47 protein-coding genes, 2 tRNA genes and 1 pseudogene (2 of these 50 only partly in view) are annotated in these 56651 nt (G+C 72.6%); 26 read left to right on the top strand and 24 right to left on the bottom strand.

Translation table 11 applies throughout. The annotated features are described in order from the left end of the window. The 3 genes in view from cfa to EIM48_RS12870 are tightly spaced (at most 36 nt apart) and all read right to left on the bottom strand, a layout consistent with a single transcriptional unit that may run on beyond the window. On the bottom strand, window positions 1–579 hold the 5' portion of the coding sequence (gene cfa, locus EIM48_RS12860; RefSeq protein ID WP_125111824.1) for a cyclopropane fatty acyl phospholipid synthase. 543 nt of this gene lie to the left of the window's left edge; only the first 579 of its 1122 coding nucleotides appear in the window; its start codon is at window positions 577–579; its stop codon lies off the left edge, out of view. Window positions 580–589: 10 nt separating this feature from the next. Then, window positions 590–1414, bottom strand: a complete 825-nt coding sequence (locus tag EIM48_RS12865) for a DUF3298 and DUF4163 domain-containing protein (RefSeq protein ID WP_125111825.1) — start codon at window positions 1412–1414, stop codon at window positions 590–592. Window positions 1415–1450: 36 nt separating this feature from the next. Further along, complete coding sequence (locus tag EIM48_RS12870) at window positions 1451–1744, bottom strand: GNAT family N-acetyltransferase (protein WP_019397938.1); 294 nt, start codon at window positions 1742–1744, stop codon at window positions 1451–1453. A 132-nt stretch (window positions 1745–1876) separates the two neighbouring features. Between EIM48_RS12870 and EIM48_RS12875 the strand changes: the two genes are divergently transcribed. After that, window positions 1877–2098 carry a hypothetical protein gene (locus EIM48_RS12875; protein WP_019397939.1) on the top strand — a complete coding sequence of 74 codons (222 nt, stop codon included), beginning with the start codon at window positions 1877–1879 and terminating at the stop codon, window positions 2096–2098. Between the two features lie 20 nt (window positions 2099–2118). Here the strand turns inward: EIM48_RS12875 and EIM48_RS12880 are convergent, their stop codons facing one another. The 4 genes and pseudogenes from EIM48_RS12880 to EIM48_RS12895 form a co-directional block, all read right to left on the bottom strand. Further along, window positions 2119–2355, bottom strand: coding sequence for a hypothetical protein (locus EIM48_RS12880; RefSeq protein WP_125111826.1), 237 nt, complete (start codon window positions 2353–2355; stop codon window positions 2119–2121). Between the two features lie 105 nt (window positions 2356–2460). Then, window positions 2461–2841 (bottom strand): annotated as a pseudogene (locus tag EIM48_RS15720) (histidine biosynthesis protein HisIE); the annotation flags it as partial. A gap of 212 nt (window positions 2842–3053) precedes the next feature. Continuing rightward, the gene (locus tag EIM48_RS12890; RefSeq protein WP_026010302.1) at window positions 3054–3671 is read right to left on the bottom strand and encodes a rhomboid family intramembrane serine protease; all 618 of its coding nucleotides are present in this window, start codon (window positions 3669–3671) and stop codon (window positions 3054–3056) included. A 6-nt stretch (window positions 3672–3677) separates the two neighbouring features. Further along, window positions 3678–5297: an oligopeptide:H+ symporter gene (locus tag EIM48_RS12895; RefSeq protein ID WP_125111827.1), complete on the bottom strand. Its 1620-nt coding sequence runs from the start codon at window positions 5295–5297 to the stop codon at window positions 3678–3680. A 126-nt stretch (window positions 5298–5423) separates the two neighbouring features. On the opposite strand from EIM48_RS12895, the gene EIM48_RS12900 reads away from it, so the two are divergent. The 3 genes from EIM48_RS12900 (at window position 5424) to EIM48_RS12910 (ending at window position 8282) form a co-directional block, all read left to right on the top strand. Continuing rightward, window positions 5424–7205 carry a M14 family metallopeptidase gene (locus EIM48_RS12900; RefSeq protein WP_050992124.1) on the top strand — a complete coding sequence of 594 codons (1782 nt, stop codon included), beginning with the start codon at window positions 5424–5426 and terminating at the stop codon, window positions 7203–7205. A gap of 100 nt (window positions 7206–7305) precedes the next feature. After that, on the top strand, window positions 7306–7872 hold the full coding sequence (locus EIM48_RS12905) for a type 1 glutamine amidotransferase domain-containing protein (protein WP_019397657.1): 567 nt from the start codon (window positions 7306–7308) through the stop codon (window positions 7870–7872). Next, window positions 7869–8282, top strand: coding sequence for an MliC family protein (locus EIM48_RS12910; RefSeq protein ID WP_125111828.1), 414 nt, complete (start codon window positions 7869–7871; stop codon window positions 8280–8282). Before EIM48_RS12905 ends, EIM48_RS12910 begins: the two co-directional genes overlap by 4 nt. A 71-nt stretch (window positions 8283–8353) precedes the next feature. Here the strand turns inward: EIM48_RS12910 and htpX are convergent, their stop codons facing one another. Then, entirely contained in the window at window positions 8354–9229 is an 876-nt protein-coding gene (htpX, locus tag EIM48_RS12915; protein ID WP_026010304.1) for a protease HtpX, read from the bottom strand. Window positions 9230–9321: 92 nt separating this feature from the next. Between htpX and gluQRS the strand changes: the two genes are divergently transcribed. The 3 genes from gluQRS to phaR all read left to right on the top strand — a co-directional run bounded on the left by gluQRS (window position 9322) and on the right by phaR (window position 11594). Further along, on the top strand, window positions 9322–10245 hold the full coding sequence (gluQRS, locus tag EIM48_RS12920; RefSeq protein ID WP_125111829.1) for a tRNA glutamyl-Q(34) synthetase GluQRS: 924 nt from the start codon (window positions 9322–9324) through the stop codon (window positions 10243–10245). Between the two features lie 24 nt (window positions 10246–10269). Further along, on the top strand, window positions 10270–11010 hold the full coding sequence (gene phbB, locus EIM48_RS12925) for an acetoacetyl-CoA reductase (protein ID WP_026010305.1): 741 nt from the start codon (window positions 10270–10272) through the stop codon (window positions 11008–11010). An 86-nt stretch (window positions 11011–11096) separates the two neighbouring features. Beyond that, on the top strand, window positions 11097–11594 hold the full coding sequence (phaR, locus tag EIM48_RS12930) for a polyhydroxyalkanoate synthesis repressor PhaR (RefSeq protein WP_125111830.1): 498 nt from the start codon (window positions 11097–11099) through the stop codon (window positions 11592–11594). An 18-nt stretch (window positions 11595–11612) separates the two neighbouring features. Here the strand turns inward: phaR and EIM48_RS12935 are convergent, their stop codons facing one another. Both EIM48_RS12935 and EIM48_RS12940 read right to left on the bottom strand, forming a co-directional pair. Continuing rightward, window positions 11613–12503 carry a M48 family metallopeptidase gene (locus EIM48_RS12935; protein ID WP_026010306.1) on the bottom strand — a complete coding sequence of 297 codons (891 nt, stop codon included), beginning with the start codon at window positions 12501–12503 and terminating at the stop codon, window positions 11613–11615. Between the two features lie 19 nt (window positions 12504–12522). After that, a complete protein-coding gene (locus tag EIM48_RS12940; RefSeq protein ID WP_233581693.1) occupies window positions 12523–14403 on the bottom strand; it encodes an SUMF1/EgtB/PvdO family nonheme iron enzyme in 1881 nt (626 codons plus the stop codon). Between the two features lie 97 nt (window positions 14404–14500). On the opposite strand from EIM48_RS12940, the gene rnd reads away from it, so the two are divergent. From rnd to EIM48_RS12975, 7 genes are all read left to right on the top strand, one after another. Then, window positions 14501–15595 carry a ribonuclease D gene (gene rnd / locus EIM48_RS12945; RefSeq protein ID WP_125111831.1) on the top strand — a complete coding sequence of 365 codons (1095 nt, stop codon included), beginning with the start codon at window positions 14501–14503 and terminating at the stop codon, window positions 15593–15595. Window positions 15596–15820: 225 nt separating this feature from the next. After that, window positions 15821–16525: a DUF3348 domain-containing protein gene (locus EIM48_RS12950; RefSeq protein ID WP_028914942.1), complete on the top strand. Its 705-nt coding sequence runs from the start codon at window positions 15821–15823 to the stop codon at window positions 16523–16525. Continuing rightward, entirely contained in the window at window positions 16506–18584 is a 2079-nt protein-coding gene (locus EIM48_RS12955) for a DUF802 domain-containing protein (RefSeq protein ID WP_125111832.1), read from the top strand. The genes EIM48_RS12950 and EIM48_RS12955 overlap by 20 nt, the downstream gene beginning before the upstream one ends. Next, on the top strand, window positions 18581–19231 hold the full coding sequence (locus EIM48_RS12960; protein ID WP_125111833.1) for an OmpA family protein: 651 nt from the start codon (window positions 18581–18583) through the stop codon (window positions 19229–19231). The genes EIM48_RS12955 and EIM48_RS12960 overlap by 4 nt, the downstream gene beginning before the upstream one ends. After that, window positions 19221–19838 (top strand): DUF2894 domain-containing protein, encoded by a 618-nt coding sequence (locus EIM48_RS12965; RefSeq protein WP_125111834.1) that lies wholly within the window; start codon window positions 19221–19223, stop codon window positions 19836–19838. Before EIM48_RS12960 ends, EIM48_RS12965 begins: the two co-directional genes overlap by 11 nt. Window positions 19839–19923: 85 nt before the next feature. Next, window positions 19924–19999 (top strand) — tRNA-Ala (locus EIM48_RS12970). 98 nt (window positions 20000–20097) lie between these two features. Then, complete coding sequence (locus EIM48_RS12975; RefSeq protein ID WP_125109372.1) at window positions 20098–21195, top strand: SGNH/GDSL hydrolase family protein; 1098 nt, start codon at window positions 20098–20100, stop codon at window positions 21193–21195. Window position 21196: 1 nt separating this feature from the next. Here EIM48_RS12975 and EIM48_RS12980 read toward each other — a convergent pair whose 3' ends face one another. Together EIM48_RS12980 and ispG are read right to left on the bottom strand one after the other, a co-directional pair. Further along, window positions 21197–21898 carry a phosphatase PAP2 family protein gene (locus EIM48_RS12980; RefSeq protein ID WP_125111835.1) on the bottom strand — a complete coding sequence of 234 codons (702 nt, stop codon included), beginning with the start codon at window positions 21896–21898 and terminating at the stop codon, window positions 21197–21199. Continuing rightward, entirely contained in the window at window positions 21879–23147 is a 1269-nt protein-coding gene (gene ispG / locus EIM48_RS12985; protein ID WP_125111836.1) for a flavodoxin-dependent (E)-4-hydroxy-3-methylbut-2-enyl-diphosphate synthase, read from the bottom strand. Before ispG ends, EIM48_RS12980 begins: the two co-directional genes overlap by 20 nt. Before the next feature lie 126 nt (window positions 23148–23273). Here ispG and EIM48_RS12990 point away from each other — a divergent pair, with 126 nt between their 5' ends. Then, window positions 23274–24701, top strand: a complete 1428-nt coding sequence (locus tag EIM48_RS12990) for an aldehyde dehydrogenase family protein (RefSeq protein WP_125111837.1) — start codon at window positions 23274–23276, stop codon at window positions 24699–24701. A 10-nt stretch (window positions 24702–24711) separates the two neighbouring features. On the opposite strand, the gene EIM48_RS12995 is transcribed toward EIM48_RS12990, so the two are convergent. Further along, window positions 24712–27480: an EAL domain-containing protein gene (locus tag EIM48_RS12995; RefSeq protein ID WP_019400005.1), complete on the bottom strand. Its 2769-nt coding sequence runs from the start codon at window positions 27478–27480 to the stop codon at window positions 24712–24714. A gap of 302 nt (window positions 27481–27782) precedes the next feature. Between EIM48_RS12995 and EIM48_RS13000 the strand changes: the two genes are divergently transcribed. The 4 genes from EIM48_RS13000 to EIM48_RS13015 are packed head-to-tail and all read left to right on the top strand — an operon-like array spanning window position 27783 to window position 31698. Beyond that, window positions 27783–28340, top strand: coding sequence for an RNA polymerase sigma factor (locus EIM48_RS13000; RefSeq protein ID WP_019400004.1), 558 nt, complete (start codon window positions 27783–27785; stop codon window positions 28338–28340). Next, window positions 28337–29296 (top strand): hypothetical protein, encoded by a 960-nt coding sequence (locus EIM48_RS13005; protein ID WP_125111838.1) that lies wholly within the window; start codon window positions 28337–28339, stop codon window positions 29294–29296. Before EIM48_RS13000 ends, EIM48_RS13005 begins: the two co-directional genes overlap by 4 nt. Before the next feature lie 33 nt (window positions 29297–29329). Further along, window positions 29330–29935, top strand: coding sequence for a YigZ family protein (locus EIM48_RS13010; protein ID WP_125076812.1), 606 nt, complete (start codon window positions 29330–29332; stop codon window positions 29933–29935). Next, complete coding sequence (locus EIM48_RS13015) at window positions 29932–31698, top strand: ABC transporter transmembrane domain-containing protein (protein WP_125111839.1); 1767 nt, start codon at window positions 29932–29934, stop codon at window positions 31696–31698. The genes EIM48_RS13010 and EIM48_RS13015 overlap by 4 nt, the downstream gene beginning before the upstream one ends. Window positions 31699–31708: 10 nt before the next feature. Here EIM48_RS13015 and EIM48_RS13020 read toward each other — a convergent pair whose 3' ends face one another. Both EIM48_RS13020 and EIM48_RS13025 read right to left on the bottom strand, forming a co-directional pair. Further along, a complete protein-coding gene (locus EIM48_RS13020) occupies window positions 31709–33343 on the bottom strand; it encodes an acyl-CoA dehydrogenase family protein (RefSeq protein ID WP_125111840.1) in 1635 nt (544 codons plus the stop codon). Between the two features lie 44 nt (window positions 33344–33387). Further along, a complete protein-coding gene (locus EIM48_RS13025; RefSeq protein WP_019399360.1) occupies window positions 33388–35454 on the bottom strand; it encodes an EAL domain-containing protein in 2067 nt (688 codons plus the stop codon). Window positions 35455–35601: 147 nt separating this feature from the next. On the opposite strand from EIM48_RS13025, the gene EIM48_RS13030 reads away from it, so the two are divergent. The 5 genes from EIM48_RS13030 (at window position 35602) to EIM48_RS13050 (ending at window position 38911) form a co-directional block, all read left to right on the top strand. Further along, the gene (locus EIM48_RS13030; RefSeq protein ID WP_125111841.1) at window positions 35602–36120 is read left to right on the top strand and encodes a CYTH domain-containing protein; all 519 of its coding nucleotides are present in this window, start codon (window positions 35602–35604) and stop codon (window positions 36118–36120) included. An 85-nt stretch (window positions 36121–36205) separates the two neighbouring features. Next, window positions 36206–37204, top strand: coding sequence for a beta-N-acetylhexosaminidase (gene nagZ, locus EIM48_RS13035; protein WP_125076814.1), 999 nt, complete (start codon window positions 36206–36208; stop codon window positions 37202–37204). Window positions 37205–37242: 38 nt separating this feature from the next. Beyond that, on the top strand, window positions 37243–37830 hold the full coding sequence (locus tag EIM48_RS13040) for a hypoxanthine-guanine phosphoribosyltransferase (RefSeq protein WP_125076815.1): 588 nt from the start codon (window positions 37243–37245) through the stop codon (window positions 37828–37830). Window positions 37831–37845: 15 nt separating this feature from the next. Then, a complete protein-coding gene (locus EIM48_RS13045) occupies window positions 37846–38577 on the top strand; it encodes an S-methyl-5'-thioinosine phosphorylase (protein ID WP_037034694.1) in 732 nt (243 codons plus the stop codon). A 127-nt stretch (window positions 38578–38704) separates the two neighbouring features. Next, on the top strand, window positions 38705–38911 hold the full coding sequence (locus EIM48_RS13050) for a cold-shock protein (RefSeq protein WP_013535008.1): 207 nt from the start codon (window positions 38705–38707) through the stop codon (window positions 38909–38911). A gap of 64 nt (window positions 38912–38975) precedes the next feature. Here the strand turns inward: EIM48_RS13050 and EIM48_RS13055 are convergent, their stop codons facing one another. The 7 genes from EIM48_RS13055 to EIM48_RS13085 all read right to left on the bottom strand — a co-directional run bounded on the left by EIM48_RS13055 (window position 38976) and on the right by EIM48_RS13085 (window position 50100). Further along, window positions 38976–43919, bottom strand: a complete 4944-nt coding sequence (locus EIM48_RS13055; RefSeq protein ID WP_125111842.1) for an alpha-2-macroglobulin — start codon at window positions 43917–43919, stop codon at window positions 38976–38978. A gap of 68 nt (window positions 43920–43987) precedes the next feature. Then, on the bottom strand, window positions 43988–45499 hold the full coding sequence (locus EIM48_RS13060) for an ATP-binding protein (protein ID WP_019399366.1): 1512 nt from the start codon (window positions 45497–45499) through the stop codon (window positions 43988–43990). A gap of 4 nt (window positions 45500–45503) precedes the next feature. Beyond that, a complete protein-coding gene (locus EIM48_RS13065; protein WP_019399367.1) occupies window positions 45504–45947 on the bottom strand; it encodes a response regulator in 444 nt (147 codons plus the stop codon). Beyond that, complete coding sequence (locus EIM48_RS13070) at window positions 45944–47770, bottom strand: ATP-binding protein (RefSeq protein ID WP_158675217.1); 1827 nt, start codon at window positions 47768–47770, stop codon at window positions 45944–45946. The genes EIM48_RS13065 and EIM48_RS13070 overlap by 4 nt, the downstream gene beginning before the upstream one ends. Window positions 47771–47904: 134 nt before the next feature. Beyond that, window positions 47905–47979, bottom strand: a tRNA-Val gene (locus EIM48_RS13075). Window positions 47980–48284: 305 nt separating this feature from the next. Next, window positions 48285–49205 (bottom strand): LysR family transcriptional regulator, encoded by a 921-nt coding sequence (locus EIM48_RS13080; RefSeq protein ID WP_028914916.1) that lies wholly within the window; start codon window positions 49203–49205, stop codon window positions 48285–48287. 52 nt (window positions 49206–49257) lie between these two features. Continuing rightward, window positions 49258–50100, bottom strand: coding sequence for an aldo/keto reductase (locus EIM48_RS13085; RefSeq protein ID WP_125111844.1), 843 nt, complete (start codon window positions 50098–50100; stop codon window positions 49258–49260). A 364-nt stretch (window positions 50101–50464) separates the two neighbouring features. Between EIM48_RS13085 and EIM48_RS13090 the strand changes: the two genes are divergently transcribed. Continuing rightward, window positions 50465–51487, top strand: a complete 1023-nt coding sequence (locus EIM48_RS13090) for an efflux RND transporter periplasmic adaptor subunit (RefSeq protein ID WP_233581694.1) — start codon at window positions 50465–50467, stop codon at window positions 51485–51487. Beyond that, window positions 51484–54687, top strand: a complete 3204-nt coding sequence (locus tag EIM48_RS13095; RefSeq protein WP_125111845.1) for a multidrug efflux RND transporter permease subunit — start codon at window positions 51484–51486, stop codon at window positions 54685–54687. The genes EIM48_RS13090 and EIM48_RS13095 overlap by 4 nt, the downstream gene beginning before the upstream one ends. A gap of 41 nt (window positions 54688–54728) precedes the next feature. Here the strand turns inward: EIM48_RS13095 and EIM48_RS13100 are convergent, their stop codons facing one another. Continuing rightward, window positions 54729–56351: an FMN-binding glutamate synthase family protein gene (locus EIM48_RS13100; RefSeq protein WP_019399373.1), complete on the bottom strand. Its 1623-nt coding sequence runs from the start codon at window positions 56349–56351 to the stop codon at window positions 54729–54731. A 57-nt stretch (window positions 56352–56408) separates the two neighbouring features. Continuing rightward, on the bottom strand, window positions 56409–56651 hold the 3' end of the coding sequence (locus EIM48_RS13105; RefSeq protein WP_125111846.1) for a nucleotide sugar dehydrogenase. Its footprint extends 1056 nt past the window's final position; only the last 243 of its 1299 coding nucleotides appear in the window; its start codon lies off the right edge, out of view; the stop codon is at window positions 56409–56411.

Raw genomic sequence — 56651 nt, forward strand, 5'->3', positions numbered from 1 at the left:
GGCCTGCTCGGCGGAGATGGTCACCCCTACCCCGGACACGCCGTAGCGCTCGGCCGCGAACTTCAGCGCCTCGCCCCAGCCGCAGCCGATGTCCAGCACGCGCATGCCCGGCTGCAGCCGCAGCTTGCGGCAGACCAGGTCCAGCTTGGCCTCCTGGGCGGCGTCCAGGTCGGCGGCGTCGCGCCAGTAGCCGCAGCTGTAGACCAGGCGCTTGCCGAGCATGGCCGCGTACAGGTCGTTGCCCAGGTCGTAGTGGCGACGCCCCACCTCGCCGCTGCGGCCGCGGGTCTGCGGATTGCTCAGGCGCGCGACCAGCACGTCGCGCAATTCGGCCAGGCCGCGTACCTTCTCCCCCAGCCGCGCCTGGATCAGGCGCAGCAGCAGGCCGTCCAGCGAGCCGGTGTCCCACCAGCCGTCCATGTACGACTCGCCCAGTCCCAGCGAGCCCTGCGCCAGCAGGCGCGTCCACAACCGCTCGTCACGTGGCTGCAGGTCCCATTCGCGATCCCCGCCGATCCTGACGTCCGCTTCGGCAAGCAACGCTTCGACCCGACGCCTGGCAAGGGATCCCGCCCCCATCAGCGTCCTCCTACTGCACGAACAGTGCCTGGTACTCCCCGGCCACGTAGGGCAGCAGCGTCGCGGCCGGCACCTGGGCGTACTGTACCCCGTCCGCGTAGGGGCCGACCTGGTAGGGCGGGAACACGAAGCGCAAGGCCGCGATCCGCCCGTCGGGGGCCGGCACCGGCTCGAACTGGGCGAAGTTGGCCGGATCCGGCCCGGTCCCCTCGTCGATCATCCGCAGCGCCGAATCCAGCAGGCTCTTGCGCTCCTGCGGGCTCAGCGCCCCGTCGATCGCGCGTACCTGGGCGGACGCGGCCAGCTGCTCGGCCACCTGGCGCGCCACCACCCGCCAGCCTTCCGCCGAGGGGACCAGGCGCTCGGCGGTCAGCATCTCGCCGCGCCCGGGCAACCACACGAAGCGCGCCACCAGCGGCTGGCCGTGGGCGCCGCCGGTGTAGACGCTGCCGTCGGCGGCCACCGCAACAAGCTGCGGGCTCTGCATCAGCAGGCGGAAGCCCAGGGACAGGTCGTACGGTGCCGCCGGCGGTGCGTCCAGTGCCTCCACCGCCTGCATCAGCTCCTCGCGTGCCTGCTGTGCATAGGCCTGCAGGGCGGCCGCCAGTCCCGGATAGGCCTCCATACCGGGCGGGTAGCTGATGCCCACCATGTAGCGCGGATCGCGCTCGATCACGTCTTCCAGCCTGGCAGGTGCGGCCGGAGCGGCGGCGCCGGGACCGGCCGCGGCGGGCGCGTCGTCCGCGGGCGCGGCGGCCGGCGCGGAACCGTCGCGGCAGGCGGCCAGGGGCAGGATCAGGAGGAACAGGACGGTCCAGGTCCGGATGCGGCTCATGCATGTTTCCTTGGCGGGCGCCGCCGGCGCGCGCCTTCAACCGGCAAGGGTGTCGGCGAACTCGGGGTGCCGGGTAACCCAGGTCGCGGCGTACGGACAGGCGGGAACGACGCGCAAGCCCGCCTGGCGCGCGTGCTCGAAGGCGGTGCGGACCAGCTCCCCGGCGATTCCCCTGCCGCCGATGGCCTGCGGCACCAGTGTGTGGTCGATCAGCATCAACCCGCCCTCCAGCCGGTAGGACAGTTCGGCCTGTTCGCCGTCGGCTTCGGCCAGGAACCGGCGCGTGGCCGGGTCGTGGCGCACGGAAGGAGTCGCGGACTGGATGTTCATCGGCACCCCCTGTTGTCGGCGCGCGCCATTCTCCGCAGGCGGCGACAAACCCGCGTGAGGGCCGGACTTGCAAGCGCAACCGTGCTGAGGTTTGATTCAGCCATGTGAAGACGGCCGCAAAACGGACGGCTCATGGGCATACCGCAACAACCGGGCGACGCGAGGTCGCCGCAACAACAGCAGCAATGGGACCAGGCCGAGGCCTCCCTGCTGGAAGGCCTCTACCAGATGGCCGTGGACGGCCGCACCGAAACCTCCGAGTGCAGCCGCCTGGCTTCGGATGTCTACCGCCGGCTCGAGGCGGCCTACAGCGACGAGCCACCGGCCAGCCCGGAACCCTCGCCCGCCGCCTGAACAGGCGGCGGGCGCCGGGATCAGCGCTGGTCGCGGCGGCGCTGGTTGCGGCGGTCGTGGGTGCTGGCGCTGCCCTGGGTCGCCCGCGCGCGGATCTCGCCCTGGTGCAGCTCCTGCTGCTTGCCCGCCACGTCGGGCGAGGCCTCCGCCGTGACCGTGCTCCCGCCGCTGGCCTGCTGGCCGTCCAGCAGGCGCCAGGCAGGCACCTGGCGCGCCTGCTCGTTGTGTGCCTCGAGCAACTCGTGCGTGCGCTGCAAGGCCTCTTCGGGCGTGAGCCTGCGCGGGCGCCGCCGGGCGCCGTCGCCCGCCGCCCTGCGTGGCGTCTTGGCGGCGCGGGCAGCGGTGGACTTCCTGGCCGCGCCCTTCTTCGCAGCCACCTTCTTCGTGGCTACCTTCCTCGTCGGGGCCTTCTTCGTCGCAGTCTTCCTGGCCGTGGCCTTCTTCGTGGCGCTCTTCCTGGCTGCCGCCTTGCGCGCTGGCGCCTTCCCGGCGACGGTCTTGCGCGCGGACGTCCTGGTGGACGTCGACTTGCTCGCCGCGGTCTTCTTCGTCGCCTTCCGCGCAGTGGCCTTCCGCGCAGTGGCCTTGCGCGCGGACGTCCTTGCCGGCGCCTTACGGGCAGTCGACTTCCCGGCGACGGCCTTCTTGGCCGTTGCCTTCTTGGCCGTTGCCTTCTTGGCCGTTGCCTTCTTGGCCGTTGCCTTCTTGGCCGTGGCTTTCCTGGCGGTGGCTTTCCTGGCCACCGTCCTCTTCGCGGCGGTCGTGCCGGCGGCGCTCCTGCGCGCCGTGGTCTTCTTCGCCGCGCTCGCGCCGGACTTGGTGCCCGACGCCGCCTTCTTCCCTGCGGAACCGGCCGCGCGGCGCGCGGGAGCCTTTCGTGTCGCCATGGGTGCCTCCGTCGCTGGGTCGCCCCGCGAGGCTGGCATGCCCGGCATTCAGGCCAGGTGATCCCCGCTCAGCGGAAGCGCGGGTTGAGCAGCTGCTCCCAGAACACCTGCAGCACCTGCGGCTCCATCGCCACCATGAACAGTACGCCGTAGGCGGCGCCGGCCAGGTGCGCGCTGTGGTTGATGTTGTCGCCGCCGCGGCGGTCCATCCAGATGCTGTAGCCGACGTAGAACAGCGCGTACAGCACCGCCGGCATCGGGATGAAGAACACGAAGATCAGCGACCACGGCGAGACCATGATGAAGGCGAACAACACCGCCGACACCGCGCCCGATGCGCCCAGGCTGAAGTAGCGCGGGTTGTCCTGGTTCTTCAGGTAGCTGGGCAGGATCGCCACCACGATGGCCGACAGGTAGAACAGCAGGAAGGTCAGCGGACTGCCGGTCAGCTGCAGCATCAGGCGCTCGATCAGGCGCCCGAAGAAGAACAGCGTGACCATGTTGAACAGCAGGTGGGGGAAGTCCGCGTGCAGGAAGCCGTGGGTCAGCAGCCGCCAGTATTCGCGCTGGCGGGCGATGGCCGGCGGCCACAGGATCAGGCGGTCGACCACGCGGCGGTCGTTGAATGCCCGCCAGGACACCAGCACGGTGACGGCGATCAGGGCCAGGGTCACGAGGGATTGCATGCTTGCTCAGGCCTTGCGGTAGTTGTCCTGCATCGGATAGCGGCGGGCGTAGGCGGCGAACGCCAGCGCGGCGAGGAAGGCGAAGCCGGCGAAGAAGAACATCAGGAACGCGTTCTCGCTCAGCCCGGTGCCGGCGATGCGGCCGATCACCGCCTCGTTGCGCACCGCCGCGTTGGTCAGCAGCACCCACAGGCTGCCGAAGGTGCTGGTCAGGTACCAGAAGGCCATGATCACGCCCTTCATCGCGTGCGGCGCCTGGCTGTAGGCGAATTCCAGCGCGGTGGCCGAGACCAGGATCTCGCCGAAGGTCAGCAACAGGTAGGGCAGGCCCTGCCACGCCAGCGAGACCGGGGCGCCGCCGTCGATCTGCAGCTGCAGCACGGCGGCCACGATCCAGGACGCGCCGGAGATTGCGATGCCCCAGCCCATCTTGCGCAGCGGCGTGATCCGGAAGCCCAGCCGCTCCAGCAGCGGGAACAGCACCAGGTTGTTGAACGGGATCAGCAGCATCACCAGCATCGGGTTCAGCGCCTGCATCTGCGCCGCGTCCTGCACCAGCCAGCTGGGCCACCACGGGGCGTCGTGCGGGATCACCATCTCGCGGCCCTGGATGATCCAGGTCGAGGCCTTCTGGTCGAACAGCGACCAGAACGGGGTGACCAGCGCGAACACGATGATGATGCGCAGCACCGCGCGCACGCCGTCCACCGCCAGGTCCGGATGCACCCCGCGGGCGCGCTCCAGCTGCAGCGAGGCGCCCCAGCCGCCCAGCGCGATCACCACGCCCAGCGCCAGGCAGGCGGTGATGACGAAGTTGAAGCTGGCCGGCCAGGCGCGCAGCCCGGTGGTGGCCGACAGCGCCCACAGCAGCAGCATCGCCGCCGCCACGGCCACGCCGGCCAGCGCCACGAACATCCCCGGGCGGCCCTGGCCGGGCCGGCGCGCGCGCAGCGCGGTCTTGACCACCTCGAAGAACGCATGCGGGTCGCGCCCGGCCGCCGGCACGTTGACGTAGCGCCGGCGCCCCAGCCAGAACACGAAGGTGGCGACGAACATCAGCGCGCCAGGGATGCCGAACGCCACCGCCGGGCCGAAGTGGCGCAGGAACAGCGGCGACAGCAACGAGGCGAAGAACGAGCCGAAGTTGATGATCCAGTAGAACGCGTCGAAGACGACCTTGGCCTTGTCCTTGTTGCCCTGGTCGAACTGGTCGCCGCAGAAGCTCACCACCAGCGGCTTGATGCCGCCGGAGCCGAGCGCGATCAGGAACAGGCCGGTGTAGAAGCCGGTGGCGTTGTTCTCGAACAGCGCCAGGCAGGCGTGGCCGGCGCAATAGACCAGCGAGAACCACAGGATCGTGTGGTACTTGCCGAAGAAGCGGTCGGCCAGCCATCCCCCCAGCAACGGGAAGAAGTACACGCCGATCACGAACATGTGGAAGATGTCCTTGGCCGCGCCGTCGCGCTCCGGTCCGGCCGGCAGGTATCCCAGCAGCGCCGAGCTGATCAGGAACGGCACCAGGATGTTGCGCATGCCGTAGAAGCTGAAGCGCTCGCACGCCTCGTTGCCGATGATGTAGGCGATCTGGCGGGGCATGCGCCCCTGGCCGGCGGTGGTGGTGCTCATCCCGGGTCCGTCGCAAAAGAAACTGAGGGTACCCGATCCCGGCCCCGCGCCGGTACCGCCGCCAGCCATGGCTGCCGCCCGCCGGCGGCGCTGGCATCATGGCCGTTTTCGCCCCTGGTACCGCCGATGTCGTTCCGTCTCCGCCTCCCTCCGGCCTGGCTTCTGGCCGCGGCCTGCGCCCTGCCGCTCCCCGCCCCCGCTTCCGCCGATCCGCTGTCCACCGTGGCCGAGCGCTCCGGCTTCCAGCGCACCGGCCGCTACGACGAAGTCCCGGCGCTGGCCGCCGCCTTCCAGGCGCGCTGGCCGGACAAGGTGCGCGCGCTGAGCTTCGGCACCACGCCCGAGGGCCGGCCCATGCAGCTGCTGGTGGTCACCGCCACCGGCGCGTTCGAGCCGGAGCAGGCGCGCCGCCGCAAACTGCCGGTGGTGCTTGTCCAGGGCGGCATCCACGCCGGCGAGATCGACGGCAAGGACGCCGGCTTCCTGGCCCTGCGCGAGATCCTGGAAGGCAAGGCCGCCCCGGGCGTGCTGGACAAGGTGGTCTGGCTGTTCGTGCCGGTGTTCAACGTCGACGGCCACGAGCGCTTCGGCGCCTGGAACCGCCCCAACCAGCGCGGCCCGGAGGAGATGGGCTGGCGCACCACGGCCCAAGGCTACAACCTCAACCGCGACTACCTCAAGGCCGACTCGCCGGAGATGCAGGCCATGCTGGCCCTGGTGCGGCAGTGGGACCCGCTGGCGATGGTCGACCTGCACGCCACCGACGGCGCCCAGTTCGAGCACGACGTGTCGGTCCAGGTCGAGCCGGTGCATGCCGGCGACGAGGCCCTGCGCCAGGCCGGCCGCCAGTGGCGGGACGGGGTGATCGCCGACCTCGCCCGCGCCGGCTCGCTGCCGCTGGACTTCTACCCGTCCTTCATCGTCGAGGACGACCCGGCCTCCGGCTTCGCCGACGACGTCTCGCCGCCGCGCTTCTCGCACGGCTACTTCCTGCTGCGCAACCGCTTCGGCATGCTGGTGGAGACGCATTCCTGGCGCACCTATCCCGAGCGCGTGCGCACCACCCGCAACGCGGTGGTCTCGGTGCTGGAGCAGATGGCCAGGCACGGCGCCCGCTGGCGCGCCCTGGCCGAGGCCGCCGATGCCCGCGCCGCGCGGCTGGCCGGGCGCAGCGAGGCACTGGCCTGGGATACCACCGACCAGGCCCGCACCATCGACTTCCGCGGCTACGCCTACACCCGCACGCCCTCGGAAGTGTCCGGCGCGCTGATGACCCGCTACGACGAGACCACGCCGCAGGTCTGGAAGCTGCCGCTGCGCGACCAGGTGGTGCCCACCCTGGAGGCAACCGTCCCCGCCGGCGGCTACCTGGTGCCGCCGGCCTGGGCAGCGCGGGTGCAGCCGCTGCTGGACATCCACGGCGTGCAGTACCGGCGCCTGGACGCGCCGCGCCCGGCGCTGCCGGTGCGGGCCTTCCGCGCCGAGTCCATTGCCTTCGCCGCGCATTCCTCCGAAGGCCACCAGCGGGTCGAGCTGCAGGGCCGCTGGCAGGATGAGCGCCACGACGTCCCCGCCGGCAGCCTGTACGTGCCCGCGGCCCAGCCGCTGGCGCGCCTGGTGCTGGCCATGCTCGAACCGCAGGCGCCGGACTCGCTGGCCGCCTGGGGCGCGTTCAACAACGCCTTCGAGCGCAAGGAGTACATGGAGGACTACGTGGCCGAGCAGGTCGCGCGCGAGATGCTGCGCGACCCGGCGCTGCGGCGCCAGTTCGAGTCGCGCCTGGCCTCCGACCCGGAATTCGCCGCCGACCCGGCCGCGCGCCTGGAGTTCTTCTACCGCCGGCACCCGGCCTGGGACGAACGCTACGGCCTGTACCCGGTGCTGCGGCTGGAGCAGCCACTGCGCTGAACGCCTGCCGGGCTTAATGATTCGAACACGCCGCCTTCGCGCCTGCGCGGCAGGGGAGCGCCTAAGGTGTCCGCTCCCTTCCCCCACCCCAGGAGCCCCCATGAGCAAGCTCACCGGCAAGCGCGTCGCCATCCTCGCCAGCAACGGTTTCGAGGAATCGGAACTGCTCGAGCCCTTGCGCGCCCTGCGCGACAACGGCGCGGAGGTGGACGTGGTCTCGCCCGAGCAGGGGCAGATCCAGGGCATGCGCCACTTCGACAAGGGCGACACGGTGGCGGTGGACCAGGCCGTGGCCGAGGCCGACGCCTCCGACTACGACGCCCTGGTGATCCCGGGCGGGCTGTTCAATCCCGACGCGCTGCGCGCCGACGAGCACGCGATCCGCTTTACCCGCTCGTTCTTCGAGGCCGGCAAGCCGGTCGGCGCGATCTGCCACGGTCCCTGGGTGCTGGCCGACGCCGGCGTGGTCGGCGACCGCGAACTGACTTCGGTGCCCAACATCCAGCGCGACCTGCAGAACGCCGGCGCGCGCTGGGTCGACCGCGAGGTGGTGGTCGACCAGGGCCTGGTCACCAGCCGCACGCCCGACGACCTGCCGGCGTTCTGCTCCAAGCTGGTCGAGGAGATCGCCGAGGGCCGACACAAGGGCCAGGAGCGCTCGGCATGACCCGCGCCGCGTACGCGCTTGCGCCGTTGCTGGCACTTGTCCTGGCCGGGTGCCAGCGTGATGCCGGACCCGCGGCGGAGGCGCCGCCGCCCGCCAGTCCCGCGGCCGATGCCGCGGCGGCCACCGGGATGGACCCCGCCGGCCCCGGCATGCCCGACGAAAGCGTCGTGGAAAGCCGCTGGCAGTGCGGCGAACAGCACCTGTCCGCCCGCTTCGACAACGGCGCCGGCACCGTCACCCTGACCCACGAGCGCGGCGAACTGGTGTTGCCGCAGGCCCGCTCCGCCTCCGGGGCGCGCTACGCCGACACCAACGGCAACGAGTTCTGGAACAAGGGCGACGGGGCGACGCTGACCCTGTCCGGCCAGGAGGCCCAGCAGTGCCAGGAGGTCGCCGCCGGCACGGGCTGAGCGCCGGCATAGTCCCCCAGACGCAACGGCCCGCCGGATGGCGGGCCGTCCTGCATCCGCGGTCGGGCGCCTCAGGCGGCGGCCGAGGCGCGCAGCGCCGCGATCCGCTCCGCCAGCGGCGGATGGCTCAGGAACAGCCGGCGCAGGCCCTCGCCCATGCCGCCGGCGATACCGAAGGCGGCGATCTGGTTCGGCAGGGTGCTGTGGCCGTGGTTGAGCGCCAGCTTCTCCAGCGCCGCGATCATCTTGTGGCGGCCGGCCAGCTGCGCGCCGCCGGCGTCGGCGCGGAACTCGCGCCGGCGCGAGAACCACATCGCGATCATGGTCGCGAACAGGCCGAACACCATCTCCAGCACCAGCACGATGGCGAAGTAGGCCATGCCGCGGCCCTCGCCCTCGCGGTTGCCGGACAGGTAGCCGTCGACGATGCCGCCGACCACCCGCGCCAGCACGATCACGAAGGTATTGAGCACGCCCTGCAGCAGGGCCATGGTCACCATGTCGCCGTTGGCCACGTGCGCGATCTCGTGGCCCAGCACCGCCTCGGCCTCGTCCGCGCTCATGTTGCGCAGCAGGCCGGTGGACACCGCTACCAGCGCGTTGTTGCGGTTGGCGCCGGTGGCGAAGGCGTTGATTTCCGGGGCATCGTAGATCGCCACCTCGGGCATGCCGATGCCGGCGGCCTGGGCCTGGCGGCGCACGGTATCGACCAGCCAGCGCTCGGCCTCGCTGCGCGGCTGGGTGATGACGTGGGCGCCGGTGGCGCGCTTGGCCATCCACTTGGAGGTCAGCAGCGAGACCAGCGAGCCGCCGAAGCCGAACATCGCGCCGAGTACCAGCAGGCCGGCCATCTGGTCCGGGCTGACGCCCAGCAGCGACATCACGATGCTGGCCAGGAACAGCACGGCGAGGTTGGTCGCGAGGAACAACGCGATACGGGTAAACACGAAACGGACTCCGGTGGGTTGCGTCGATGACACCGGGCAGATGGGCATGGCCACGCTTGAAATCAAGTGCGGCCGGCCGCGACCATGGCGCGATGGCGCAGGCATCCCAGGCATCCGACGTTCCCTACCGCGGCCGCTTCGCGCCCTCGCCCACCGGTCCGCTGCACGCCGGCTCGCTGCTGGCCGCGTTTGGCAGCTGGCTGTTGGCGCGCGCTGCCGGCGGCCAGTGGCTGGTGCGGATCGAGGACGTGGACCGCCCGCGCGAGGTGCCGGGCGCCGCCGCGGCGCAGCTGGCCACGCTGTCGGCCTTCGGCCTGGAGTCCGACCTGCCGGTGGTGCGCCAGAGCGAGCGCGAGCCCCTGTACCGCGCCGCCCTGGAGCGCCTGCTCGAGGCCGGCTTGGCCTTCCCCTGTTCCTGCAGCCGCAGCGACCTGGCCGCGGCCGGCGGAGTCCACCGCCGCTGCGTCGCCGCCACCCCGCGCCCGCGGCCGGCGGTGCGGCTGCGGGTGGCCGACGGCAGCCAGGTCGCCTTCGAGGACGGCCTGCAGGGGCGCTTCGCCCAGGACGTGGACCGGGAGGTCGGCGACTTCGTCCTGCTGCGCGCCGACGGGTTCTGGGCGTACCAGCTGGCGGTGGTGGTCGACGACGCCGAGCAGGGGGTGACCGACGTGGTCCGCGGTGCCGACCTGCTCGATTCCACCCCGCGCCAGATCCTCCTGCAGCGCGCGCTGGGCCTGCCCACCCCGCGCTACCTGCACCTGCCCCTGCTGCTGGACGCCTCCGGGCACAAGCTGTCCAAGTCCAGCGCCGCGCTGCCGGTCGATCCCGCGGATCCGCTTCCCGCACTGCGTCATTGCTGGACCCTGCTGGGCCAGGACCCGGCACCGCTACGGGGCGAAAAACGGGTGGATGCACTGCTATGGCGCGCGATTTCGCACTTCGATCGTGCAAGGCTGCCGGCGCGCTTGCACTTTCATCAGCCCCTCACTACAACTTCGCCGGACATGTCTGAATAGCCGGGGCACCCGGCAGGGGCCTTGATGAACAGTCGCGTCGCACTTGTTACCGGCGGAACCGGCGGAATCGGCACCGCCATCTGCAAGCGCCTGGTGGACATGGGCCACCGCGTCGCAACCAATTACCGCAACGAGGAAAAGGCCCTGGCCTGGCAGCAGCAGATGCGCGAGGCCGGCTACGAAATCACCCTGGTCCCCGGCGACGTCGGCACCCCGGAGGGCGGTGCCGCCCTGGTGCGCGGGGTCGAGCAGGCGCTAGGGCCGATCGAGATCCTGGTCAACAACGCCGGCATCACCCGCGACACCACCTTCCACCGCATGAGCGCCGAGCAGTGGCACGAGGTGGTCAACACCAACCTCAACTCGGTGTTCAACGTCACCCGCCCGGTGATCGAGGGCATGCGCGAGCGCAAGTGGGGCCGGATCGTCCAGATCAGCTCGATCAACGGCCTCAAGGGCCAGTACGGCCAGGCCAACTACGCCGCGGCCAAGGCCGGCATGCACGGCTTCACCATCTCCCTGGCGCGCGAGAACGCCAGGCTGGGCATCACCGTCAATACCGTTTCCCCCGGCTACGTGGCCACCGACATGGTCATGGCGGTGCCGGAGGAAGTCCGCGCCAAGATCGTGGCCGACATCCCCACCGGCCGCCTGGGCCGGCCCGAGGAAATCGCCTACGCGGTCGGTTTCCTGGTCGCCGAGGAGGCCGCCTGGATCACCGGCTCCAACCTGGACATCAACGGCGGCCACCACATGGGCTGGTAGCCCGTCAAGGGGACGGGCGGCAGTTGCATGCGCTGCTGCGGTGCGCCATGCTCGGGCAACGTTGAAGACCCGAGTGAGCGCTCTAGATGGCTGCCACCCGCATCATCAAGAAGTACCCGAACCGCCGGCTGTACGACACCGAAATCTCCAGCTACATCACCATCGAGGACGTGCGCCAGCTGATCCTGGACGGCGAGTCCTTCGAGGTCCGCGACGCCAAGAGCGGCGAGGACCTGACCCGTTCGGTCCTGCTGCAGATCATCGCCGAGCAGGAGCAGGACGGCGAGCCGATGCTGTCCACCCAGCTGCTGAGCCAGATCATCCGCTTCTACGGCGACTCGCTGCAGGGCTTCATGGGCAACTACCTGGAGCGCAGCATGCAGCTGTTCCTGGAACAGCAGCAGACCTTCCGCCAGCAGATGGGGAACCTGCTGGGGCAGACGCCGTGGACGGCGATGAACCAGCTCACCGAGCGCAACCTGGAACTGTGGCAGGAGTTCCAGCGCGGACTGGCCGGCAGCCTCGGCCGCCCGACCACGCCCCGCGAGCGCGACACCCCCCCGCCCGGCAAGACCCGCCGCTAAGGTCGCCCGCTGCCGGCGTCACTGCCGGCAGAACCTCTCCCGGTACTCCATGGCCCTGGGCATCAGCGCCTGCAGGGTCTGGATGCGCGTGCCCGGGTTCGGGTGGGTGGAAGCGAACTCCGGCGGCGCCTGCCCGCCGGAGGCGCCGGACATCCGCTCCCACAGCCCGATCGCCGCGTTCGGGTCGTAACAGGCGGCCGCCGCCAGCATCAGCCCGACCTCGTCGGCCTGGGTCTCGTGGGTGCGCGCATACGGCAGCAGGTAGCCGTAGCCCATCGCCGCCATGACCATCTGCTGCTGTTGCGGGTCCAGCCCGCCGGCGGCGCCGGCCATCTGCCCGATCTGCGCCAGCTTCTGCTGGCTCATCCGCTGCGCGCCGTGGCGCAGCAGGGCGTGGGCGATCTCGTGGCCCATCACCACCGCCAGCGCGTCCTCGCTCTGTGCCACCGGGAACAGGCCTGTATAGACCGCCATCTTGCCGCCGGGCAGGCAGAACGCGTTGGCCTGGTCGGAAGGAATCACGTTGACGTCCCACTCGAACTGCCGCCAGTGGGTCGGCGCCTCCAGGCCATTGGCCGCGGCCAGCTCCGCAGTGACCTCGTCCACCTTGTCGATCAGCCGCGCGGCGATGCGCGCCACCTGCTGCGCCGCCGGGTCCGAGCGTGGCAGCGGCGGCTCCTGCGCCAGGATCTCCTCGTAGGCCTGCAGCCCCAGCGCGCGTTCCTGCTCCGGGCCCAGGCTGGCGTCGATCAGCACCGTCTGCCCGGTGTACGGGTCCTGGGTGCGGTTGGACAGGTAATAGCAGCCGCCGTAGGCGAGGAAGGCCAGCACCACCACCAGGCGCAGCCCACCGCCCAGGCCGCCGCCGCGCCGGCGGGCGACCTGCCCGCGGTGAGGATCCATGCGCATCGCTCCCCCCTCCTCTGCCCTAGATGCTGCGCACCACGCGGAAGCCGATGCGCGCGCTGGTCACGTCCGAATCCACCCGCGAACGCCAGGCCGAGCGGGTCTGCGCCGGCGAACCGGCCCAGGAACCGCCACGCACCACCCGCGCCCGGCAACCGGGGTTGTACCAGGGCGCACCGTCGGCCGGGGCGCGCCGGTAGCTGGCATGCCAGCAGTCGGCGACCCACTCGGAAACATTGCCGGCCAGGTCGTGAAGACCCCATGCATTGGGCCGGAAGCGCCCGGCCGGGGCCACGCCCCAGTAGCCGTCGCCATAGCCGGGAAAGGCGTTGTTCCAGGTGCGGCCGCCGGGCGAGACGTCGTCGCCGCCGGTGAAGTTGCCGCTCTCCGGCGGCGGCACGCCGTGGTCGCCCCAGGGATAGCGCCCGGGGTTGCCGGCGCGCAGGGCGTACTCGAACTCGGCCTCGCTGGGCAGGCGGTAGTGGCGCCCGGTCTGTTCCGACAGCCAGGCGGCATAGGCCTCCGCGTCGCGCACGCTCACGTGCAGCACCGGGTCGCCGGGGTCGGCGGGGCGGCCGTCGTAGCCGGAACGCCAGTCCACCCCGCTGCGGCGCACGAAGTTGCCGCTGCGCTCGTCGTACACCAGCGAGTTGCCGCGCCGGGTCGCGCGCGGGCGGGCGCCGGCCGATTCCACGAAGCGCGCGAACTCGGCCACCGTCACCTCGGTCAGGGACATGGCGAAGCCGCGGTTGAAGCGCACGTAGTGGGCCGGCTTCTCGGCGTCGGAGGCCAGCGGGTCGGAATCCTCCGAGCCCATCCGGAACGCGCCGTGCGGCACCACCACCATCTGCGGGCCACGGCTGCCGTCGGCCAGGGCGTCGGTGAACACCTGGCCCGGGCGGAACGGGCCGTAGTAGGTGACCAGGTCGATGCGCTCGCGCAGGTTCGCCGCCACCGGGTCGCCCGGGCGGGCGATGCGCAGCACCTCGGCCAGGCGCACGCGGGCGTCGCGCACGCCGTTGGGGCGCAGCAGGTCGCGCAGGGCGGCGTCGCGCAGGCCGGCCACCGCGCGCGCGCGCTGCGCCTCGATCCGCGCGCGCGCATCGGCCACCGCCCCGGCCATGTCGCCGCGCACCGCGCCCGCCTGCTCCAGCCAGCCGGCGGCCGCGTCGAACTCGAGCCGGTCGGCTTCGCTCTGGGCGCGGTCGACCAGGGCGCTTTCCACCGCGCCCAGGCCCTGGCGCGCATCGCGGTCCTGCGGCTCCAGCACCAGGGCCTCGCGGAACCAGGCCAGGGCCCCGTCCAGCTGGCCGCCGCGCAGGTCCTCGCGCCCGGCGCGCACCAGCGCCGCCACCCGCCGCGCGCGCTCCACCCGCTGCTGCAGGCTGCGCACCCGGCGATCCTCGGCATCCAGGGTGCGCGCCACCGCGGCCAGGGCGACGGCACGCTCCAGGGCGCCGGACTGCGGATCGGTGGCGGCCTCGGCCAGGGCGCGGTCGGCGGCCGCCAGCACCGCCGTGGTGGTACGGCGCAGGCCGTCGCGGGCCTGCCGGTCCTGCGGATCGGTACGCGACAGGGCCAGGTAGATCGGGGCGGCGGCCGCGGCATCCTCGTACAGCCGGCCCTCGCGCAGGGCGGCCTCGGCCTGCCGGCGCAGGGCACGGCGGTCGGCGTCCTCGCCGATCTCCACGGCCGGCGGGGTCCAGGCCTCTACCACGTGGGCGCTTTCGTCGCCGCTGACGGTCACCCTGGGCAGGGCGATGTCCGGCGCTTCCGGCTGCGCCTGCGCGGTGGCGGGGGCCTGGCCGGCAGTCTCGTCCGCGTCCTGCGGCTGCGGGCCGCCGCAGGCGGCCACGCCCAGCAGCATCCCCGTCCACAGCAATGCCCGACCGCTCGCGCGCAAGACGCCTCCCTGGAGAAAACCTGCCGCCCGCCGGCGGATTTGCCGTTAGGCTATCCCAGCCAATACGCGCAAGACCACGCAAGACCGGAATCCCTAAGTGTCAGAAGTCCTCTGGATCGACCAGCCCGCCAAACTGCTGCGCCGCCTGCAGTCGGCGCCCTCCCGCATCGGCCTGGATACCGAATTCATCCGCGAACGCACCTTCTGGCCACGCCTGGCCCTGGTGCAGATGGCCGTGGACGGCGACGTCCTCCTGGTCGACGCCCTCGTCCCCGGCATGGCCGAGGCCATCGCCGCCTGGCTGGACGCCCCCCACGTGCTCAAGGTGATGCACAGCGCCAGCGAGGACCTGGTCACCTTCCGCTGCGCCTGCGGCACCGTGCCGCGGCCAATGTACGACACCCAGGTGGCCGCGGCCCTGGCCGGCTTCGGCGCCGGCATGGGCTACCAGCGCCTGGTCGCCCAGGTCACCGGCACCACGCTGGCCAAGGGCGAGACCCGCTCGGACTGGATGCGGCGCCCGCTGAGCCCCGCCCAGCTGGAGTACGCCGCCGACGACGTGCGCCACCTCGACGCGCTGTACCAGGCCACCCTCGCCCGCCTGCGCGAGCTGGGCCGCGAGGCCTGGCTGGAGGAAGACATGGCCCGCACCGCCGAGCAGGCCGCGCACGACGAGCCGGAGCGGTGGCCACACCTGGGCCTGCGCGCCGCGCAGTTCCTCGATACCGCCGGCCAGCGCCGGCTGTTGCGCCTGCTCCGCTGGCGCGAGCAGCAGGCGCGCGCCCAGGACCATCCCCGCAGCTGGATCCTGGACAACGACCTGGCCCTGGACCTGGCCCGCGACCCGCCGGCCGACGGCACCGCCCTGCAGGCGCGCCTGGAGGCCACGCCCAAGGCCCCGCGCAAGCTCGGCAAGTCGCTGTGGCAGGCCCTGACCACCGCCGTGGCCGACGAGGAGCAGATGCCGGCCGTGGCCGCCGAGCCGGACCGCAACGCGGTGCGCCGGCTGCAGGACGCGGTGGCCCGGCGCAGCGCCGACCTGGGCCTGCCGGACGGCGTGCTGGCCTCGCGCAAGCAGCTGGAAGCCCTGCTGGAGAGCGGCAGCTGGCCGCAGCCCCTGCAGGGCTGGCGCCGGCGCGAACTGGAGCCGGTGCTGCAGCCCTTGCTGGCCCGCACCGGCGCCGCGGGCTAGAATCCGCCCCTTTCCGGGCGGGCCGCGCGCCCGGCTCCGCCCGTTCCGGGCCGCCCGGCGGCCCCGACCGCGGCGCCGGCCGGGCCGGCGTCCCGGCCGCGTCCCGGCCCGCAGCCAGCGCCGGAGCCACTCACCGCAGGAATCCCCCGCCCGCCCCGCACCGGCGTCGCGCCGGTCCCGCGGCGGCTTGCGGCCCCGCCCGGTCGAGAGAACACCGTCCGCCCGATGCAGTCCCAGCCACGCCCCACCCCCAGCGGACCCCGCTTCGTCCGCCAGCTGGCCCAGCTGGCCGGCACGGCGGCCGACGCGCCAGCGCATCCGCTGTCGCAGCTGCTGAGCCACTGGCTGGAATGGAAGCAGGCGGTGGCGCTGGCACGGGTGCTGGACGCACCGGCGGGCACGGGCCCGGCGGCCGTGTCCCCGGCCGGGGACGCGGCGGCGGAACTGGCCGAGGCCCGCGCCGCGCTGGCGCAATCGATCGGCCGCGACCGCGCCTTCGCCGCGCCGCCCGAAGGCCCGCGCCCACCGTTCGAATGGAGCTACTTCCAGCAACGGCACATGGCCCTGCAGCACCTGCTGGAAAGCGGCAGCGGACGCTTGCGCGAGACCCTGCGCCAGCGCCTGGCCGCCCGCTCCCCGGCCCTGGCGCGGCTGGCCGCGGTGGACGCGGTGATGGAACAGGCCCTGGCCCGTCCCACCCGCAGCCTGCTGGGCCGCGCCACCGCGGTGCTGGAACACCGCTTCCAGGAACTGCTGTCCGCCAGCGACGAGGCGCCCGGGACCGAGGCGCCCGCCTGGCTGGAACGCTTCCGCCACGACATGCACGAGCTGCTGCTCGCCGAACTGGATATCCGCCTGCAACCCGCCGAAGGCCTGCTTGCCGCCCTCGGCCCCGCCCCCGATGGAACCCATGCAACGAATCCTCCCTGAACTGGCCACCTTCCTCGCCGGCCTGGCCGTGGTGTGCTGGATCGGCGCCGGCTATGCCGCCGGCCACCCGCTGGCCCTGCTGTTCACCCTGCTGGTGCTGGCCTTCTACCTGTTGGGCGCGCTGGAACTGCGCCGCTACCGCCAGGCCACCACCGGCCTGGAGCGCGCGCTGGACGGTCTGGACGCCGCGCCGGCCAGCCTGGAAGCGTGGCTGGCGCAGCTGGATCCGGGCCTGCGCGAGCCGGTGCGCCTGCGCATCGAGGGCGGCCGCCTGCCACTGCCGGGCCCGGCGCTGGTGCCGTACCTGGTCGGCCTGCTGGTGCTGCTGGGCATGCTCGGCACCCTGCTGGGCATGATGACCACGTTGCGCGGCACTGGCGTGGCCCTGGAAGGCACGGCCGAGCTGGACGCGATCCGCGATGCGCTGGCCGCCCCAGTGCGCGGCCTGGGCTTCGCCTTCGGCACCTCGATCGCCGGCGTGGCCGCTTCGGCCGCGCTGGGCCTGCTGTCGGCGCTGTGCCGGCGCGGCCGCGCGCGCGCCGCGCAGCGCCTGGACGCCGCCGCCGCGGGCGTGCTGCGCCCGTGGTCGCAGGCGTACCAGCGCGAACAGACGGTGCAGCTGCTGCAGGCCCAGGCCGGGCTGCTGCCGGCCCTGGTGGAACGCCTGGAACGGATGGCGGCCGCCCTGGAGCAGCGCGAGGCCGCCAGCGCCGAGCGCCAGCTGGCGCAACAGGAGGCCTTCCACGCCCGCACCGAGGCCACCTTCCGCGAGCTGGCCGGCTCGGTCCAGGCCACCCTGTCCGACAGCGTGGCCGCAAGCGCGCGCGAGGCCCGCGCCGCGGTGCAGCCGGTGCTGGAATCGACCCTGGCGGCGATCGCCGGCCACGCCGAGTCGACCCGCGACAGCGTCACCAGCGCGGTGCAGCGGCACCTGGACGGCGCCGGCGAAAGCCTGCGCGCGCTGGGCGGGGAGATCGCCGCGCAGTGGAGCCAGGCGCTGCAGGCCCAGCGCGAAGCCGGCGCGGCCCTGCTGCAAGACCTGCGCGGTGGCCAGGAGCAGCTGGTCCAGGCCATGGGCCAGCAGGCCGAAACCCTGGTGGGGCGGATCGGCGCGCAGCTGGAACAGGCCGGCAGCGGCCTGGCCGCCGGCTGGGAACAGGTGCTGGCGCGCCAGGACGAGGCCAACCGCGCCGCCACCGAACAGCAGCGCCAGGCGCTGGCCGAGGCCGCCGGCGCGATCGAGCGCCAGTCCGCCGCCCTGCTGGACTCGCTGGAGCAGGCGCACGCGCAGCTGCAGGCCGCCTTCGCCAGCCAGGAGCAGGAACGCCTGGCCCGCTGGAGCGCCACCCTCGAGCATGCCGGCGCCGCCCTGCGCGAGCAGTGGCAGCAGGCCGGCGAGCAGGCCGCGGCGCGCCAGCAGGCGGTGTGCGACACCCTGACCAGCACCGCCACGCAGATCAGCGAGCGCACCCAGGCCCAGGCCGAGGCCACCATCGCCGAGATCTCGCAGCTGGCCCGCACCGCCGCCGAGGCGCCGCGGGCCGCGGCCGAGGTCATCACCGAGGTGCGCCGCCAGCTGTCCGAAAGCCTGGCCCGCGACACCGCCCTGCTGGAGGAGCGCAGCCAGCACATGGCCATGTTCGGCCAGCTGCTGGAAGGCGTGAACCGCGCCTCCGGCGAGCAGCGCGCCGCGCTGGAATCGCTGGTCGAGTCCACCGCCTCCCTGCTCGAGCGCACCGGCGCCCGCTTCGAGGAGCAGGTGCAGGCGCGCGGCGGGCAGCTTCAGGAAGCCGGCGCCCAGGTGGCCGCCGGCGCCGCCGAGGTCGCCAGCCTGGCCGAGGCCTTCGGCGCCGCGGTCGAGGCCTTCGCCCAGGGCAATGCCCTGCTGGTGGAGCGCATGCAGCAGATCGAGGCGGCGCTGGAGAAGGCCGCCGCGCGTAGCGACGAGCAGCTGGCCTACTACGTGGCCCAGGCCCGCGAGGTGATCGACCTGGGCGTGCTCAGCCAGAAGCAGATCGTCGAGGACCTGCAGCGCCTGTCGGCGCGGAGCGCGGCATGATCGAGCACGCCGGCGAAGAGGACGGCCTGGCGGCGCCGGTCTGGGCAGCGTTCGCCGACCTGATGGCGGTGCTGCTGGGCGTGTTCGTGCTGATCCTGGTCTGCGTGATCGGGGTGCAGCTGCAGCTGTCGGCGCGGCTGGACGAGGCGGTGCGCCAGCGCCAGGCCGAGGCGCAACAGCGCCAGGCGCTGGAACAGGCGCTGGCCGCGCCACTGGCCGACGGCCGCATCACCCTGGTCGACGGCCGCATCGGCATCCGCGGCAACGTGCTGTTCGCGCTCAATTCCGACCAGCTGCAGCCGGAGGGCCGCCAGGTCCTGCGCGCGCTGGCCGCGCCGCTGGCCGGCTACCTCAGGGCGCGCGAGCAGGTGCTGATGGTCAGCGGCTTCACCGACGACCGTCCGGTGCACGAGGGCAACCGCCGCTTCGCCGACAACTGGGAACTGTCGGCGCAGCGCGCGCTGACCGTGACCCGCACCCTGATCGAGGAAGGCGTGCCGGCCGACTCGGTGTTTGCCGCCGCCTTCGGCGAGCACCAGCCGGTCGGCTCCAACGCCGACGAGGAAGGACGCGCGCGCAACCGCCGCGTGGAAATCGCGCCCGTGCCCCGTCCCGTGCGCACCGCCGGTGCCGCCGATGCCGACTGAGGACATCCAGGCCCGCCTCGAGCGCTGGCGCGCCACCGGCGCCGACCGCACCCAGCCGCTGCGCTTCGCCGCGCTGCAGGCGCTGGCGCGGCGCGCACGGGCGCAGCAGGGCCTGGCGCGGGAGCGGACCGAGGCGCGCCTGGCACGCCTGGTCGAGCGCTATGCCCCCGCGCTGGACGCGGTTGCGCCCGCGCCCGCGCCCGCCCCGCCGGCGGCGCCCACACCGGGGCCGCTGGCGGAACTTGTCGCGCAGCTGGACGGCATCGCCCGCCAGCGCCACGGCACCACCGCCTCCGGCGAGGTGCAGGAAATGGCCGTGCTCGGCGAGCTGCGCCGGTTGTGGGCGCAGGTACGCAGCGAGAGCCAGCTGCGGCGCTCGCTGCAGGACCTGCCCGAGGACGCCGGCCCGCTCAACTCCGGCAAGCTGGTGCACCGCGCGCTGAACCTGATGGGGCAGCTGTCGCCGCAGTACCTGCGCCACTTCCTCGCCCACCTGGACACCCTGGCCTGGATCGGCCAGGTCGACCCACCGCCGGCACGGCCCGCGGAAAAGGCCGCCGCGCCGGCGCGCAAGCGCAGCCGCAAGCGCGCCGCCACCGCGGATTGAACGCATCGGCGGTTTCCTGCGCGGGGAGGCTTGGCGAACCGCAAAGGCCGCGCTAGAATGCGCGCCCTGACGTCACCGTCACCGTGGGGCCATAGCTCAGCTGGGAGAGCGCGTCGTTCGCAATGACGAGGTCGGGAGTTCGATCCTCCCTGGCTCCACCAATATTCCAGTCAAGGCCCGGGCAATCCCCGGGCCTTGTTCTTTCCGCGCTCCCGCTGCGATCCTCCGCGCTCCGCCGACCTGGCCAGGAGGGGAAGCCATGGCACGCCGCACCGCGATCGTCCTCGCCCTGCTGCTGGACATTGCCGCCAGCGCGCAGGCGCAGCCGCGCGTGCACGCCGATGCCGCGCTGCAGGGCACGCCCGCGCCCGTGGCCATCGGCGGGCGCACCGCGCCGCATCCGGCGGGCCTGGCCCACCAGTGGCCGGGGGTCCATTTCGAGACCGCGTTCGAGGGCGACCAGGCCGGGTTCGAGCTGGTGGCGCCACCGCTGACCCTGCACGTGCTGGTGGACGGGGAGCGCGTCGCCACCCTGCGCCAGCCGGCGCCGGGCCGCTACCGCGTGGACGGCCTCGCCCCGGGCCGGCACGTGCTGCGCCTGGAGACGGCCAGCGAGAACCAGGCCGCGGCGCACGTGTTCGGCGGCTTCCTGCTGCCGCGCGGCAGCCGCGCGCTGGAACTGCCCGCGCGCGCGCGCCGGATCGAGTTCATCGGCGACTCGCACACGGTCGGCTATGGCAACACCTCGACCACCCGCGAGTGCAGCAGCGCGGAAGTCGATGCAACGACGGACACCAGCGCCGCCTTCGGCCCGCAGGTGGCCAGGCATTACGGCGCCGATTACCGGATCCATGCCATTTCCGGCCGCGGCGTGGTGCGCAACTACGATGGCCACGCCGGCGACACCCTGCCCGCCGCCTGGCCGTACCTGCTGCTTTCGCACGGACATCCGGACGAGGACACCGCCTGGCAGCCGCAGCTGGTCGTCATCGCCCTGGGCACCAACGACTTCTCCACCGCCCTGCACGAAGGCGAGCCCTGGGCCGACCGCGCCGCCCTGCGCGAGGACTACGTGCGGACCTATGCCCGCTTCGTGCGCCAGCTGCGCGCGCGCTGGCCGCGGGCGCACTTCGTGCTGTGGGCCACCGATGCGGTCGACGGCGAGATCCGCGACCACGCGCGCCAGGTCGCCATGAAGCTGCTTGGCGAGGGCGACCGCAGGATCAGCTTCCTGCCGGTATCCGGCCTGGACATGCAGGCCTGCCACTGGCACCCCTCCGCGGCCGACCATGTCCGCCTGCGCGAGGCCCTGGTCGCGCACATCGACGCCCTGCCCCCGCCCTGGGACGGTGACTGACTCAGCGCCAGCGCGGGTGCCACGGCCGCCGTGCGCGGAACAGCACCAGGTAGCTCCCGGCGACCCAGGCCAGGCCCGCGGCCCAGCCGGCCAGCACGTCCGAGGGGTAATGCACGCCCAGGTACAGGCGCGACAGCCCCACCAGCAGCACGAACGCGGCCGCCGCCGCCACCACCGGCCAGCGCCAGCGGGTGCGCCATGCCAGCAGGATCGCGACCATGGCCAGGGTCATCGAGCCCATGGCATGGCCGCTGGGGAAGCTGAAGGTGGTCTCCGGGGCGATCGATTCCCACAGGTCCGGGCGCGCGCGCTGGAAGCTGTGCTTGGCGGCCAGGTTCAGCAGCGCCGAGCCGACGAAGGACACCACCGCGAAGGTCGCCTCGCGCCACTTGCGCTTCAGCAGCAGGACCAGCGACAGCAGCACGTCGAGCGGGATCACCCCGTGCTCGTAGCCGGCATGGGTGACGGCGACGAAGAACGCGTCCAGGCGCGGCCCGGCCAGGCCGTTGAGCCAGCGCAGCAGCGCCTCGTCGGCGTGCACCATTTCCTCCAGCTCGTGGACCTCGTCGGCCAGCTCGGCGAACAGCCACAGCGGGGCCAGCACCCCGAGGAACAGCAACAGCAGCAGGCCCAGCCTGCGGCGCGGCGGCAGCACCGGCGCCGCGGAGTCTCCCGGAGGCGGCTCAGCCGGCCTTCCGGGCATACCGGGTCTCGACGTACTCGTCGATCAGGGCCACGAACTCGGCGGCGATGTTCTCGCCCTTGAGCGTGACCTTCTTCTCCCCGTCCACGAACACCGGCGCCGAGGGCGCCTCGCCGGTGCCCGGCAGGGAGATGCCGATGTCGGCATGGCGCGACTCGCCCGGGCCGTTGACCACGCAGCCCATCACCGCCAGGGTCAGGTTCTCGGCGCCGGGGTGGGACACGCGCCATTCCGGCATCTTCGCCCGCACGTGTTCCTGCACGGTCTTGGCCAGCTCCTGGAAGAAGGTGCTGGTGGTGCGGCCGCAGCCCGGGCAGGCGGTGACCATCGGGGTGAAGGCGCGCTGGCCGGTGGTCTGCAGCAGCTCCTGAGCCACCACCACTTCCTGGGTGCGCGGCTGGCCCGGCTCCGGCGTCAGCGAGATGCGGATGGTGTCGCCGATGCCTTCCTGCAGCAGCACCGCCAGCGCCGCGGCGGAGGCCACGATGCCCTTGCTGCCGATGCCGGCCTCGGTCAGGCCCAGGTGCAGGGCGTAGTCGCAACGCGCAGCCAGGTCGCGGTACACCGCGATCAGCTCCTGCACGCCGCTGACCTTGCAGCTGAGCACGATGCGCTCGGCCGGCAGGCCCAGCTCCACCGCGCGGTCGGCCGAATCCACCGCCGAGCGGATCAGCGCCTCGCGCAGCACCCGGCCGGCGTCCCAGGGTTCGGCGCGCTGGCTGTTCTCGTCCATCAGCCGCGCGGCCAGGGCCTGGTCCAGCGAGCCCCAGTTGGCGCCGATGCGCACCGGCTTGCCGTACTCGATCGCCTTCTCGATGATCGCGGCGAACTGGGTGTCCTTCTTCTTGCCGAAGCCGACGTTGCCCGGGTTGATCCGGTACTTGGCCAGCACCTCGGCGCAGGCCGGCTCGGCGGCCAGCAGCTGGTGGCCGTTGTAGTGGAAGTCGCCGATCAGGGGCACGTCGATGCCCATCATCAGCAGCTTCTCGCGGATCCGCGGGATCGCCGCGGCCGCCTCCGGGGTGTTGACCGTCAGCCGCACCAGCTCCGAGCCGGCGCGCCACAGTTCGGCCACCTGCTTGACCGAGGACGCCACGTCCGCGGTGTCGGTATTGGTCATGGACTGGACGACCACCGGGGCACCGCCGCCGACCGGCACGCCGCCGATGTTGACCTGGCGGGTGGGACGGCGCGGCCAGGGTCCGATGGAAGCCGGCGGCGTGGGCTGGGTGACGGCATCGTGCTGCATGTGCGCATTCTAGTCGCCCGCGGCCGAACATGGCCGAACCGGCGCATTCCGGCCGGCGGCCGACGCGGCCTTGCCACCGACCGCGGCATACTCGTCGCACCCGGCCCGCGCGCCCAGGACACCGCCATGCTCAAGCCCAGCTACCCGCTCTACGTCGCCAACGCCGCCGAAACGCCCAATACCGACCTGGAAGTCCGCGACAAGTACAGCGGGGAGGTCGCCACCCGGGTGGCCATGGCCGACGCGGCCACGGTGGAGCGGGCGATCGCCGCGGCGGTGGAGGCCGCCCCGGCCATGGCCGCCCTGCCCCCGTTCCGCCGCCAGGCGGTGCTGGAGCATTGCATCGCCCGCTTCCGCGAGCGCGCCGAGGAGCTGGCCCTGGCCCTGTGCATCGAGGCGGGAAAGCCGATCAAGGACGCCCGCGGCGAGGTCACGCGCCTGATCGACACCTTCCGCATCGCCGCCGAGGAGGCGGTGCGGATCGAGGGCCAGACCGTGAACCTGGAGATCTCCGAGCGCGGCCGCGGCTACCGCGGGATCTGGAAGCGGGTGCCGATCGGGCCGTGCAGCTTCATCACCCCGTTCAACTTCCCGCTCAACCTGGTGGCGCACAAGGTGGCCCCGGCGATCGCCGCCGGCTGCCCGTTCGTGCTCAAGCCGGCCGGCAAGACCCCGGTGGGCGCACTGATCATCGCCGAGATCCTGGCCGAGACCGACCTGCCCAGGGGCGCATTCTCGGTGTTCGCCTGCGACAACGAGGTGGCCGCGCCGCTGGTCGAGGACGACCGGATCAAGCTGCTGTCCTTCACCGGCGGCCTCATCGGCTGGGACTTCAAGGCCCGCGCCGGGCGCAAGAAGGTCACCCTGGAGCTGGGCGGCAACGCCGCCTGCATCGTCGACGCCGACCAGGGCGGGTGCCTGGACCACGTGGTCGAGCGCCTGGCCTTCGGCGCCTACTACCAGTCCGGGCAGAGCTGCATCAGCGTGCAGCGGATCCTGGCCCACGCCGACGTCTACGACGCGCTGAAGGACAAGCTGGCGGCGAAGATCGCCACTTTCGTCGCCGGCGACCCGAAGGACGAGAAGACCTTCATCGGCCCGATGATCGACGAGGACGCGGCGCGCCGGCTGGAAGGCTGGATCGAGTCGGCGCGCAAGGCCGGGGCGAAGGTCGTCGTCGGTGGCGGCCGCAACGGCAACATGCTCGAGGCGACCCTGCTGGAGGACGTGCCGGCGCATTGCGAGCTGCAGCGCCAGGAGGCGTTCGGCCCGGTGGCGCTGCTGCAGCGCTTCGAGGATTTCGATTCGGCCCTGGAGACGGCCAACGATTCGGACTTCGGCCTGCAGGCCGGCGTGTTCACCGACAGCCTGGACCACGCCATGCGCGCCTGGGACCGGCTGCAGGTCGGCGGCGTGGTGGTCGGCGACGTGCCCAGCTTCCGCATGGACAACATGCCCTACGGCGGGGTGAAGGATTCCGGCTTCGGCCGCGAGGGCGTCAAGTACGCCATCGAGGACATGAGCGAGATCCGGCTGCTGGTGATCCGCAGCTGAGCCGCCGCGCTCAGCGCACCCGGCAGGCCGAGGGCCGGCCCAGCAGGTAGCCCTGCCCGGCGCTGCAGCCCAGCTCCAGCAGGGTGGCGCGCTGGGCCTCGGTCTCGATGCCCTCGCCCACCGTCTCCATACCCAGGCTGTGCGACAGCGCCAGGATCGCGCGCACCAGGGCCAGGCTTTCCTCGCGCCCGCCCTCGGCGTCCAGGCCGGCGACGAAGCTGCGGTCGATCTTCAGCCCCAGGATCGGGAACCGGTGCAGGTACGACAGCGCGGAGAAACCGGTGCCAAAATCGTCCAGCAAGGCGCCCACGCCGCGCGCGCGCAGGCTGTCGAGCATGCGCCGGATGCGCGGCGCGTCGTCCATCAGCGCCACCTCGGTGATCTCCAGGCGCAGCCGCGCCGGGTCGGCGCCGGCGCCGTCCAGCAGGCCCAGCAGGCGGCGGGCGAAACCCGGCGAACGGAAGTGGCGCGGCGAGACGTTGACCGAGATGTAGCCGCTGCCGCCGCGCGCCAGCTCCTCGATCACCTGCTCGTACAGCAGCCAGTCGACCTGCTCGATCAGCCCGCTCTCCTCGCCCAGGGCGATGAACGCCGCCGGCGACAGCAGGCCGCGCTTCTCGTGGCGCCAGCGCAGCAGGGCCTCGTGGCCGACCACCGCGCCATCCTCCAGGCGCACGATCGGCTGGTAGTACGGGATGAACTCGCGGCGCTGGATCGCCCGGCGCAGGTCCGCCTCCAGGTCCAGGCTGCGCACGGCCTGCTCGCGCATGGCCTCGTCGAACATGGCGTAGCGGTCGCGGCCCTCGTTCTTGGCCCGGTACATGGCCGCGTCGGCGTCGCGCAGGAGCTCCTCGCCGCTGCGGTAGCGCGGGTGCCACAGGGCGATGCCCATGCTGGCCGAGGGGAACAGTTCGCGGCCGGCGACCCATAGTGGCTGGCCGATCACGCCCAGCAGCCGGCGCGCCAGCTCGCGCACCTCATCGTGCCCGTCCGGGCAGGCGGCCAGCACCGCGAACTCGTCCCCGCCCAGGCGCGCGACCACGTCGCCGGGGCGCATGGCCGACACCAGCCGCCGCGCCACCTCCACCAGCAACTCGTCGCCTGCGGCGTGGCCGATGCTGTCGTTGACCACCTTGAACCGGTCCAGGTCAAGGAACAGCACGGCGAAGGCGTGCCCGGCGCCATCGCCGGCGCGCCGCAGCGCGGCGCCCAGCGAATCCAGCAGGCAGGCGCGGTTGGGCAGCCCGGTCAGGGCGTCGTGCAGGGCCTGGTGGGTGAGCCGCTGCTCGGCGCGCAGGCGCTCGCCGATCTGCGCCAGCAGCTGCTCGTTGGCCCGCTCCAGCTCGCTGGTGCGCTCGGCCACGCGCCGCTCCAGGTCCGCATGGGCCAGGCGCAGCCGTTCCTGCGCCGCCTGCCGGGCCAGGCCGGTGCCGATGTTGTGGGCCACGAACGAGAGCAGGCGTTCGTCGTCGCTGCTGAAGCTGATCTTCGGGTCGTAGCTCTGCACCGCGATCACGCCCACCACCTCGCCGTCGCGGCGCAGCGGCACGCCCAGCCAGCTGCTGGCCCGCACCGGGCCGGGGTCGTGCACCTCGCCGGCGGCGATCAGGCGGTCGATGTCCGCGCGGTGCGCCAGCAGGGTCGTGCCGGTGCGCATCACGTACTCGGTCAGGCCCTTGCCCGTACGCCGCGGCGGGCGGTGGTCGCCGCCCTGGTCCACCGAGTACACGAACTCGATGGTCTGCTGGTCCTCGGCGAGCAGGGCGATGTAGAAGTTGCGCGCGTACAGCAGGTCGTCCACCGCGGCGTGGACCTTGGCGTAGTACTGCTCCGGCCCCTGCGAACTGACCGCCATCTCAGCGATGCGGTACAGCGCGTGCTGCAGGCGCTCGGCGCGCTGGCGCTCGAGCACCTCCTCCTGCAGCTCGCGGTTGGCCCGTTCCAGTTCCAGGGTGCGCTCCAGCACCCGGCGCTCCAGTTCCACCTGGGCCTGGCGCCGGTCCAGCATGGTCTGCACGTGCTGGGCGACGAAGCCCAGCAGCGCGCGGTCCTCCTCGCTGTAGCAACCGGCGCGGTCGTAGCTCTGCACCACGATCGCGCCGCATACGCGCTCGCCGCGGCGCAGCGGCACGCCCAGCCAGTCCAGGCTGTCCGAGCCATGGCGCCGGCTGCGCTGCGGCAGGCCCAGGGCGCGGCGGATCCCGGCCGAGGGCCCGCGCAGGGCGCGGCCGTGGCGCAGCAGGGCCAGGGTGAGGCTGTCGGCCATCTCCTGCACCGGCCACTCGCGGCCGCCGTCCGCCAGTTGCGGGTCGCGGTCGTCGGCGTAATAGAGGAAGCGCAGGCTGCCGCGCCGCTCGTCGTACTCGACGATGTAGCAACTGGGCGCGTACATCAGCGTGCCGATGATGCCGTGCAGGCGCGCCAGCACTTCCTGCATCTCGACCTCGCCGCCGGCCAGGTCGGCGATCTCGTACAGCGCCTGCTGCAGCCGCCGCGACTGTTCCAGTTCCTGCACCCGGGCCTGCAGCCGGCGCTCGTGCAGCTCCGCTTCCAGCAGGGTGCGCGCCGCCGCGCACCAGGCCTGCCGGCGCGCCGGTTCCAGCGTGTCCGGACACCCGGCCAGCGCGGCCAGCCGGGCCTCGCCCTCGTCCCAGGCCGCGCCCAGGACCCCGTCGGGCACCGGGCCGCCGTCCAGCACCTGCTGCAGCCGCGCCCAGGCCTCACCGTCGCTGGCACCGGCGCAGGTGGCCAGGCCCGCGGCCTGCCAGCCCAGGGCCATCCACCCTGCCTCCGGTAGCAGGGACGCAAGCACGGCCCAGGTCCGCCCGGGCCCATCGGGCACGGCGGCACCGGCGGCCGGTGCCGCACCCTCAAGGCCACTGCAATGGATCATCTGTCCTGGATCGAGCTTGCCGGCAACGGCGGGCGCCAGCATAACGGTCCGCCCCGCCGATTTCTCGACCCCAACGCACTGTTCTGTGCGTTGTATCCAACATGAGCACGTGCCCCGCCGCCGCCGCCCTGCCCCTGCCCGCCGCGGTGCCGCTTGCGTCCGGCGCCGGGCGCGCTAGGGTGCCGCACATGGAGCAGGCGGTGGACCCACCCGGAGACGAGATCCTGATGCAGGCCTGGGCCGCGGGCGACGTTGCCGCGTTCGAGGCCCTGTACGCGCGCCACCGCCTGCCGCTGTTCCGCTTCCTGCTGGGCCAGCTGCATGACCGCGCCCTGGCCGAGGAGCTGTTCCAGGACGTGTGGCAGCGGGTGGTGGCCGCACGCGACGGCTGGCGCCCGGACGCGCCGTTCGCGGCCTGGCTGTACCGCATCGCCCACAACCGACTGGCCGACCACTGGCGCGCGCTGAAGCACCGGCCGCCGGCGCCGGCCGACGCCGACGAGCGCACCACCGCGCTGGCGGACCCGGACGACCCGGAGCGGCACGCCAGCCGTTCGCAGCAGGCCGCGCGCCTGTACCGGGCGCTGGACGAGCTGCCGGCCGAGCAGCGCGAGGCGCTGCTGCTGCGCCTGCATGGCGAACTGCCGCTGGAGGAGATCGGCCGCATCACCGGGGTCGGCCGGGAGACGGTGAAGTCGCGGCTGCGCTATGCCATGGACCGCCTGCGCGGGAGGCTGCAAGCATGAGCCGGCACGCCCCCCTGACCCCGGAGGAACTGGAACTGCGGCGCCAGCTCGAGGCGGCTGCCGGCCCGGGGCCGTCGCCGCAACTGGATGCACGCGTCCTCGCCGCGGCGCGCCAGGCCGCGGCTCCCCCTGCGCACCCGGCAACCGCCACGGCGCCGGTGGCCCGCGGCTGGCGGCGTGCGCGGCGGCGGCGCTGGATTGCTCCGCTGGGGCTGGCGGCATCGCTGGTGCTGGCGTTCGGCGTGGCCTGGCAGTTGCGCGAACCGCCGGTGCCCGGCCAGGCGTTGCCGGCGGCAGCGCCGGCGGCTGCCGACCGCTCTGCACCAGCCGCGGCGCAGGCCGTGCATGCACCGGCAGCAGAGGAGGCGGCGCCGGCCGCGGATGCGGGTGCCGCGGATTCCGCCGCCACCCCGGCGGTGCAGCGCCCCGCCGCCGCGGTCGCGCGCAAGCTGCCGCCGCCGCCACCGGACGACGCTGCCGTGGCGATGCCGCGCGCGCCCTTGCCGGCCGCTCCGGCGCCGGTCGCGGCAATGGCGGAACCGGCGCCCGCGGCCTCGCCAGCTGCCGAGGTGGCCGCGGCCGCGGAAGCCGCGCGTGCGGCGCAGGACATGGCCCGCGCCCGCCAGGCGCAGGGGGCCGCGCGCCGCGCTGCCGAACGTTCCCGCCAGGAGGCCAGTGCAATGCGCCCTGCGCCTGCGATGGCGCCGCGGCAGGCGATCGCCGCCCCGCCACCGCCTCCGGCATCGGCGCCGGTATCCGCGGCCGCGATCGAGGACGGGCCACCGCCGGTGGCCATGGCCCTGGCCGATCCGCAGGAATGGCTGCAGTGGATCCGCGGGCTGCAGGCCGACGGCGACATCGAAGGCGCACGCGCGAGCCTGCAATGGTTCGTGCGCGAGCACCCGCAGCTGGAAGTGCCCGAGGACCTGCGGCCGTTGCTCGAACAGGCGCCGTGAGTGCGACCGGCGCGTGCACACGCGCCGGTTAGAATGGCGGCGATGACCGATACCCTCGCCGCGCCCGCCAGCCACCTGCTCGAGGTCAAGCACAGCCGGTTCCTGGCCAATGCCGCGCCCGTGGCCACCCCGGAGCAGGCACTGGAGTTCGTGGCCTCCGCGTCCCACGCCGATGCCACCCACAACTGCTGGGCCTACCGCATCGGCCAGGACTACCGATCCAGCGACGACGGCGAACCGGCCGGGACCGCCGGCCGCCCGATCCTGGCCGCGATCGACGGCCAGGGCTACGACCGCGTGGCGGTGGTGGTGACCCGCTGGTTCGGCGGGATCAAGCTCGGCGCCGGCGGCCTGGTCCGCGCCTACGGCGGCGCGGCGGCCGAGTGCCTGCGCCTGGCCAGGCGCGAGCCGCTGGTGGAAATGGTCGAGCTGGAACTGGAGTGCCCGTTCGATGCGCTGGGCACGGTCCATGCCGCACTGGCGGCGCACGCGGCCGAAAAGACCTCCGAGGCCTTCGTGGCCGACGGCGCGCGCCTGGGCCTGCGCCTGCCGGCAACCCAGGCCGAGCCCCTGCGCGCGCGCCTGCGCGACGCCACCCGCGACCGCGTGCGCGTCGCCATTCCCGGAAGCAACCCGTGAGCGAAAAGACCCCAAAGGATGGCAGCCGCCTGCAACGGATCGGCAGCCTGCGCACGCTGTGGCCATTCGTGGCCCGCCACCGCGGCCTGTTCGCGGCCTGGCTGGCGGCGCTGGCGCTGTCCTCCAGCGCCACCCTGAGCCTGCCGGTGGCGGTGCGCTACATGATCGACCGCGGCTTCGGCGGCGGCGCCATGATCAACCAGGCCTTCGCCGTGCTGTTCGCGGTGGCCGTGGTGCTGGCGCTGGGCACCGCCGCGCGCTTCTTCTTCGTGTCCCTGCTGGGCGAGAAGGTGGTGGCCGACCTGCGCGAGCGGCTGTACGCGCACCTGGTCGGGCTGGACCCGGCCTTCCACGACCGCAGCCGCAGCGGCGAGCTGGTCTCGCGCCTGTCCGCCGACGCCGAGCTGCTGCGCAGCGTGATCGGCACCACCATGTCGGTGGCCCTGCGCAGCAGCGTCACCGTGGTCGGCAGCCTGGTCATGCTGTTCGTCACCAGCCCGCGGCTGGCGGCCTACTCGCTGGTGGGCATCCCGCTGTCGGTGCTGCCGATCGTGCTCGGCGCACGCCGGCTGGAGAAGGCCTCCCGCGCCAGCCAGGACCGGGTCGCCGACGCCAACGCCCTGGCCGCCGAGAGCCTGGGTGCGGTGCGCACGGTCCAGGCCTACGCGCGCGAGCCCTACGAACGCGCCCGCTTCGGCGAGGCGCTGCGGGTCGCGGTGGCCACCGCGCGGCGGCGCATCGCCGCGCAGTCGCTGGTGACCGCGGTGGCCATCGTGCTGGTGTTCGGCGCGATCGTGCTGGTGCTGTGGTCCGGTGCGCACGACGTGGTCGCCGGCACCATGAGCGCCGGCACCCTGGGCCAGTTCGTGCTGTACGCGCTGATCGGCGGCGGCTCGGTCGGCGCCCTGGCCGAGGTATGGAACGAGCTGCAGCGCGCGGCCGGCGGCATGGGCCGCATTTCCGAGCTGCTCAACGAACAGCCGGCGATCGCCGCACCGGCGCAGCCGCGCCCGCTGCCGCGGCCGGTGCGCGGCGCGATCCGCTTCGAGGGCGTGCGCTTCCACTATCCGGAACGGGCCGACGCCCCGGCGCTGGATGGCTTCGACCTGGAAGTGCACCCGGGCGAGACCGTGGCCCTGGTCGGCCCCTCGGGCGCCGGCAAGAGCACGGTGCTGTCGCTGCTGCTGCGCTTCCACGACCCGCAGTCCGGGCGCGTGCTGCTGGATGGCATCGACCTGCGCGAACTCGACCCGGCCGACCTGCGCGCGCAGGTGGCACTGGTGGCGCAGCAGCCGGTGCTGTTCGCCGCCAGCGCGATGGACAACATCCGCTACGGCCGGCTGGAGGCCAGCGACGAGGAAGTGCGCGCGGCGGCGGCGGCGGCCGAGGCCGACGGCTTCATCTCCGCCCTGCCCCGCGGCTATGCCAGCGAGCTGGGCGAGCGCGGCGCGCGCCTGTCCGGCGGCCAGCAGCAGCGCGTGGCCATCGCCCGCGCCCTGCTCAAGGACGCGCCGGTGCTGCTGCTGGACGAGGCCACCAGCGCGCTGGACGCGCAGAGCGAGCGCGCGGTGCAGCATGCGCTGGAGAACCTGATGCGCGGCCGCACCACCCTGGTGGTCGCCCACCGCCTGGCCACCGTGCTGCGCGCCGACCGCATCGTGGTCATGGACCAGGGCCGGATCGTGGCCGAGGGCACCCACGAGCAGCTGCTGGCCCAGGGCGGGCTGTACGCCGAGCTGGCGAAGCTGCAGTTCCTGGATTGAGCCGCGGGCGCTACGGCAGCGCCCGCTCCATCACCGCGGCGAAGTCGATGCCGGGCGGCAGCGTGCCCATGGCCAGGCCGTGGGCGCCGTCCAGGCGGCTGCGCACGAAGGCCCCGGCGACCGGACTGCCCGCCGCGTGCAGGGCCGCTCCCTGCAGCACCAGGGCGATGCGCTCGACCAGGTGGCGCGCCCGGATCTCCAGTTCCTCGCGCGGCTGCGCGAGCAGGCCGGCGATGGCCGCGGCCTGGCGGGCGAGCACCGGGTCCATGCTCGCGGCCCGTTCCAGCGCGGCCCGCAGCGCCTGCGCCGCCTGTGGCTCGCGCGCCAGCGCGCGCAGCACGTCCAGGCACTGGATGTTGCCGCTGCCTTCCCAGATCGAGTTCAGCGGTGCCTGCCGGTACAGCCGCGGCAGCACCGATTCCTCCACGTAGCCGGCACCGCCCAGGCATTCCTGGGCCTCGTTGACCAGCGTTGGCGCGCGCCGGCACAGCCAGTACTTGCCGACCGCGGTGGCCACGCGGGCGTAGGCCGCGGCCTGCGGATCGCCCGGCCCCGCGTCCACCGCGGCGGCCACGTCCAGCGCGAACGCGGTGGCCGCCTCCGATTCGATCGCCAGGTCGGCCAGCACGTTGGCCATCAGCGGATGCCCGGCCAGCACCCGGCCGAAGGCCATCCGGTGGCGGGCGTGGTGCAGCGCATTGGCCATCGCCCAGCGCACCTGCGCCGCGGCGGCGAGCATGCAGTCCAGCCGGGTCAGCATCACCATCGGGATGATCGTGGCCACGCCGCGCCCGGGCTCGCCCACCGGCCAGGCCAGGGCGTCGCAGAACTCCACTTCGGAAGAAGCATTGGACCAGTCGCCCAGCTTGTCCTTCAGCCGCATCAGCCGGAACGCGTTCTTCGACCCGTCCGGCAGCCGCCGCGGCAGCAGGAAGCAGCCCAGCCCGTCGGGGGTCTGCGCCAGCACCAGGAAGCCGTCGGACATCGGCGCGGAGAAGAACCACTTGTGCCCGACCAGTTGCCAGGCATCGCCGCCTGGCAGCGGGGTGGCGGTGGTGGCATTGCCGCGCACGTCCGAGCCGCCCTGCTTCTCGGTCATGCCCATGCCCAGGGTGAGCCCGGCTTTTTCCGCCATCGGCAGGTCGCGCGGGTCGTAGGCCGGCGTCGCCGCGCCGCGCGCCCATGCCTCCAGCGCCGGCGCCTGGCGCAGCACCGGTACCGCGGCGTGGGTCATGGTCAGCGGACAGCTGGTGCCGGCCTCGGCCTGGTGGTGCAGATAGGCCAGCGCCGCGCGCGCCACGTGGGCGCCGGGCACCGGTTCGTGCCAGGACAGGCCGGCCACGCCGTGCGCCTTGGCCAGCTCCATCAGCCGGTGGTAGGCCGGGTGGAACTCGACCAGGTCGATCCGCCGCCCCTGGGCATCATGGGTGCGCAGGCGCGGGCGGTCGCGGTTGGCGTCGAAGCCGAGGCGGTACAGCTCGTCGCCGGCCAGCGCGCCATAGGCCTGCAGGCGCGGGACGAACGCGCCCGCGCCACCGCGCGACACCGCCTCGCGCAGGGCCAGGTCGTCGCCCCACAGGTCGCGCGGCACCAGCGGCGGCGGCTGGTTCGCGACGGCGTGGGTCTCGAAACGGTTCGGCTGCATGCGCTCCTCCTGCCACCGGGATGGCCGGCCGCGCCGCCGCGCGGTCAGCCGAACTCGAAGTTCATCTCAGGCCCCGCCGGGGCCACGAACCCGCCGGATACATAGTCCACGCCCAGCGTGAACAGCTGGCTCATGGTGGGCGCGTCGCCGACCTGCTCGGCCAGGGTCGCCATCCCGTCGGCCTGGGCGCGGGAGGTGATCTCGCGCACCTTCTCCAGTGCATCGCCGCCCTTGCCCAGGTCGTCGGTCAGGCCCGGGTCGATCTTGAGGAAGGCCGGGCGGAAGTGCGCCAGCAGCTGGAAGGAATCCAGGCCGGAGCCGAACTGCTCCAGGCCCATGCGGCAGCCCAGCGAGGACACCGCCGACAGGAACTGCTGGGCGTCGCGCAGGTGGGTGAACACCTTGGCCTCGGATGCCTCCAGCCACAGGCGGTCGCCGGACACGCCGTTCATCGCCAGCTCGGTGCGGATCAGGGTGGCCATGGCGTCGCCGGCGAACGAGTCCGGGCACAGCCGCACCAGGATGCGGGTGTTGCGGCCGGCGCGGTCGCGCTCGGCCAGGGTGGCGATCGCCTTGCGCACCACCCAGCGGTCGATCTCGCCCAGCAGGCCGTGCTCCTCGGCGATGGCGGCGAAGGCCGAGGGCCGCACCAGCTCGCCGTTGACCTCGATCCGCAGGTGCGCCTCGTACAGCTCGCCGTTGTCGCCCTGCAGGCCCAGCACCGGCAGGTAGTGCAGGACGAAGCCGTCGCCGGCCAGGGCCTCGCGCAGGCGCTCGACCCAGCGCGCGATGCGTTCCTCCTCGGCGCGGTCTGCCGCGCCCGGGTCGAATACCTGGACGCTGTTGCCGCCCATTTCCACCGCCGCGTGCAGGCAGTGGTTCGCCTTGGACAGGATCTGCGGCACGCTGGCGATCTTCTCGCCCACCTGCACGCCGCCAATGCTGGCGGTCACCGCCACCGAGCGGGTGCCGACGCTGACCACGTGGGTGGCGATGGCGTCGCGCAGCGCCTCGGCCACGTTGCGGGTGCTGGCGTGGTTGCCCTCCACCAGCACGGCGAAGCTGTCCTCGCCGAAGCGCGCCACCGGCACCTCCGGTGGCAGCGCGCTGCGCACGCGCTCGGCCAGGGCGGCGATGAAGGCGTCGGCGGCGTCCAGGCCGATGTCCGGCAGCAGCCGCGCGTAATGGTCCGGCTCCAGCAGCAGGAAGCCGTACTGGCCGCCGTCGCGGCCCACCCGCGCCACCGCGTCCTCCAGCATGCGCATGAAGGTGGGGCGGTTGAGCAGGCCGGTGACCTGGTCGCGCTGGCGCAGTTCCTCGACCTCGCGCGCCAGCTCCGGGTCCAGCTCCTCGCGGCGGCGGAACACCACCTGGATGCAGGGCTCGCCCTCGTAGGTGGCGGTGGCGAACTCCATCTTCGCCGGGAAGGTGCTGCCGTCGAGGTGGCGCGCCTCCATCAGGTATTCGGCCGGCGGCGGCTCGCCGCGCGACAGCGCCTTGAGCAGCTGCTTGAAGGCATCGATGTGCTGCGCCGCGACCAGGTCCAGCAGCGACATGCCTTCCACCTCCTCGAACGACTCGAACCCGAACATCTCCAGGTAGGCGTCGTTGGCGCGGATGTGCATGCCCTCGTGGATGTAGGCCACCGGGTCGCGCGAGGAGGCGATCAGCGCGTCGCAGCGGCGCTCGGTCTCGCGCAGCTGCGCCTCCAGCCGGCGCAGGCCGCGGCGCGCCTCCAGGTCGGACCATTCGCGGCGCACCGTGGCCAGCAGGTGCTCGGGGCGGTGGCGCAGCACCAGGGCGCGCACGCCGTTGCCGAGGCAGGCCAGCACCGCGGCGTCGTCGATCCGGTCGACCAGGGCCAGCAGCGGCAGGTCCTTGCCACTGGCGCCCACCTGCGCGCAGACCTGCTCCAGCGGCATGGCCGTGGAATTGCTGGCCAGCACCAGGTCCACCGGCTGCCCGGCGACCATCTGCGCCAGCTCGGCCGGGTCCTGGGGCCGCAGCGGCCGCACCGCGATGCCGCCGTTGCGCAGGGCGGTCACGACCGCCTCCGCATCCTCCACGCGATCGTCGACGATGAGCAGGCGGATCGTGCTGTCTTTCTGCATGCGGCGGTCCCGGGTCCAGGAGGAAGGGCAGCCGGTTTAATACACGAACCAGGCACGGAGCGTCCATGATCCGCGACAATGCCGCCGCGGACAGCGGCCGGGCGCCGCTGGCATCATGTCGCCCCCTCAGCAAGGAGTCCGGCCGCCATGGGCGTGGAGATCGAGCGCAAGTTCCTGCTGGCCGGCGACGGCTGGCGCCGGTCGGTGGAACGCACCCAGGCCATGGCCCAGGGCTACCTCAGCGACCTGGACGTGCTGTCCGGCGGCATCCAGAAGGCCTCGATCCGGGTCCGGATCGAGGGCGAGGCGGCCTTCCTCAACATCAAGTCGGCCCAGTCCGGGCCGAGCCGGCTGGAGTTCGACTACCCGGTCCCGGTGGAGGACGCGCGCCAGCTGCTGGAGCTGTGCGTCGGCGGCCTGGTGCGCAAGCAGCGGCACTACGTGCGCCACGGCGGCCACCTGTGGGAGATCGACGAGTTCGAGGGCGAGAACGCCGGCCTGGTGGTGGCCGAGATCGAACTGGACGCGGTGGACGAGGCGTTCCAGCGCCCGGACTGGCTGGGCGCCGAGGTCACCGAGCTGCAGCGCTACTACAACCTGGCCCTGGCCGACCGCCCCTACAGCCAATGGAGCGAGGCCGAGCGCGCCGGCCCGGCCGCCGGCTGAGCCCTGCCGCGCCGCGATCGCGGCCTCCGCCCCGCATCTGCGACAATGCGCACCACGCGCATCCGCGCGTCCTGGAGTCCCCCGCATGCTGTTGATCGGCGTCGCCGGCACCGAACTGACCGCGCAGGAGCGCGACTGGCTGCAGCACGATGCGGTCGCCGGCGTGATCCTGTTCAAGCGCAACTTCGCCTCGCGCGCGCAGGTGGCCGAGCTGGCCGCCGCCATCCGCGAGGCGGCGCCGCGCCCGCAGCTGGTCTGCGTGGACCAGGAAGGCGGCCGCGTGCAGCGCTTCCGCGAGGGTTACAGCGACCTGCCGCCGCTGCAGCGGATCGGCGAGCTGTACGCGCGCGACCGCGAGGCCGCCCTGGCCCTGGCCGAGGAGCACGCCTGGCTGATGGCCAGCGAGATCCGCGCCAGCGGCGTGGACCTGAGCTTCGCCCCGGTGGCCGACCTGGGCCGCGGCAACCTCGCCATCGGCGACCGTGCCTTCGGCCCCGACCCGCAAGCGGTGGCCGAGCTGGTCCGCGCCTACGTGCGCGGCATGCACTCGGTGGGCATGGCCGCCACCCTCAAGCACTTCCCCGGGCACGGCACCGTGCTGGAGGACACCCACGTCGACCACGCGGTGGACCCGCGCCGGCTGCAGGCGCTGCGCGGCGAGGACCTGGTGCCGTTCGTCGCCGGGATCGAGGCCGGCGCCGACGCGGTGATGATGGCCCACGTGCAGTACCCGGCCATCGCCCCGGACCCGGCAGGCTATTCGCCGTTCTGGATCGGGCAGTTCCTGCGCGGCGAACTGGGCTTCCGCGGCGTGGTGTTCTCCGACGACATCGGCATGGCCGCCGCGCACGCCGCCGGCGGGGTGCGCGCCCGCGTGCTGGCGCACCTGGACGCCGGCTGCGACGTGGTCCTGGTCTGCCATCCCGAACTGGTCGCCGAATCGCTGCAGGCGGTGCGCGACCGCCCCCTCAACACCGCCGCGCTGCTGGGCCTGCTCGGCCGCGGCGCGCTGGGCTGGGACGGCCTGCTGGCCGACGCCCGCCATGCCGGCGCCCGCGCGCGCCTGCCCTCCTCCGCCGCCTGAGCGCCCACTTACCGCCCTCCTTCCTGTAGCCTGACCCGATGTCCACTCCGCTCATCATTTCCGAAGTCCTCGCCAAGTCCGACCTGCTGGTCGACCGGCCCACCATCGACGCGGCCATCGCCCGCATGGCCGACGAGATCGCCCGCGACTACATCGGCGACGTCCCGGCCGACCGCCTCGGCGACAGCTTCGTCCCGGTGTTCCTGACCGTGATGCACGGCGGCATGCTGTTCGCCGGCCAGCTCGCCCTGGAGCTGGGCAAGCGCGGCCTGGACCTGCAGTTCGATTACATGCATGCCACCCGCTACCGCGGCCAGAACCAGGGCGGCGAGCTGGTGTGGAAACACCGCCCGGCCACCTCGCTGTACGGCCGCCGGGTGCTGATCGCCGACGACATCCTCGACGAGGGCCAGACCCTGAAGGAAGTGCGCCGCTGGTGCATCGAGCAGGGCGCCACCGACGTGCGCATCGCCGCGCTGACGGTCAAGGACCACGACCGCTGCGTGGAGGGCGTGCGCGCCGACTACGCCGGCCTGCACCTGCCGGACCGCTACGTGTTCGGCTTCGGCATGGACTACTACGAGCAGGGCCGCAACCTGCCGGCCATCTACGCGCTGAAGGACTGAGCCGTGGCGCTGGACCTGGCCGTGATCGGCGGCACCGGCGTGTACCGCCTGGCCGCCCTGGAAGACGTCGAGTCGCGCAGCTTCCAAACCCCCTACGGCGCCCCGTCCGGGCCGGTCCGCATCGGCCGCCTGGGCGGTGCGCGGGTGGCCTTCCTCGCCCGCCACGGCGAAGGCCACGCGCTGCCGCCGCACCGGGTGAACTACCGCGCCAACCTGCATGCCCTGCACCAGGCCGGCGCGCGCCGGGTGCTGGCGCTGAACACCGTCGGCGGCATCACCGAGGCCTACGGGCCGCGCGTGCTGGCCTGCCCTGACCAGCTGATCGACTACACCTGGGGCCGCGCCTCCACCTTCTGGGACGGCGAAGGCGAGCCGCTGCACGTGGACTTCGGCCAGCCCTACAGCCCGCAACTGCGCGGCAAGGTGCTGGCGGCCGCGCGCGCGGCCGGGATCGAGGTCGTGGACGGCGGCTGCTACGGCGCCACCCAGGGGCCGCGCCTGGAGACCAATGCGGAAATCGCCCGCATGCGCCGCGACGGTTGCGACCTGGTCGGCATGACCGGGATGCCCGAGGCTGCGCTGGCCCGCGAGCTGGGCCTGGAGTACGCCTGCCTGGCGATCGTGGCCAACTGGGCGGCCGGCTGCGGCGACGCGGCGGAGATCACCCTGGAGGAAGTGCTGGAGAACGTGGCGGCCGCTTCGGCCGGGCTTCCGCAGCTGATCCAGGCGCTGTTGCAGGCCGGCTGATTCACGAAGTTACCGGTAACAAGCGAAACCTATTGATCAAACTGATTGTCAGTTGGCCCCGGTATTTGCATACTCGCGCTCGCGACGGCAGTCGCATCTCCATCAAACGCAAGGATTACGCAGCATCATGGCCAACGGCACCGTCAAGTGGTTCAACGACGCCAAGGGATTTGGCTTTATCTCGCCGGAAGACGGGAGCGCGGATGTCTTCGCGCACTTTTCCGCGATCAACGCCAAGGGCTTCCGCTCGCTGAGGGAAGGCCAGCGCGTGAGCTACGAGGTCACCCAGGGCCCCAAGGGCGCCCAGGCGTCCAACATCACTCCGCTGGACTGATCCACCCGGATCTCCAGGCAAAGGAAAAACCCCGCCTTCCGGCGGGGTTTTTTCATGCCCCGGGTCACGGCGGGGTCACCGTGACCTGGGCCGGGCGCGCCGCGCCGGTGCCGCGCAGCGCCGGCTGGTACATGTCCTCCACCTGCGGCGGCGGCACGGCATAGGTACCGGGGGTGACCGCGCGCACCAGGTAGTACAGCCGCGCGCGTCCGCCCTCGCCCAGCGAGATCGCCGCGACATAGCGGTCGTCGCGGTACTCCTCGTGGCGGATGTCGGCCTCGCCGGCGCGCCCGGACAGGGCGACGCCCTCGATGCTGATGCCTTCCCATTGCGCGGCGTCGCCAAGGTTGAGGTTCTCCGCCTCCAGCCCGGCCGGCAGCAGGTCGGTGACCAGCGCATCGGGCATGGGCTGCCCGGCTTCCACCGTCAGCCGCGCCACCAGCACCTGGCCCTCCTTCAGCGTGCCGCCGCTCCAGCGGCGGCCATCGGGCCAGAACCAGTCGCGGCTGATGCCAGCCACGCTGCGCTCCTCCGCCGGTGCCTGGCGCGGCACGCCGGCCACCTCGATGCTGGCGTAGTACGGGCCACCCTCGGCCTGGAAGCGGGCGCCGGCAGCCAGTGCCACCGCGTCCAGGCTGCGCGCGAACACCGCCGCCGGTTCCACGGCCTGCACCTGGCCGCCAGCACGCCACTGCCCGGCGACCTTGCGCCCGTCGCCGGCCTGCAGGGCGCGGCCCAGGCGCGCGATCGCCATCTGCTCCTGGGTGCTCAGCCACAGGCGGCCGCTGCCGTCGGCCGCGCGCCTGGCCTGCAGCGCGCGCGCCACCTCCATCGCCCGCGCGTCGAACTTCGCGTCGGCGCGGTCGCGCTCGTGCAGCAGCGCGACCATCAGGGCGTCGTCGCGGATCGCGCTGCTGTAGTCGCCGGTCCAGCGCGGACGCTTGCGCGGATCCAGGGCGAAGCCGTCGGCAATCGCGGCATCGCCGCGGCGGACGTCGCCCTGCAGGGCCAGCGCCAGGCCCAGCTGGACCAGCGGCAGGCCGGTGAGGCTGCGTCCCTTCTCCTGGTCGTACAGCGCGCGCAGCGTGCCCAGCGGCGCGCGGTTGACCCGCGCCAGCACGTAGCCGGCATGGGCCCGGTAAGCGAAGCGCAGGTGCTCGCGGTGCTCGCGCCCGTAGAACTGCGGGTCGCCGGACAGCAGGTCCTCGGACAGGCGGTCCAGCGCCTTCTGCAAGGCGCCAGCCGGAACCACGAAGCCGGCCTCCCGCGCGTCGAGCAGGAACTCGGCGATGTACGGGGTCAGCGCCGGCTCGGCGCGGCCCTCCCCGCCCCACATCGAGAAGTGGCCACCGGCGGTCTGCATCGCCACCAGGCGCCCGATCGCGCCCTCCACCCGCGCGCGTCGCTGCTCGGCCGGCAGCGACGGCCCGCCCAGGCGGTCGGCGGTGCGCGGATCCATCAGCAGCGCGGCGTACCCCTTGCTGGTGGTTTGTTCTGCGCAGCCGTAGGGGTAGTCGAGCAGGCCCTGCAGGGCGCTGGCGTAGGGGATCGGCGGGCCCGCGCTGATGCGCAGGCGCAAGTCCACGGTATCCGGCAGCAGGCCTTCGGCCAGGGCCGGGTCCAGCACCAGCGTGGCGCCGTTCTCCAGCACCCGGGTCTGCGCGCGCAGCACCGCCGGCCAGGCCGGGCGCACCGGCAGCTCGTGGCGGCGGTCGACGCTGTAGCCGCCGCCGTCCACGCGCACGCGCACCCTGGCCACGGCGCTGCCCGGGCGCGCGTCGAGCGGGAATTCCAGGGTCGCCTTGGCGCCGTCCTCCAGGCGGATGCGGCGCTCGCCGTTGCCGACCTGCAGCGGGCCCTCGCCGTCCACCCGCACCCGGAACTCGCCGGCACTGCCGCTGAAGTTCTGCACGTCCAGGCTCAAGGTGCCGCGGTCACCCGGGGCCAGCACCCGCGGCATGCCGGCCTCGGCCACCACCGGCGCGCGCACCAGCACCTCGGCGTCGCGCTTGCCGTAGTGGGCGTCGGCGTAGACCAGGGCCGAGACCCGCAGGGTGCCGTTGAAGTCCGGCAACGGCAGCGCGATCCGCGCGTTGCCGTTGGCGTCCAGCCGCACCGGGCCTGAGAACAGGTCCACGGTCTGCACCCGCGCCGTCGGCCGGCGCGCCTGCGGCAGCGCCACCAGGGCCATGTCGCCGCCGAAGCGCAGGCGTGCGGTGCCGCCCTCGTAGCTGCCGATCACCCGGCCGTAAACGTCGTAGGCGTCGGTGCCCAGGCGGCGCTGGCCGAAGAAGTGCGCGGCGGCGTCCGGCACCGGGAAGCGGGTGATGTTGATGATGCCGGCGTCCACCGCCGACACGGTCACGTGGGCCAGCTTGCCGGCCAGTTGCGGCACGCTGACCGTCACCGGCAGGTCCTGCTGCGGGCGGACCTGCTCCGGCACCCTCAGGCCGACGGCGACGCGCCGCTCGTCGCGGCGCATCGGCACGTGGACCACGCCCACCGCGCGCGCCGGGGCCACCAGCGCATCAGCCGCGGACGGGCGGAACACCAGCGCGGTGATGTAGACGTCGTGCCGCTCCCAGTCCTCCGTCACCGGGATCTCGAACGTCGCCGCGGCCTTGCCGGGCTGGCCACGCACCTCGATGTCGTGCACGTACAGCAGGCGGTCGCTCTCCACCAGCAGCACGCCGCGGCCGGCATGCGGCGGGGTGACGGTGACCTTGAGTGTGTCACCGGCACGGTAGGCAGTGCGGTCCAGGGCCAGCTTGACCTTGTCCGGGCGCGCGTCCGGGCCGCGGTTGTCGTCGCCCCAGCTCCAGCCGGCGTGGAATGGATAGCGCATGGTCAGGCCGGTGGCCGGGTCGAACACGTCGATCCGGTACTCGCCCCAGGCCACCGGCACCTCGAAGCGCACCGGGCCGGCGCCGGCGTCGAGGGTTCGGGTTTCCACGTTCTCGAAGCGGCGGGTGAAGTCGTAGTTCCAGCCACCCTCGTCGTCGTGGCGCCAGTGGTAGTCGCGCAGCTCGCGCACCAGGGTCAGCTGCAACCCTTTGCCCGGCTGCGGCCTGCCCTGCGCATCCACCCGCACCAGTTCGAAGCCGGCGTTGGCCTCGGCCGGGGCGCCCTCCTCCGGCTCGAACAGCGGGCGCACGCCGACCAGCGCCGGCGCCGGCCACAGCACGCGCTGCAGGCTGCGCGCGACCGGGCGCCCGCCGCTTTCGTGTACCTCGCCGAGCACGGTCACCTTCACCGGGGTCTTCGCGCGCGCCGCCTCCTCCGGCAACGCGAGCTCGGCCTCGAGGCGGCCCTGGGGATCGAACTGGGTGTCCAGCACCTCGCGCGGCCCGCCCGGCAGCTCGGCGGTGGCGTCGCCGAAGGCGTAGCCCGGCCAGCCGGCCACCGGCTCGCGCGCCACCGCCAGCGCCATGCGCGCGGTGAAGCGGTTGCCCGCCGCCGGCGCGCCGTACAGGTAGGCGGCCTCGGCACGCAGCCGCAGCGGCGCGCCCGGGGCCAGTGTGTCGCCGGCGCTGGCCGTGGCCAGGTCCAGCTTCAGGCGTTCGGGCAGGAATTCCTCGATGCGCAGGCTCATGCCCTGCACCGCCGGGCCCTCGGCCGGGTCGGTGCGGAACTCCACCTGCCAGCGCCCGGTCGGCGCGTCCTCCGGGATCGCCAGCTCGAAGGCGTAGTAGCCCTGCGCGCCGGGCTCCAGCCGGGTCTCGCGGAACACGCGCCCGTCCGGCTGCTTCAGGCGCAGGAACAGCGGCTGGCCACCATCCTTCGGCGCCGGCATGGCGCGACCGTCGAAATCGCGCAGCAGCGCGGAGATGCGCAGGGTCTCGCCCGGCCGGTACAGGTCGCGGCCGGACCAGGCGAACACGTCGAACGGCGCCTGCGCGCGGCCGGCCACGGCGAACTCGGAAAGGTCCAGCGCCGGCTGGTTGAACGGCAGCAGCGACACGTCCTTGCCGCGCCGGGCCACCAGCACGTGGCCGGCGTCCAGGCGGTAGTCCAGCAGCGCGTTGCCGTTGCCATCGGTGGCCGACTTCAGCAGTGGCTGGCCCCTGGCGTCGAGCACGCGCAGTTCCACGCCCTTCAGCGGTGCGCCGTCGCGCAGCGAGGCGGTATGCACGTAGAGCCGGTCGCGGTAGGCACGCGCATGCAGGCCGATGTCGCTGACGGTGAAGAACGCGGTGTCGTAGGAATCCGAATAGCGGCCGACGCGGCGCATGACCGCGAAGTACAGGCCCGGCTGCTGCAGCTCGGCGATGTCCTGCACCGGCAGGTGGCTCACCACCCGCTCGTTGCGTCCGCCGCCGAGCACGAAGCGGTTGAGGTAGGCCGGCTCGGCCAGCTCGCGCAGCGGGGTGCCGTCACCGTAGTCGCGGTCCAGCTCCCAGCCGCCGCGGCGGCCGCCGCGCTGGAACTGGGCGAAGAAGCGCGGCAGCGCGTCCTCGCGCACGCGCAGGAATTCCACGTCGACCTCGTCCACGTTGACCGACACCACCGGCAGGCCGCGGCTTTCGCGCGCCGGCAGCACGCTGCCCTGCGAGGCGAAGCCGGCCACCGGCTCCAGTTCGCCGGTGTGGATGGCCTGCTCCAGCGGCGGCTCCAGGCGGCTGCCGTCGGCGGCCAGCAGCGCGCCGGCGAGGGTCACGGTGTAGTCGCGCGCCGCCTCGACGAAGGGATAGCGCAGCACCTTGCCGTCGTCGGACAGGGTCCAGCCGCTGCCGTCGCGGCCATTGCCGGCCGGCTCCACCTTCAGCAGGGCGTCGAAGTCCTGGGTGCCGACCAACGGCCGGGAGAACTCCAGGGCCAGGGCCAGGCGGCCCTCGTGCTGGTCGGCCCAGGCGCGGACCAGGGCGAAACCGGCCGGCGCTTCGCGCTCGGCCTGCAGCTTCTCGCCGCTGGCCCGGGGCAGCTGGCCACCGGGATCACGCCCGCATCCGGAAGCCAGCAGCGCCGCCAGCACGACCACCATCGCCGCGAACGCGCCGCAGCGGCGCATGCCCCTGTTCCCCATACATCCTCCCGTGGCAGATGCCCCGGAGTATAGGCGGGCGCCGGGGCCGTGGCTCAGCGCGGCTGGCGCCGCGCCAGCACTCCGGCAACCGCTGCAAACAGGCGGTGCATGTCCAGCGGCTGCGGCAGGACCTCGAGCACCGCACCCTCCGGCACCACCGAACGGTCGAACTTCTCGTCCTCGCCGACCAGGATCGCCGGGCCGCGGTAGCCGGACTCGTACATGGTCGACAGCAGGGCGGTGGCCGGGAACAGCGCGATGCTGTTGTCCACCACCACCACGTCCGGCTCGCCGGATTCGGCGAACGAACGCAGGGCCGCGGCGCCGTCGCTGGCCAGCTGCGGGGCGTAGCCCTGGCTGGCCAGGGCGTTGCCCAGCAGCGACAGGCGGGTACCGTCGCGGAACACGATCAGGATGCGCTCGCCCTGCCCCGGCACCACCGGTGCCATGCGGGTCTCCTCCTCCGCGGCCTCCGAAGGCAGCGGCAGCCGCACCTCGAAGCGCGTGCCCACGCCCGGGGTGCTGCTCACCCCGATGCTGCCGCCCATGCCCTCGACGATGCGCCGGCACGAGACCAGGCCCAGGCCAGTGCCGTCGCTCTTGGTGGTGAAGAACGGGGTGAACAGCTGCTCCAGGGTGCGCTGGTCCATGCCCACGCCGGTGTCGCTGACGCTCAGCACCACCTGCTCGCCGTCCACCGCCGCCGCCAATTCCAGCCGTCCGCCATTGGGCATGGCCTGCACCGCGTTGAGGCACAGGTTGAGCAGGCACTGCTGCAGCTCGGTGTAGTTGCCGTGCAGTTCCACCGCGGGGTCCTCGAGCTCCTGCTCGAACTGCACGGTGCGCGGCAGGCTGCCCTTGAGCAGCAGCGCCACGGCGTGGAACAGGTCGGCCACGCGGAAGCGCTCGCTGGCCCGGCGCGAGCCGCGCACGAAGGACAGCATGGACTCGGCCATCTCGTGGCCACGGCGGCCGCACTCGGCCACCACCGCGGCCAGCTGCTTCAGGCGCGGGTCGTCGCTGCGCTGGGCGATCAGGTCCGGGACGATCAGCAACGGCTGCAGGATGTTGCGCAGGTCGTGGCTGAGGCCGGCGGCCAGCAGCGACAGGCTCTCCAGGCGCTGGGTGCGCATCAGTTCGCGCTCGGCGCGCTGGCGCTCGGCCTCGGTGCGCGCCTCGCGCAGGGCGCGCTCCACCGCCGCCGGCAGGCGCGCGCTGCTGTGCTTGAGGATGTAGTCGCTGGCGCCCTCGCGCAGGGCGGCCACGGCCACGTCCTCGCCGATGGTGCCGGAGACGAAGATGAAGGGCACCTGCGGCGAGTGCTCGCGCACGATCTGCAGGGCGTCGTGCCCGGAGAAGCCGGGCATGCTCAGGTCCGACAGCACGATGTCCGGCTTGAACCCGGCCAGCGCCTCGCGCAGGCCCTCCTCGTCCTCGACCCGCAGGTACTCGGCGTTGAGGTGCGCGTCCTCCAGCTGGAAGCGGATCAGCTCCGCATCCTCGGGAGAGTCCTCGATGAACAGGACCCTGACCTTGGCGTCGCGGCTTATGGCACGCAGCGGCATCGGCTCAACCTTCGATATCCGGCGTGGCGTTGATGACCGCCCAGAACTGGCCCAGCGTCTTGACCGCGCCGAAGAACTGGTCGATGTCCACGGGCTTGACCACGTAGGCATTGACGCCCAGGTCCCAGCTGCGCGCCAGGTCGCTCTCCTCGCGCGAGGACGACAGGATCACCACCGGAAGGCGGCGCAGCTTGTCGTTGGCGCGGATACGCTGCAGCACCTCCAGCCCGTCCATGCGCGGCATCTTGATGTCCAGCAGCAGCACCGCCGGGTTCTCGTCGGGGCGGTCGGCGTACTTGCCGGTGCGCTCCAGGTACTCCATCGCCTCGACCCCGTCCTCCACGTGGACGATCGGATTGGCGAGGTTGGCTTCGCGCAGGGCGTCGATCGCCATTTCGGCGTCGGCTGCGCTGTCTTCGGCCAGCAGGATGGTGCGGATGGCGCTCATGCGTTGAAGCTCCCGGACGTCGTGGAATCCTGCGCGGGCAGGATGAAGTGGAAGGTAGCACCCTTGCCGGGCTCGGATTCGGCCCAGATGCGGCCGCCATGGCGGCCCAGCACGCGGCGCACGCTGGCCAGGCCGATGCCCGTTCCGGGGTATTCGCTGGCCTTGTGCAGGCGCTGGAACACGCCGAACAGCTTGGCGGCGTAGGCCATGTCGAAGCCCACGCCATTGTCGCGCACGGTGAACAGGTGGCCGCCGTCGGCGGTCGGCTCGTAGCCGACCTCGATCACCGCCGGCTCGCTGTGGGCCGAGTACTTGACCGCGTTGCCCAGCAGGTTGAGCCACAGCTGGCGCATCATGTTCTGGTCGGCGACCACCACCGGCAGCGGCGCGATGCGCCACTCGATGCGGTGCGCGGGCCGCCCGCTCTCCTCGGCGTCGACCGCGCTGCCGGTGTCCAGCACCGCCCGGGTCTCCTCCACCAGCGACTGCATGTCCACCGCCTGCAGCTTCAGCGCGCTGCGGCCCAGGCGCGAGTACACCAGCAGGTCGTCGATCAGCGAGGACATGCGCCGCGCCGAGCTGCTGATCACGTCGAGGTAGTGGCGGCCGCGGTCGTCCAGCGAATCGCCCATGTGGCGGGCCAGCTTGTCGGCGAAGCCGGCCACGTGCCGCAGCGGCGCGCGCAGGTCGTGCGAGACCGAGTAGCTGAAGGCCTCCAGCTCGCGGTTGACCTCCGAGACCTGCTCGACCTTGCCCTCCAGCTGGCGGTTGAGGTCGGCGATGCGCTGCTGCGCCGCCTTCTGCGCGGTGATGTCGCTGACGGTCATCAGCACCACGTCGTCGGCGCGGTCCGGCAGCTGCATGCGGCGCGCGTTGATCAGCATGGTGCGGGTCTGGCCGTCGGCGGTGCGCTGCACGTGTTCGTAGTCCCACAGCTCGCGGTCGCGGCTGAGCACGTCGGCCAGGCGTTGCAGCACCACCGGGTCGTCCCAGGTGCCGCTGCCCACCTCCTGCAGGCGCACGTGCGCGGCGTCCGTGCCGGCGGGCTGGCCGTACAACTCGGAAAACGCGGCGTTGTGCATCAGCACCCGCTGCTGGCCGTCCAGCAGCACGATCGGCTCGCGCACGGTCTGCAGCACCGCCAGCGCGCGGGCGCTGGCGCGCGCCAGGGCCTCCTCCGAGGCCGTGCGCCGCGCCTCCTGGCGGTACAGCATCCAGAACACGCCACCGGTCAGCAGGACCTGCACCAGCAGGGCCACGAACGCCAGCCAGCGCGCGCGGTCGCGCTGGGAGTCGGCGTACGCCGAGCGCTCCGACAGCAGGGTGTACTCGTTCTGGATGAATTCCGCGAACAGGTCGCGGATCTGGTCGCGGCCGTACATCTCGTCGATCGCGCCGAGCCGCTGCGCCTCCTCGGCCGGCGCGTCGACCAGGCCGCGCACCAGCTCCAGGCGCTGCCGGATAAGGGTGCGCAGGCGCCCGATCAGCTGCTGCTGGTCGGGGTTGTCGCGGGTCAGCTCGGCCAGGCGCTCCAGCGCCGGATCCAGTTCGGCCAGGTCCAGCGCCAGGCGCCGCCGCAGCTGCGGGCTGTCGGCGCCGCTGCTGATGGCGAAGGCCAGGGAATCGATCTCGCGGACCAGGGCGTGCAGGCGCTGGCTGCTGGCCTCCACCTGCAGGCTGTGCTGCACGTGGCGGTCGGCGTCATCGCTGTAGTTGGTCCACTCCCGGACCAGCAGGAACGGCACCAGCAGGATCAGCAAGGCCGCAGAAACCAGCAGCGGCAGGCGCCAGCGGATGTACCTGGGTGGGATGGCTCCCGGCAAGTTCCAACTCCCTGTTCGCGGCCAACACCGTGAGACGCTCCCGATGATGCGGCCAAATCGGGGCATTGTTAAGCAGGCCCGCGTGAACGCGGCATGCAAAAAGGCCGGCTTGGCAGCCGGCCTTTCCTGGAAGCTGGTGGGCGGTGCAGGGATCGAACCTGCGACCCTTGCCGTGTGAAGGCAATGCTCTACCGCTGAGCTAACCGCCCGGGTTTTCCTCCGCACCAGTCGGTGCGGGCTGCGCATGTTAAAGGGGCGTCGCGGAAAGGTCAACGGTTTTCGCGCCGGCTTCGTCCCGCGGCATCTGCCGGGTCGATCCGCGCGCGGTGGCTCGTGCGCGTTGGCCATCCGGCCGGGGCATCCATCCATCGCCCTGCCCCGGAGCCGGACAGCCACCACGGCGCCGTCGCACGGAGCCGGGCGCGGCCGGGACACACCGTGCCTGGTTGCGGCCGCACGCTGGCCTGCCCGATGGCGGCACGGCCCGCGCGACGGTCCGGTGCCGTGGCCGCGCCTAGCCGGGCAGCTTCCACTGTGGTTCCACCGCGCGCATCAGCCCGCCGATCCAGTCGGCGAAGGCGCGCACCGTCGGCGACAGGTGGCGGTTCTGCGGATACATCAGCGACAAGGGCACGGTCGGCGCCTTCAGTTCCGGCAACACCCGCCGCAGGCGCCCGCTGCGCAGGTGCGGGACCACCATGTAGCTGGCCGCCCGGACCAGCCCCAGGCCTTCCAGCCCGCAGGCGACGTAGGCATCGGTGTCGTCGACGGTGATGTCCTCGCGCAGCTGCGCCGCGTACTCCTCGCCGTCGACCACCAGGCTCCAGTGCGTGCGGCGGCCGCTGCGGCCGGACAGGAAGCCGACCGCCCGGTGCTGGCGCAGGTCTTCCAGCGAGCGCGGTTCGCCGTACCGCTCCAGGTAGGCCGGCGCGGCGCAGATGACCCACTCGAACCCGGCGATCCGGCGCGCCACGAGCGTGGCCGAATCCCGGGGCACGCCGGCGCGGACCACGCAGTCCACGCCCTCCTGGACGAGGTCGACGGTGCGGTCGCCGAGGGTCAGGGTCAGCTCGACCTCCGGATAGGCGTCCTGGAAGGTCCGGATCGCAGGCAGCACGAACAGCCGGGCGAACGACGGGGTCATGTCCACCCGCAGCCGACCCCGCGGCCGCCCGGCGCTGCCCGGGAACGAGGCTTCCACCGCCTCGATCTCGGCCAGCAGGCGCCGGCAATGGTCGTAGTAGAGGCTGCCGTCGGGGGTCAGGCTGAGGTGCCGGGTGGTGCGCTGGAGCAGGCGCACGCCGAGGTAGTTCTCCAGCTCCTTGACCGCGCGCGTGACCGAGGAAGGCGGAAGCGCCAGGCTGTCGGCCGCCTTGCTGAAGCTGTTGGCCTCGACCACCCGGGCGAACACCTGCATGGCCTGAAGTCGATCCATTCCTCTCCCTCCTCTGCCTGCCGTGCGCCGCGCCGGACGCGCCGGTGGAATGCTAGAACTCCGCCGTTTCCGGGTCGGGCCCCAGGCGTCCGTCGGCGCGGTCCAGCGCCGCCATGCGCGCCAGGTCCTCCTCGTCGAGCGCGAAGTCCCCGATCCGGAAGTTCTCCTCGATGCGCGCCGGACGCGCCGATTTGGAGACCACCAGCAGGCCGTTGTCCAGGTGCCAGCGCAGGACCACCTGGGCCGGGGTCCTGCCGTGCTTGGCCGCCAGTGCCCGGACCACCTGATCGTCGAGCGGCGAGGCCGGGCCGTCCTTCCACACGCCCAGCGGGCTCCAGGACTGGGTGGCGATCCCGGCTTCCCGGTGGAACCGCCGCAGCGCCCGCTGCTGGAAGTACGGATGCAGCTCGACCTGGTTCAACACCGGTACCACCCCGGTCTCGCCGATCAGGCGCTGCAGCTGCGGAATGGCGAAATTGCACACGCCGATGGCGCGCGCGCGCCCCTCGTCGCGCAGCCGCACCATCGCCCGCCAGGTATCGACGTAGGCATTGCGGATCCGCGAGGGCCAGTGCATCAGGTACAGGTCGACATAGTCCAGACCTAGCCGGTGCAGGCTGGCGTCGAACGCGCGCAGGGTCTGGTCGTAGCCGTGGTGGGTGTTCCAGACCTTGGTCGCCACCATGACCTGGTCCCGTGCCACGCCCGAGGCGCGGATGCCTTCGCCCACGCCTTCCTCGTTGTAGTAGGCCTCGGCGGTGTCGATCAGCCGGTAGCCGGTGCGCAGGGCGTGGGCAACCAGGGCGGCGCTGGCATCCGGCTCGACCTGCCATACCCCGTAGCCCAGCTGCGGGATACCCATGCCCTCGCCCGTGGGTTGGACGGAAAAGCTCATGTCCGCGGAACCATGTTGGGAGGTGGGCCGAGCATAGCCGGCGCCACCGCGACGATTATTGCCCTGCATGGAACCGGGTTTTGCGCGCGTGGTCCGGTCGCGGGAATGCGGCAGCGGCGCGCATGCCCGCCGATAATTCCACGCAAGGCAACACAGAAAGCCCGGCTGGCGCCTGTATCGGCCCGTCCTGCGCACGGAGACTTGCGCCCTCCTTCCGTCGCAGAGCCATGCCATGGACATCATCTCCCGACACCGGACCGTCCTGTGCGCCGCCGTGTCCGTACTGGTCGCAGGGGGGGCCGCCGCGGTCCTGCTCGGCAACCGTCCCGGGCCCGTCCAGTCCCCTGCCCCGCCGGCCGTCCAGGTGCAAATCGCCACCACCCGGCGCGTCACCGACTGGGCGGAGTATTCGGGCCGTCTGGAAGCGGTCGGGCAGGTGGAAATCCGTCCGCGCGTCGCCGGCACCCTGCTGGGCGTGCATTTCCACGACGGCCAGCAGGTCCGCGAGGGCGACTTGCTGTACACGATCGATCCGGAGCCGTTCGAGGTCGAAGCCAGGCGTGCCGCGGCCGCGCTCGCCCAGGCCCAGGACCGCCAGCGCTTCACCGCGCTGGAGCTGGAACGCGGCCGGCGCCTGCTGGAGGCCAACACCATCTCCCGGCGCGAGTTCGACGCGATGGAGAATGCGGCGCGCGAGGCCGCCTCGGTGGCGCAGGCGGCGCGGGCCGCGGCCGACCGTGCCCGCCTGGACGTGGACTACACCCACATCCGCGCGCCCATCACCGGCCGCATCTCGCGCTCGGAGGTGACCGCCGGCAACGTGGTCAAGGCCGGCGGCGATGCCGCCCCGCTGACCTCCATCGTCACCCTCGATCCGATCTACGCCTCGTTCAACGTCGACGAGCACACCCTGCTGCGCTACCTGGACGCCAGCAAGGGCGCCCGGCCACTGCAGGTGCAGGTCGGCCTGGCCGGCGAGGAAGGCCATCCACACGCCGCCAGGCTGCATTCGCTGGACAACCAGCTGGACACCCGCTCGGGCACGATCCGCGTGCGCGCAGTGCTGGACAACCCCGACGGGCGCATGATCCCCGGCCTGCAGGCCCGGATCCGCCTGCAGGCCAGCGAGCCCTACCCGGCGGTGCTGGTCGACGAGGCCGCGATCGGCACCGACCAGGACCGCCGCTTCGTCCTGGTTGTCGGCAAGGACGGCCGGGTCGAGTACCGCCGGCTTGAACTGGGCAGCCGCCAGGGCGACCGCCGCGTGGTGCGCAGCGGTCTGGCGCCGGGCGACCAGGTGATCGTCGAGGGCGCGCAGCGGGTACGCCCGGGCGACCTCGTCGCCGCCGTGCCGGCTCCGCCGCGCGAGGGAGGGCCGCTGCGATGAACCTGTCGCGCTTCTTCATCGACCGGCCGATCTTCGCCGGGGTGGTCTCGGCGCTGATCTTCATCGCCGGCGCCATCGCCATGTTCCAGCTGCCGGTCTCGGAGTATCCGCAGGTGGTACCGCCCTCGGTCATGGTGCAGGCGCAGTATCCCGGCGCCAACGCCACCACCCTCGCCGAGACCGTCGCCGCGCCGATCGAGGAATCCGTCAACGGCGTGGAGAACATGCTGTACATGCAGTCGCTGGCCAACGCGGACGGCAACCTGTTCCTCACCGTCACCTTCAAGCTGGGCACCGATCCGGACCAGGCCCTGCAATGGGTGCGCAACCGGGTCGAGCAGGCCGTGCCACGCCTGCCGGAGGAAGTGCAGCGGCTGGGCGTCACCACGATCAAGAGCTCGCCCAACATCACCCTGGCGGTGCACCTGTTGTCCCCGGACGGGCGCTACGACGCCAACTACCTGAGCAACTACGCGATCCGCAACGTGCGCGACCGGCTCGCGCGGATCGACGGCGTCGGCCAGGTCAACCTGTGGGGCCCGGGCGCCTACGCCATGCGCGTGTGGCTGGATCCGGACGCGGTCGCCGCGCGCGGCCTGACCGCGGCCGAGGTGGTGGCCGCCATCCGCGAGCAGAACGCCCAGGCGGCGGTGGGCAGCATCGGCGCGGCGCCGGTGCCCGAGGGAACGCCGTTCCAGATGTCGGTCAGCGCCGAAGGCCGGCTGCGCACGCCGGAGGAGTTCGGCGGCATCGTGCTGCGCGCAGGTCACGACGGCCGCACCACCCTGTTGCGCGACGTCGCGCGGATCGAGATGGCGGCGCAGGAGTACGGTGTGCGCGCCTACCTCGGCACGGAACCGGCGGTGCCGCTGGCGATCATGGAGGCCCCCGGCGCCAACGCGCTGGACATCGCCGCCAACGTCAGGACGACGATGGAGGAGCTCAAGCGCCAGTTCCCCGAAGGCCTGGACTACGTGATCGTCTACAACCCTACCCGCTCGGTGCAGGCCAGCATCGATGCGGTGGTGCGGACGCTGTTCGAGGCCATCGTCCTGGTGGTGGTCGTGGTCTTCCTGTTCCTGCAGACCTGGCGCGCCTCGATCATCCCGCTGCTCGCGGTGCCGGTGTCGATCGTCGGCACGATGGCCTGCCTGTACCTGTTCGGCTTCTCGATCAACGCGCTGAGCCTGTTCGGCCTGGTGCTGGCGATCGGCATCGTGGTCGACGACGCGATCGTGGTGGTGGAGAACGTCGAGCGCAACATCGCGACGGGCCTCGCCCCCCGCGAGGCGACCTACCGGGCCATGCGCGAGGTCAGCGGCCCGATCATCGCCATCGCCCTGACCCTGGCGGCGGTGTTCGTCCCGCTGGCCTTCCTGTCGGGGCTGACCGGCCGCTTCTACCAGCAGTTCGCGGTGACCATCGCCGTGTCCACGGTGCTGTCGGCGATCAACTCGCTGACCCTGTCGCCAGCGCTGTCGGCACTGCTGCTCAAGCCGCACGGCGCTCGGCCGGACTGGCTGACGCGCGCCATGCACCGGGTCTTCGGCGGCTTCTTCGCCCGCTTCAACCGCTTCTTCAACCGCGGTGCGGAGCGCTACGGCCACGGCGTGGCGCGCCTGGCCGGGCGCAAGACCCTGGTGATGGCGGTGTACGGTCTGCTGCTGCTGGCGACCGCCGCGCTGGGCAAGGTGGTCCCGGGCGGCTTCGTCCCGGCGCAGGACAAGGAGTACCTGATCAGCTTCGTGCAGCTTCCGGCCGGCTCCACCCTGGACCGCACTGATGAGGTGCTGGCGCGGATGACCGACATCGCCCTGGCCGAACCGGGCGTGGCGTCGACCTCGTCCTATGCCGGACTTTCGATCAACGGCACCACCACCAGCTCCAGTTCCGGCCTGAGCTTCATCCTGCTGGAGCCGTTCGCGCAGCGCAAAGGACTCAGCGCCGACGCGATCGCCGCCTCGCTCAACGCCAAGTACGCTGGCCTGGAGAAATCCACCTTCGCCGGGGTGTTCCCGGCCCCGCCGGTGATGGGCATCGGCTCGATGGGCGGGTTCAAGCTGCAGCTGGAGGACCGTGGCAACCTCGGCTACGACGCCCTGCACAAGGCGACGCGCGATTTCATCGCCGAGGCGGCGAAGGAGCCGGAACTGACGCCGCTGTTCTCCACCTACCAGATCAACGTGCCGCAGCTGCGCGTGGACGTGGACCGGATCAAGGCCAAGCAGCTGGGCATCGCGGTCACGGAGGTGTTCCAGACCCTGCAGGTGTACCTGGGTTCGTTCTACGTCAACGACTTCAACCTGCTCGGGCGCGTCTACCAGGTGCGCACCCAGGCCGACGCTCCGCACCGCGCGCACCCGGAGGACGTGCTGCAGCTGAAGACGCGCGCGGCCGACGGCCAGATGGTGCCGCTGGCGGCCATCGCCCGGGTCGAGCAGGCCTACGGCCCGGAACTGGTCACGCGCTATAACGGCTACACCGCGGCGGACCTCAGCGGAGCCCCGGCCGCGGGCTATTCCTCGTCGCAGGCAATGGCCGCGATCGAGCGCGTGGCCGCGCGTACGCTGCCCCCGGGGATCGGCTTCGAGTGGACCGACCTGACCTACCAGCAGATCATCGCCGGCAACAGCGCGCTGTGGATCTTCCCGCTGTGCGTGCTGCTGGTGCTGCTGGTGCTGGCGGCGCAGTACGAGAGCCTGACCTTGCCGCTGGCAGTGGTCCTGATCGTGCCTATGGCCGTGCTGTCGGCGCTGGCGGGCGTGTGGCTGACGCGCGGCGACAACAACATCTTCACCCAGATCGGCCTGATCGTGCTGGTCGGCCTGGCGTCGAAGAACGCGATCCTGATCGTCGAGTTCGCGCGCGAGCTGGAGATGGCCGGACACGGCACGCTCGAGGCGGTGCTCGAGGCCTGCCGCCTGCGCCTGCGTCCGATCCTGATGACCTCGCTGGCCTTCATCATGGGCGTGGTGCCGCTGGTGTTCGCGCACGGCGCGGGTGCGGAAATGCGCCAGGCCATGGGCATCTCCGTGTTCTTCGGGATGCTGGGCGTGACCCTGTTCGGGCTGTTCCTGACCCCGGTGTTCTACCTGGCCATGCGCCGGCTCTCCGGGCGCCCGCTGCATTCGGCGGCCCGCCACGACGCGCCGCGGCTGCCCGTGCATGGCCACCCCACCGACGCCGGCGGCGGGCGGTGAGGCATGGCCCGCCGCGCGCAGGCCGGATCGGCGGCGCCTGCTCAGCGGCTCTTGCTGGAGCGCAGCGCGGCCAGCCGCGGCGGCGGGCCGAAGCTGCGCGGGTCGGCATCGGCCCAGAATGCGCGGAACACCGCATGCGACGGGGTGCCGTGCAGCAGCTCGCCCGGTTCCAGGAAGTGGTACAGCGCGGCCAGCGAGCGGATCTCGGTCGGCGACACCCGGCGCAGGATGTGCTCCGGGCCCAGCTCGGATGGATGGTTGAGCCCGGCCGCGCACAACAGGTCGCGCAGCGCGCGCACGGTGTTGAGATGGAACTGGTAGACCCGGGTGGCCTTGTCCTGCGGGTCCAGGTTGCGCCAGCGGCGCGGGTTCTGGGTGGCGATGCCGGTCGGGCAGCGGTCGGTGTGGCAGCTCAGCGACTGGATGCAGCCCAGGGCGAACATGAAGGCGCGGCCGGCGTTGCACCAGTCCGCGCCCATGGCCAGGGTGCGGGCGATGTCGAACGCGCTGGTGATCCGCCCTGCCCCGGCCAGGCGGATGCGCTGGCGCAGGCCCAGCCCGACCAGGGTGTTGTGCACCAGCATCAGGCCCTCGTGCATGGGCACGCCGATGTGGTCCATGAACTCCACCGGCGCCGCGCCGGTGCCGCCCTCGGCGCCGTCGACCACGATGAAGTCCGGCAGCAGGCCGCTTTCGTGCATCGCCTTGGCGACGGCGAACCATTCCCAGGGATGGCCGATGGCCAGCTTGAAGCCCACCGGCTTGCCGCCTGAAAGTTCGCGCAGCCTGGCCACGAACTGCAACAGGCCCAGCGGGGTGTCGAACTCCGGATGGCTGGAAGGCGAGACGCAGTCGGCGCCCATCGGCACGCCGCGGGTGGCGGCGATCTCGGCGCTGACCTTGGCCGCCGGCAGCACCCCGCCGTGGCCGGGCTTGGCGCCCTGCGACAGCTTGACCTCGATCATCCTCACCTGCGGCCGCGCCGCCTGCTCGGCGAAGCGCTCCGGGTCGAAGCGGCCGTTGCCATCACGGCAGCCGAAGTAGCCCGAGCCCAGCTCCCAGACCAGGTCGCCGCCCGGCTCCAGGTGGTAGGGGGAGATCGAGCCCTCGCCGGTGTCGTGGTAGAAGCCGCCGCGGCGGGCGCCCTCGTTGAGCGCGCGGATCGCGTTGGCCGACAGCGAGCCGAAGCTCATCGCCGAGATGTTGAACACGCTGGCCCGGTACGGCTGGGCCGCGTCCGGGCCGACGGTGATGCGGAAGTCGTGGTCGGCGATCCTGGTCGGCGCCAGCGAGTGGTTGATCCACTCGTAGTCGGTGGCGTAGGCGTCCTGCAGGGTGCCGAACGGCACCACGTCCATCACGTTCTTGGCGCGCCGGTACACCAGCGCCCGCTGCTGGCGCGAGAACGGCACCTCGTCGGTATCGGCCTCGACGAAGTACTGGCGGATCTCCGGCCCGACCGATTCCAGCCCGTAGCGGAACCAGGCCAGCAGCGGATAGTTGCGGCGCAGGGTGCTGCGCTTCTGCAGCAGGTCGAGGGTGCCGAGGGCGACCAGCACCAGGCCGATGGCCGCGCCCCAGCCCCAGGAGGGCCAGCGCAGGGCCAGCGGGATCGAAACCAGCAGCAGGACCCAGGCGCCGGCGTAGCCGAGATAGCGGTGCATCGTGCCTCCTCGCGGGACGGAGCCCCGAGTCTAGCCAGACGCGCGCCGTGGCGTGGGCTACAGGCGCGCGTCCACCGCCTCGCGCGGCCACACCGACTTGACGTCGTACACCACCGCGCCGGGCCGTCCCAGCGCACGCACGCGCGCCGCGTCCCAGTCGCGGAACTGGGCATGGGCTACCGCCAGCACGATGGCGTCGTAGGCGCCCTGCTCCGGTGCCTCGCGCAGCGGCGCGCCCAGCGCGGCGGATTCGCCCGGGTCGGCCCAGGGATCGACCGCATCGACCCAGGCCCCGGCCGC

The organism is Pseudoxanthomonas sp. SGNA-20 (genome assembly GCF_003931635.1).
In the GTDB taxonomy this organism is placed as follows: domain Bacteria; phylum Pseudomonadota; class Gammaproteobacteria; order Xanthomonadales; family Xanthomonadaceae; genus Pseudoxanthomonas.

Excerpts from the sequence above, each read along its gene's own strand:
- EIM48_RS12865 (WP_125111825.1), bottom strand. The coding sequence starts at position 1,414 with ATGAGCCGCATCCGGACCTGGACCGTCCTGTTCCTCCTGATCCTGCCC.
- EIM48_RS12870 (WP_019397938.1), bottom strand. The coding sequence starts at position 1,744 with ATGAACATCCAGTCCGCGACTCCTTCCGTGCGCCACGACCCGGCCACG.
- EIM48_RS12875 (WP_019397939.1), top strand. The coding sequence starts at position 1,877 with ATGGGCATACCGCAACAACCGGGCGACGCGAGGTCGCCGCAACAACAG.
- EIM48_RS12890 (WP_026010302.1), bottom strand. The coding sequence starts at position 3,671 with ATGCAATCCCTCGTGACCCTGGCCCTGATCGCCGTCACCGTGCTGGTG.
- EIM48_RS12895 (WP_125111827.1), bottom strand. The coding sequence starts at position 5,297 with ATGAGCACCACCACCGCCGGCCAGGGGCGCATGCCCCGCCAGATCGCC.
- EIM48_RS12900 (WP_050992124.1), top strand. The coding sequence starts at position 5,424 with ATGTCGTTCCGTCTCCGCCTCCCTCCGGCCTGGCTTCTGGCCGCGGCC.
- EIM48_RS12905 (WP_019397657.1), top strand. The coding sequence starts at position 7,306 with ATGAGCAAGCTCACCGGCAAGCGCGTCGCCATCCTCGCCAGCAACGGT.
- EIM48_RS12910 (WP_125111828.1), top strand. The coding sequence starts at position 7,869 with ATGACCCGCGCCGCGTACGCGCTTGCGCCGTTGCTGGCACTTGTCCTG.
- gluQRS (WP_125111829.1), top strand. The coding sequence starts at position 9,322 with ATGGCGCAGGCATCCCAGGCATCCGACGTTCCCTACCGCGGCCGCTTC.
- phbB (WP_026010305.1), top strand. The coding sequence starts at position 10,270 with ATGAACAGTCGCGTCGCACTTGTTACCGGCGGAACCGGCGGAATCGGC.
- phaR (WP_125111830.1), top strand. The coding sequence starts at position 11,097 with ATGGCTGCCACCCGCATCATCAAGAAGTACCCGAACCGCCGGCTGTAC.
- EIM48_RS12935 (WP_026010306.1), bottom strand. The coding sequence starts at position 12,503 with ATGCGCATGGATCCTCACCGCGGGCAGGTCGCCCGCCGGCGCGGCGGC.
- EIM48_RS12950 (WP_028914942.1), top strand. The coding sequence starts at position 15,821 with ATGCAGTCCCAGCCACGCCCCACCCCCAGCGGACCCCGCTTCGTCCGC.
- EIM48_RS12955 (WP_125111832.1), top strand. The coding sequence starts at position 16,506 with ATGCAACGAATCCTCCCTGAACTGGCCACCTTCCTCGCCGGCCTGGCC.
- EIM48_RS12960 (WP_125111833.1), top strand. The coding sequence starts at position 18,581 with ATGATCGAGCACGCCGGCGAAGAGGACGGCCTGGCGGCGCCGGTCTGG.
- EIM48_RS12965 (WP_125111834.1), top strand. The coding sequence starts at position 19,221 with ATGCCGACTGAGGACATCCAGGCCCGCCTCGAGCGCTGGCGCGCCACC.
- EIM48_RS12975 (WP_125109372.1), top strand. The coding sequence starts at position 20,098 with ATGGCACGCCGCACCGCGATCGTCCTCGCCCTGCTGCTGGACATTGCC.
- EIM48_RS12980 (WP_125111835.1), bottom strand. The coding sequence starts at position 21,898 with ATGCCCGGAAGGCCGGCTGAGCCGCCTCCGGGAGACTCCGCGGCGCCG.
- ispG (WP_125111836.1), bottom strand. The coding sequence starts at position 23,147 with ATGCAGCACGATGCCGTCACCCAGCCCACGCCGCCGGCTTCCATCGGA.
- EIM48_RS12990 (WP_125111837.1), top strand. The coding sequence starts at position 23,274 with ATGCTCAAGCCCAGCTACCCGCTCTACGTCGCCAACGCCGCCGAAACG.
- EIM48_RS12995 (WP_019400005.1), bottom strand. The coding sequence starts at position 27,480 with ATGGCCCTGGGCTGGCAGGCCGCGGGCCTGGCCACCTGCGCCGGTGCC.
- EIM48_RS13000 (WP_019400004.1), top strand. The coding sequence starts at position 27,783 with ATGGAGCAGGCGGTGGACCCACCCGGAGACGAGATCCTGATGCAGGCC.
- EIM48_RS13005 (WP_125111838.1), top strand. The coding sequence starts at position 28,337 with ATGAGCCGGCACGCCCCCCTGACCCCGGAGGAACTGGAACTGCGGCGC.
- EIM48_RS13010 (WP_125076812.1), top strand. The coding sequence starts at position 29,330 with ATGGCGGCGATGACCGATACCCTCGCCGCGCCCGCCAGCCACCTGCTC.
- EIM48_RS13020 (WP_125111840.1), bottom strand. The coding sequence starts at position 33,343 with ATGCAGCCGAACCGTTTCGAGACCCACGCCGTCGCGAACCAGCCGCCG.
- EIM48_RS13025 (WP_019399360.1), bottom strand. The coding sequence starts at position 35,454 with ATGCAGAAAGACAGCACGATCCGCCTGCTCATCGTCGACGATCGCGTG.
- EIM48_RS13030 (WP_125111841.1), top strand. The coding sequence starts at position 35,602 with ATGGGCGTGGAGATCGAGCGCAAGTTCCTGCTGGCCGGCGACGGCTGG.
- nagZ (WP_125076814.1), top strand. The coding sequence starts at position 36,206 with ATGCTGTTGATCGGCGTCGCCGGCACCGAACTGACCGCGCAGGAGCGC.
- EIM48_RS13040 (WP_125076815.1), top strand. The coding sequence starts at position 37,243 with ATGTCCACTCCGCTCATCATTTCCGAAGTCCTCGCCAAGTCCGACCTG.
- EIM48_RS13050 (WP_013535008.1), top strand. The coding sequence starts at position 38,705 with ATGGCCAACGGCACCGTCAAGTGGTTCAACGACGCCAAGGGATTTGGC.
- EIM48_RS13055 (WP_125111842.1), bottom strand. The coding sequence starts at position 43,919 with ATGCGCCGCTGCGGCGCGTTCGCGGCGATGGTGGTCGTGCTGGCGGCG.
- EIM48_RS13060 (WP_019399366.1), bottom strand. The coding sequence starts at position 45,499 with ATGCCGCTGCGTGCCATAAGCCGCGACGCCAAGGTCAGGGTCCTGTTC.
- EIM48_RS13065 (WP_019399367.1), bottom strand. The coding sequence starts at position 45,947 with ATGAGCGCCATCCGCACCATCCTGCTGGCCGAAGACAGCGCAGCCGAC.
- EIM48_RS13080 (WP_028914916.1), bottom strand. The coding sequence starts at position 49,205 with ATGGATCGACTTCAGGCCATGCAGGTGTTCGCCCGGGTGGTCGAGGCC.
- EIM48_RS13085 (WP_125111844.1), bottom strand. The coding sequence starts at position 50,100 with ATGAGCTTTTCCGTCCAACCCACGGGCGAGGGCATGGGTATCCCGCAG.
- EIM48_RS13095 (WP_125111845.1), top strand. The coding sequence starts at position 51,484 with ATGAACCTGTCGCGCTTCTTCATCGACCGGCCGATCTTCGCCGGGGTG.
- EIM48_RS13100 (WP_019399373.1), bottom strand. The coding sequence starts at position 56,351 with ATGCACCGCTATCTCGGCTACGCCGGCGCCTGGGTCCTGCTGCTGGTT.